Source organism: Paenibacillus whitsoniae (assembly GCF_003955665.1).
GTDB lineage: Bacteria > Bacillota > Bacilli > Paenibacillales > NBRC-103111 > Paenibacillus_E > Paenibacillus_E whitsoniae.
Genome location: NZ_RXHU01000025.1, coordinates 1 through 57,671 on the forward strand (window position 1 = coordinate 1; position 57,671 = coordinate 57,671).

A 57,671-nucleotide genomic window follows, 5' to 3' on the forward strand; every position below is an offset into this window, starting at 1 on the left:
GTACTGCACGGCTTGCTCGGAAGCGGAGCTGGCGATGGATGCTTTCCTCGCCGATACCTCGGCAGCTACGTTGGAAGCCTCTCTACTGCAGGCTTATGGGCACTAAGAAGGGAGAAATAACGATAAGCTCTATCGAGTTTTTTGTTAATGGGGCATGCTCGTTTAGTTTCTTGGTTCTTCCAGCATCTCTACGCGCTCTATCGTGCGGTCAAGGTCACTTTCCACAGCTCGCAAATGTCTGTCGTATCGGCTGAACTCGCGGCGCGTTTCCTCCCGAAATCCAACGAATTCCCCTTGCAGCTTATGAACATTCATCGCCATGGCTTCTACTTTGGAATCGAGAAGTTCCTGCCGGTGATGAATAGCGCTTACCAACTGATACAATTCCTTTTGTCCAGCTTCCAGCGAATCAAGCCTAGTTTCCATTACATCAAGCTTATCCAGTTTTTTCAGAATGAGGTCCAATTTGTCCATGTTTAATCAACTCCTTTTGTACTCCATTATGACCGAATTTTTGCGGGCTGTCTAAGGTAAATTTCAAGAAAAGTAAAGTAAACACAAAAAGGGATGTCCCCAAGGTCTGCTAACCTTCGGACATCCCTTTTTGTGCGCCGTCTACCCCAGCAAATGCCGATACGCGCTGTAATCGATCTCCTCCCGATCCAGGAAGGAGATCAGGCTCTTGTAGTCGCGCCGCGGCGTCGCCAAAATGTAGCCCTCGATGCAGTGGGCGCGGGTCACTTCGGAGGCGTTCGCTTCCAGTGCGACTTGTCCGATTCGCGCGGCGATCGAGTGCTTCGCAATGTCGCGGAACGCGGTAGGCACAGGCGAGACAAGCTTGTCGAGGAAAGCTTTGGAGTCCTCCGTCCACAGATGGCGGGAGCTGTCGACGTAATGATTTTGCCAATCCAGCTTGGACTTGCCGTCTTCCTTGGGCAATACCTTGAGAAATTTGCGAAACATGAAATAGCCGCCGACCCCCATAAAGAACAGGAGGACGAACGCCCAGAACAGGATAAAAATCATGAAAGTATCGTGAGCCATGTTGGTGTCACCTCAGCAGCATGTAAGGATATGTTAAGAATTATAGCGTATTTCTAGATTTCTTGCGACATTCCGAGTAAAATAGGAAGGTAGTACTCACACACAAAGGAGTTATGAACTATGCCCAAAATTGGCTCGCACGTTTCCTTTTCGGACAAAGGCTTGCTGAATGCAGCCGAAGAAGCCGTTTCCTACGGCTCCTCTACCTTCATGATATACACAGGTGCCCCACAAAATACGCGCCGCAAACCGATCGAAGAGCAGTACGTTGAAGAAGGCAAAGCGGTGATGGACAAGCATGCGATGAACGAAATCGTCGTTCACGCGCCGTACATTATCAACCTCGGCTCCTACAAAGACGATACGTACGAGCTTGCGGTCCGCTTCCTGCAGGAAGAAATTCGCCGAACGGATTACCTCGGCGTGAAGAACATCGTGCTCCATCCGGGCGCTTACACGGATAAAGATACGGATTACGGCATTGCGCGCATCGCGGAAGGCTTAAACGAAGTGCTCGCCGGTGTCAAAGACACGGACGTGAACATCGCGCTCGAGACGATGGCGGGCAAAGGTACGGAAATCGGCCGCAGCTTTGAGGAGCTCGCCGAGATTATGGAGCAGGTCGAGTTCAATAACAAGCTCACCGTCTGTCTGGATACGTGCCACGTGCATGATGCCGGCTACGATATTGTGAACGACCTCGACGGCGTGCTGCGCCATTTTGACCGTACGGTTGGGCTTGAGAAGCTGGCGGTCATTCATCTCAACGACAGTAAGAACCCGCGCGGTGCGGCCAAAGACCGCCATGCGCCGCTCGGCTCGGGCTGGATCGGCTTCGAGGCGATGAACAACGTGGCGAACCACGAGTCGCTGCAGCATTTGCCGATGATTCTGGAGACGCCGTGGATCGGCAAAGAAGACAAGACGCAGCGTCCGATGTACGAAGCGGAGATTGCGCTGCTGTCCGGCAACTTGAGCGGGCGCTTCGGCGGCGACTTCCTGGAAGGTGTCGAGCGCATCGCGCACCTCATGAACAAGCGGGACATTCACCATCGCGATTTCGTTGTGAAAACGTGGGAGCTGCTCAAGAACGACGCCAAAGCGAAAAAAGCGGACGGACGCGAGCCGCTGGAGCGCTTGTACGATATGTTGCATGAAGAACAACTGTTTGCCGATCTGAGCGAGGAGCAGATCAATCAGCGATTGATCGTTTGGCTGGCTGGCAGCGATGTATTGAAGAAAGCATAAGCACGCGTTGCATTTAGGGGGAGAACCATGGAAGCGGGAAGCAATAGCAGCACCGTTCGCCGGGAGAGCGAATGGAAAAATAGAGCGAGAATGTTGATTTCTTGCCCGGATCAGCCGGGGATTGTTGCAGCGGTATCACAATTTTTGTATGAGTACGGTGCGAATATCGTGCAGTCCGACCAGTATACGATGGACCCGGAAGGCGGCATGTTCTTCATTCGGATCGAGTTCGATCTCGAGAACCTGGCCGATCGTGTCGAGAAGTTGAGACAGGACTTTTCCGTTATCGCGGACAAGCTGTCCATGTCGTGGAGCCTTTCGCTGGCCAGCCAGAAAAAGCGGATCGCGATCTTCGTCTCCAAAGAAGATCACGCCTTGTTGGAGCTGCTGTGGCACTGGCGCGCCGGCGATTTGAACGCCGACATCGCGATGGTCGTCAGCAACCATCCGGATATGCGCGAGCTGGTGGAGCCGTTCGGCATCCCGTATTACCACATTCCGGTGACCACCGCAACGAAGGCGGAGGCGGAGCAGAAGCAGCTTGAAGTGGTCGGCGACAAGGTCGACACCATTATTCTCGCGCGCTACATGCAGATCGTATCGCCGACGTTCATCAAGCATTATGCGAACCGCATCATTAATATCCATCACTCCTTCCTTCCGGCGTTTGTCGGCGGCAAGCCGTACGCGCAGGCGCATAACCGCGGCGTCAAGATCATCGGCGCTACTGCGCACTACGTTACGGAAGAGCTGGACGGCGGACCGATCATCGAGCAGGACGTACAGCGTGTAAGTCACCGCGACAATGTCGAGGACTTGAAGCGGATTGGTCGTCACATCGAGCGCATCGTGCTGGCACGGGCGGTCGCCTGGCATGTGGATGACCGGGTCATCGTGCATAACAATAAGACGGTCGTGTTCAATTAATCCCTGCCTGCTGTGGGCAGGACACAAGAAAGGCTTCCCTGCCAAGGCTGCGTTCAGCTTGGTCGCGGGAAGCCTTTTTTACTAAGTTCCCTCGGCTGCTTTTCGAGGGTACCCGATGGCAAGTACGACTATTGTTGCGAAAAAGATCAGCATAAGGATCACCTGAGCTTGATGTATAGGTAGCTTCTGCTTCACTTAGCTTTTTTATCCATTTGAGGTGGCGGGATCTGCTGTTCAGGATTGGCGACGGGGTTCTGCGGCCCTGCCCGCTAGCGATCCGATTTCATGAGTTATTGTGGCAAAGCCTTAAAGCAAATGGTACAATAATGCAAGCGATCAATTGACTTGCCTATAAAGTCGAATGCTGATGAATATACAGAGAAACTGGAGGGAATTTTCGCATGACGGCAACAAATAAAACAATCGAGCAGCTTGCAGTCGATACCATTCGTACACTCGGGATCGATGCAGTTGAAAAAGCAAAATCCGGCCATCCAGGAATGGTTATGGGCGCTGCGCCAATGGCTTACGTGCTGTGGAAGCATCATATGAAACACAATCCTTCGAACCCGAACTGGGTCAACCGCGACCGCTTCGTGCTGTCCGCAGGCCACGGCTCCATGCTGCTCTATAGCTTGCTTCACCTGTGCGGCTACGACCTGCCGATGGAAGAAATCAAGAACTTCCGTCAGTGGGGAAGCAAAACCCCGGGTCACCCGGAATACGGCCACACGCCAGGTGTTGACGCGACGACTGGCCCGCTTGGTCAAGGCGTAGGTATGGCCGTAGGTATGGCTATGGCAGAAGCACATTTGAGAGAAACGTATAACAAAGAAAACTTCCCGGTGATCGATCATTATACATACGCGATCTGCGGCGACGGCGACATGATGGAAGGCGTTTCGTCCGAAGCGGTTTCCTTGGCGGCGCACCTGAAGCTGGGCAAACTCATCATGCTTTACGATTCCAACGATATTTCCCTCGACGGCGAGTTGAACATGGCGTTCTCCGAGAGCGTTCATAAGCGTTTTGAGGCATATGGCTGGCAAGTGCTGCGCGTTGAAGAGCAGAACGATCTGGCGGCGATCTCCAACGCAATCGCAGAAGCGAAAGCCGATACGACGCGTCCTACGCTGATCGAAGTGAAAACGACGATCGGTTTCGGTTCTCCGAACAAGGGCGGCAAAGGCGGCCATGTTGGACCGCACGGTTCCCCGCTTGGCGGCGAAGAAGTGAAGCTGACGAAGCAAGCGTACGGCTGGCCGGAAGAGCCGGACTTCCTCGTACCGGATGAAGTGCGCACGCACTATGCGGAAATTCAAAAAGAAGGCGCGGCTGCCGAGCAAGCTTGGAACAGCCTGCTGAATGACTACATCGCGGCTTACCCTGAGCTTGGCAAACAGTTCAGCGCAGCGGTGAGCGGCGAGCTTCCAGCTGGCTGGGATGCCGAATTGCCTGTATACACAACGGCTGACAAGCCGATGGCGACGCGCGTCGCTTCCGGCAACGCGATCAATGCAGTTGCCGGCAAGCTGCCGCAACTGATCGGCGGCTCTGCCGACCTGGCGAGCTCTAACAATACGATGATCAAAGGCGAAGCGAATTACAGCGCTAGCTACTATGCGGGACGCAACGTATGGTTCGGTGTGCGCGAATTCGGCATGGGCACCGCGATGAACGGGATGGCGCTTCACGGCGGGGTCAAAGTGTACGGCGCGACCTTCTTCGTGTTCTCCGACTACCTGCGTGCCTCCATCCGTCTTGCCGCACTGATGCAGCTTCCGGTCATTTACGTCTTGACGCATGACAGCATCGCGGTCGGCGAGGACGGCCCTACGCACGAGCCGATCGAACAGTTGCCTGCGCTTCGCGTGATTCCAGGCATCACGGTCATTCGTCCTGCGGACGGCAACGAAACGTCGGAAGCTTGGCGCTATGCGATCGCGGAAGCGAAAGGCCCGGTTGCGCTGGTGCTGACGCGTCAAAACTTGCCGATTCTCGAAGGCACCGTCGAAGGCGCCAAAGCGAACCTGAGCAAAGGCGGCTACGTCGTCTCCGATGCAGCAAACGGCAAGCCGGACGCTCAAATCTTGGCGACAGGCTCCGAAGTACAGCTGGCGGTTGCCGCTCAGAAGCTGCTCGCGTCGGAAGGCATCAACGTACGAGTTGTAAGTCTGCCGAGCTTGGAGCTGTTCGAGAAACAGTCCAAAGCGTACAAAGACTCCGTCATCCTGCCTGACGTGAAAAAACGTTTGGCTGTCGAGATGGCATACCCGCTCGGCTGGGAACGTTATGTCGGCGACGAGGGTTCCATCCTCGGCATCTCCACATTCGGCGCCTCCGCGCCTGGCGACCGCGTGCTCAAAGAGTACGGCTTCTCGCCGGAAAACGTGGCTGCGCGCGTGAAAGCTTTGCTGGGTTAATTGTGCTTCGGCGATTTCAATGATTTTGAGGCTCCGGTCGCGTCGATGGCGCGCTCGGGGGCTTGCTTCACAGTGGCTCGGTCGCGGTCAGCGGCCGAGCAAATTACAAGCATAATGGGGGAAATGGTCCAGATGTCCAGCTTTGAAAATGTAACTGTCCTAACAAAAGCCAACGTTTATTTCGATGGCAAAGTGACAAGCCGTACCGTGGTTTTCGCAGACGGCACCAAGAAAACACTCGGCATCCTGCTGCCAGGCGAATATGAGTTCGGCACAGATACCAAGGAAATCATGGAAATCCAAGCCGGCGAGCTGAACGTTCAGCTGCCAGGCAGCGACGAATGGATCTCCATCAGCGGCCAAGGCGAATTCACGGTTCCGGCGAACGCGAAATTCAAACTCGACGTGAAAACGGTGAGCGACTATATCTGCTCGTATATTAGCGAGTAGTTGGCGAGACAGCCCTTCATCATCCCTTTGGGGATGATGGGGGGCTTTTTTTGTGTGGAAGGGGAGCTGCGCTAGAATTCGTACATTTGATTGGTAGCAGTCAGCACATAGGAATGAACACGTGTCTTACCGCGAGCAGGCCGCAGAATGCCTTTGGCATATAAACGATGCAGCCACTCACGAGCGCTGTCCATCCGTATGCCTAAATGTTCGCTCACCAGTCGAGAGGTTATTGGCTCAGGGGAGATCTTAGCTAAATGAATAATATCTTTTTCTCTATAGTTGAGCTGCACGGTAAGCTTGGCTTCCCCAAACCAATGTCCCATCACATGCAGAATAATTTGCTGACAGCGCCTGCTTCTCTGCGAAAGGTCATCGTAGGAAAAGCGAAGTACTTTCCAGTCATCTAGGATTAATTGGTTCTGTCGCATGAGGTGATCAGAGAATCGAGCACGATCTATGTCTCTTGCATGAGCAGCAAAACCATCTATTTCAATAGCAATTCGATAGGAGCCGCGGATATAGGCGAAGTCTATGAATCGAGTGCCATCTTGAAAATCTTTTACTTCATACTCGGGATGGAGATGCCGAAAGTTGCCGATACTGGGCCACCATACTTGCGAAAGAAATTGCTTTTCTGCATGCGCATGGCCTTCAAGCAGCCTTCGAAGTCTTTCGCCAGAGCGGTGAGTGAGATGGTATTGAAGATATTGCTCATAATTTGTAGTAAATTCTTTCGATACAGTCAATTGCATACTACCTCCTCAAAATAAAAACACCGCCTTTTCCATTCATCTGGAAAGGACGGTGTTCTTCACGCGTCTACATTGGGTATTTAAATCAGCTAAGGGGGTCTAGCCCTAGTTAAATCACCGGAAATGGCAGAAATCATTCAGCTAAGAGGGCCCAGCCCTGCTTAACAGAGGCGAAATCGAGCTAAAATCGTAAATTTCAGCCCGCTAAGGGTGCATAGCCCTAGTTAAGTCGCCAGAAATGGCGAAAATCGTTGCGCTAAGAGGGTTCAGCCCCTCTTAGTAAAACCACACCAGGCGTATGACTGCCGTGACCGACCTCGTAAATCGGCTACAACGCAAACTCCATTCGCGCCTCGATGTACTTCTCGAGCTTCAGCCGCACGTACGGCGGCAGGCCCGAGAGCATACAGCCGTAGCGGAACAGGCGGCCTTCCGTCTCGATGCGGATGACGCGCGCGGTGATCGGCGGCAGATCCGCTTCCTGAGGGAAGTGGATCACGACGAACATGTCCGGCGCCAGCATGACCGGCGTCGTGATCTGCAGGCCGCTTTCGGACAAATCGAACAGCGTGCCGTCGATGTTTTGTCCGGAGAAGGAACCCTCATGCTCCCATTGGTAGATGGACAGCTTCAAATCGATGTCCAGCTTCACGCGGGTGTTCCGGCGGCGTTCGCGCCCCGACAATCCCGCCAGTCCCGCAGCCGGCTGCGCCGATGCAGCGGCGGCCGCGGCCGCCTGCTCGTCCTGCCGGACGACCTGTTGCCCCATCCAGCCCTCATAGAGCTGGATGAGCGCGCTCAAATCCTGATCGCCCAGCCCTTGGCTGAGGCCGATCTGGAATAGGTTCGTCGCCGCCTGCAGCATGGGAACCGGCAGCTGGAAATTGCCCGTGATGTCCTGCGCCAGCTGAAGATCCTTCAGCATGAGCTTCAGGGAGAATTGATTGCTGAAATCGCGATCGAGAATCTTATCGCTTTTCAGCTCGACTTGCTTGCTGTTCGCTCCGCCGGAGCGAACGATCTCTAGGAATTGAGCAGGATTGATGCCTGCTTTGGTCGCAATCGATAACCCTTCGGCAAGGCCGGCCAAATTAATGCCCACCATCGTGTTGTGGGCGAGCTTGGCATAGGAGCCTGAGCCGCTCGGTCCGAGGTAAAGGGCTTTGCTGCCTAGCGCCTGGAATACGTCCGATTGCTCGTCGAACACTTCCTTGCTGCCGCCAACCATGAACGTCAGCGTTCCGGCTTCGGCCGCAGGCTTCGTGCCGGTCACCGGTGCATCGAGGTAGTCGACGAAGTGCGCGGCGAGCTCGCTAGCGAGCTTTTGGCTGGTTTGCGGAGAAACCGTGCTGCAATCCACAATCGTGAGCGCAGGGTGAATCCCGCTGAGAACGCCGTTCTCACTATAAAAAATATCCAACAATGCCGCGTCATGGCTCAGCATGGTGATTACAACGTCGGAGCTGCGCGCGACCGCGGCCGGCGTTACGCCGACTTCGGCGCCGAGCTGTTCCAGCTCGTCCGTTTTGCCGGCAGTCCGATTGTAGACGGTTACCATAAACCCTTTTCGAAGCAGATTAGCAGCCATGGGCTTACCCATCGTGCCAAGTCCGATAAAACCGATACGTTTCATGCTCCTTCACCTCAGCTTCATTTTAGCATGGGAAAGTATCCCTGTGAATGGCTTCTTTACTTGCTTTTGAAGGAGCAAATCAGTATGCTAGGAAAAGGTAAAATAGAGATGGAGGCGAACCTTTTGAGTAAAAAGCTAGACTTTGATTACAGCAAGGCATTATCTTTTATCTCCCAGCATGAGGTTGATTATTTGACGGCGCAAGTGGAGCTGGCGCACAATCAACTGCACGACAAAACTGGCGCAGGCTCCGACTATACAGGTTGGGTCGATCTGCCCGAGAATTACGACCGCGAAGAATTTGCACGCATCCAGGCGGCTGCCAAACAAATTCAATCCGATTCGGACGCGCTCGTCGTCATCGGCATCGGCGGTTCCTATCTCGGCGCGCGTGCGGCGCTGGAAATGCTTTCTCATTCGTTTTATAACATTTTACCGAAAGACAAACGCAAAACACCTGAAATTTATTTCGTAGGAAATAACATTTCTTCTACATATGTGACCCACCTGCTTCAACTGCTGGAAGGCAAAGACTTCTCTGTGAACGTCATTTCCAAATCCGGCACAACGACGGAGCCTGCGATCGCATTCCGTATTTTCCGGGAGCTGCTCGAGAAAAAATACGGCAAAGACGCGGCACGCAAACGCATCTACGCGACGACGGACCGTGAGAAAGGCGCGCTCAAAACACTCGCTACAGCCGAAGGCTACGAAAGCTTCATCATCCCCGACGATGTCGGCGGACGTTACTCCGTGCTGACAGCGGTAGGCCTTCTGCCGATCGCGACAGCGGGCATTGACGTGGAAGCGATGATGAAAGGCGCAGCCGATGCGCAAAAAGAATTCGCCAATCCGAAGCTGAGCGAGAACTTGGCTTATCAATATGCGGCAGTCCGCAACGCCCTGTATCGCAAAGGCAAAACGATCGAAATTCTCGTGAACTACGAGCCGTCCCTCCACTTCGTATCCGAGTGGTGGAAACAGCTCTTCGGCGAGAGCGAGGGCAAAGACTATAAAGGCATCTACCCGGCATCCGTCGACTTCTCGACAGACCTGCATTCCATGGGCCAATTTGTGCAGGACGGCAACCGGATTCTGTTCGAAACGGTGATTCAAGTGGATCAAGTTTCTGATCACATCACCATCGGCACCGATGCAGACGATCTGGACGGGCTCAACTTCCTGAGCGGCAAGACGATGGATTTCGTCAACAAAAAAGCGTTCGAAGGCACCATGCTGGCGCACACGGACGGCAATGTGCCGAACCTGATCGTGACGCTGCCTGACATGACCCCGTATTCCTTCGGGTACATGGTCTACTTCTTCGAAAAAGCATGCGGCATTTCCGGCTATCTGATGGGTGTCAATCCGTTCGATCAACCAGGGGTTGAAGCGTACAAAAAGAACATGTTCGCCCTGCTCGGCAAACCGGGATATGAGAAAGAGAAAGCGGCTTTGGAAGCGCGTTTGCAGCAATAATCGAGCTCCAAAAAGAGAAAAAGCGGTCAATCCTATCGGGTTGGTCGCTTTTTTATTGAATGGCGGTCATATAAGTGCTGGATTTTCCAATATTTATGTGGTAAATTTTCTTTCTATATTGTAGAACTAGAGAGATGTGTGTAGAATGTAATGAAACCAGTTGTTTCTTCTACCCAGAAAGGTCGGCTATGCTAGCTTATTACAAAACAGTCAAGTCGTTCGGATTATCGGAGATTGTCATCAAGAAATCGCGTTTTATCGGACATGCGAGACCGGTGGAAACGGAAGAAGAAGCGATTCAATTTATTGAAACGATTAAAAAAGAACACAAGCTCGCCACGCATAATTGCAGCGCTTACGTATTGGGAGAGCGAGACCAGATTCAGAAGCAGTCCGATGACGGAGAGCCGAGCGGAACGGCGGGTAAGCCGATTCTCGAAGTCATTAAACAGCAAGGCCTGAAGAATACGGCGGTTGTCGTTACGAGGTATTTTGGCGGCATCATGCTAGGGGCGGGCGGGTTGATACGAGCTTATACGGACGGAGCCGTAGCAGGGCTTGAAGCAGCGCAGCCGGTGTATAAAGTGAATCATCAGCAAGTGTTGATTGAAGTGGACTATACGTGGTTCGGCAAACTTGAGAATGAGTTAAGAACCCGAAATATGCTGCTCGGTGATATTCAATTTACGGACAAGGTGACGGTCCCTTGTTACCCGCTGGCGGCGGAAGCGGAAGCGTTCATCAACTGGGCCACCGATTTGACGCAAGGGCAAGGCGTGATTCTCGCAGGAGATCACGAATACATCGAGCATACGAGCTTGCCGGAATAAGGCGGGCTTGCTGCAGGCACGAACACAATTTCATAACAGCTAAGGATGCGGAGGGATTGGCATGGCTAGAAAAGCAGTCGCGCAAGAGCTTAGCAGAGAGCGAATACTTTCGGAAGCGAGAGAATTATTCGCTACTTTTGGCTATCGCGCTTTAACAATGCGAAGCATTGCAAAGGCAATGGGGTACAGTCACGGAGCACTGTATTACCATTTTACGGAAAAAGCGGAGTTGTTTTATGCGTTAATTAAAGACGATTTCGCCCTACTCTTGCAACGGCAGAGGGAAATGGTTGCCCGCGAGCAGGGCATTAGCGTGAATCTGCTGCAGAAGTTAATGATGGAGTTCGTCTGGTTTGGACTGACGAATCCGAATCATTACGAGATGATGTTCATGATGAACGAGCCGGAGCTTCAGCAGTATTCGAGAACGGAGCAGGCGCAATGCCTGGAATTGTTCGCCATCGTTGTTCGCGATGTCGTGGCTGGACAGCCAGGTGCCGAGAGCCGCAAATACACACTTCCTTGGAATTTGTTCATGTCTCTGCACGGTCTTATTTCCTATTGTATTCAATTCCGCCTTACCTATGAAGAAGCGCGCAAGCTGGCTGACGAGCACATCCGTCTCATCTGTGCAAGTCTGGATGTGGATGCCTACGAACAGCAGCGGCCGCTTGTCAAAATGCTTGGTTAATCAGGATGGAGCGGGCCGCGAGGCTCGCTTTTTTTTGCGCATATCAGCCGCCTAGACATTCGAATGCCTGTACTATAAAATGATGGAATGACAAGAGGGAAAGGTGGGCGAGCAAGAATGGATTTGAGCGTATGGTCGGAAGCGAATGTGGAGTTTATGTTCGAGGAAATCAAGAAGAAGCTGCGCATGGCGACAGGCGGCTCCATTAAAGCGTCGAATGTAAGCGAAGCGGTTTACGAGGATTTGCGGGATCTCTACGAAATGGTCGCAAGCAAAGATAAATTCAGCATCAGTGAGATCGATGCGATTACGACCGAACTGGGTAAACTGCGTAAAGCATAACCCTCCTGATCCCTGACGGACAGGCGTATGCACGGACAATAGCGTATTTTGCGTTAAATAGGGACAGTTATCCAAGCCATGTTGCCCGCTTAGCCGTACACTGTAGAGCAATGTATCTCTGTTGGCTGAGGAGGTGGATGTACATGGCATCCAAAATTCGTAAAGAAGACGTGCGCAAGCTGATCGGTAAAACCATCGTCGCGGTGAAAAAAGACGGCTCGCAAGTAACGGGCAAGCTGGTGCGCATCAGTGGCAACACGCTTCTGGTGGCTCCGCAAAACGGTAAAAAGGTGCAGGTCAAAGCGATCGTTCCGCTCGTCTTGTTCGACTTGCTCGCCATCGGTACAGCCCCATATGCGTATGGTGGTTTCGGCGGTTGGGGAGGCGGCTTCGGTGGTTGGGGAGGCGGCTTTGGAGGCGGCTTCGGCGGTCCAGGGTTCTTCTGGTAATGAAAGAATCGTCTTAACAGGCAAGGATCCTTTCCGTGAGGAGAGGGTCCTTTTTTGTGCATCCAAAGCCCGATGAGGCACACATCGCCGCAAATCGGAATAGGCTACCATACGAGATTGCGGTCACACGGATAGGAGCGAGCAGCATGCCGGATTCCATCGTTCTTATCGCTGCGCCGATTAACGAGCAGTACGACAATCCGGCCGTTAGGAACCATATGCAAGGGGGCGGGGCCACGATGCAACAGCCGCGAACAGTACCGATTTTGCCTGATGCGCCTGCCATTCAGTTCGATGCCATTCATGTTAATTCGATTACGAATGGATCCGGCGTTTTTATCGGGACGAATACACAAGTCCTTTGGTCGACCAGCTCGAAAGTAAACAGCGGAGTCGGCGAAATCAGCGGAGAGCATAACCGGATGGAACAGGTGACGAACGTTATCTACGACAATGATATTATCGACGCGCCGTACACGAAAGGCGATCTGATTATTGGCCGGGTGTAAAAAAGCCCCGACAGCTGCGCGTATTGCCGCAGACAGCGGAGCTTGCGGGCCGACTCACTCACCGTCGACGTCCGAAGGAGGGGCGGCAGCGCCTTGGGACTGCGGGAAGCCGGAAGTCTGTGCGCCTGTCGTAATGAGCTCCTGCAACCATGCGGGGGTCTCCTGATCGCCGACGTTGAGCATGTCGAGGAAGTCGGAGTCGTTCAGCATGGACCGGGTGCCGACCAGCTGATTGTTGTCGCCTTCGACGGAGCCGAAGCCCTGCACGGTCTTTTGGTTGCTCTGAAAATCAGTCGGCCAATTGTTGCCCATATTGATGCATGACGCGCTTTCGACCGTTCCGATACGGATCGAGCCGATGACAAACGTGGGCGACATGAAGGAGGACATGCTTGTTCATCTCCTTTATTCGTAATTGCTACGCCGATGGAGGCGGCTTCGGATGGTAGCGGTACCCGGTTTCTGTGCGGACAGGCCCCTCTGCGCTTGCGGCGGCCGTGGAGGGCTGCGACGCGGAGGGCGCCCTTGGCGGTGGCGCCGTGCCGGCTTTTGGCTCCGGCGCTGCCTTGGTAGTCCCGCCGCTGGAGCCGGTTTTCGCGGCGGCGGATGCTCCGTGCGCTCCATGCGCGGCAAGATCGGCGGTTTTTGCGCCGAAGTTGTTGCCCAAATTCAAGGAGCCGCTAAGCTCTCCAATGTCGAGTTGATCCAACCGGAACGTCAAGCTGTCCAGCACGGGCTGGTGCACATGCAGCGTTTCGATGTGAATATGAGCTGGCTTTTCGGACAGCGCAGCGAGCTGCTTTTCCAGCTGCAGAATGCGGCGCTCCAGCTTGTCGGTGTACGCGGCGGAAGGAGCGGATTCCGTTCGCATAGTAGCGGGCGACGATGTGGGGGCAACGGCTGACGGCGGTTTTTGCGGTAAGGGAAGGGAATGTTTTTTTCGGCGAAACCACATAGGGCTCAGCTCTTTTCACGACGAGGCTTGTAATCCAGTGTATCTGCATCATATACGATATGCTTGCTGTCCTGCACAAGATTGCCTTCGCCTCTGACCGCGCCCAGCCCGTTATTGACTTTATCGTTCGAGCGTCGTCCCACGATACGATTTGTGCCTTTATTCACGCTTGATGAAGCCGCGATTTGATCGATATGAATGGATTGAAACTTGATCCGTACCAAAGCGATTCCCCCTAGTATCAGGTTCATAGCACCCTCTCCTCAGTATATGGGGACAAATCGCGTTTCATTTCTATTTTGGAATGGAATGCTGCAACTTTCTTCTTGAACAGATAAAAAAATAACGCCCCCGCCAAGCTGCACTGTGCTCGGACAAGGGGACGTTAAGTGAATTGAATGGGGACGACCTTTTCGTCGTCCGGCGGCGCCATCGGAATGCGGGCAATGAGCAAGCCGTTATGGTACTGCGCTCGCATATGCGCCGTTAACGCTCTCGCCGGCAGGCGGATCGTCCGTTCGAAAGCGCCGAAGAAGCGCTCTGAGAGCTTCATTTGATCGTCTTGCACAGGGTAAGGCCGCACAAGCGAGCCGCGGATGAGCAGGGCGGAGTTGTGAAAAGAAAGCTGAATCTGCTCCGGGGAAGACAACCCGGGCAGCTCTGCAACCACGACGACTTCCTGCAGCGTTTCGTACATATCGATGCGCGGACCGGTTAGCGGGATAATGCTGGCGATGTCCTGCCAAAATTCTGGACCCAGCACGTCGCCGGCCTGCGCGGTAAGTCCCTTCCAATCCGGCTTCGGCGGACGACCGCCGGGAGCACTCATCTGCCATCACCTCAGACTTCCCCTAGGAATTGCGACATGCGCTGCTCCTTTTAGTTTATGAAGGGAAGTCGCGGAATATGGCACGGCGCGAGGAAGCTTCAAATTGACGCAATAAATGTACTGGTGTACGATGGAAGACAAGTTGTATAGTTCCAATAACTGCTGAAAGGACGAAGTCCGGTGATGAGGAATTTGCTGCGCCTGCCGATCAGAAGCAATAAACAGTCCGTGTTTAGGAAATATGTCTTTTCCTACTTGTTGTTCCTATGCCTGCCGATTGCCTTTGGCATTCAGCAATACGTCCAAACTCATGAGGTTTTGACAAAAAGTGCAACGGATCTAAGCCTTCAGATTCTTAGAATGAGTCAGAATACCGTGGATCGGCTATTTATCGAATCCGATAATGTCGTTTCAGAGATCTCTGACGATAACAACGTTCTGTCAATGCTATTGAACGCAAGCTCACCGCCGACGACGGAGCAGCTTTATAATTATTCCATTTTGCGCAGCAGCTTGAACCGATACGTGATTACGAATAAATTATTCGAGGATATTTTCATTTGTATTGCGAACAGCGGAATGGCTGTGTCGTCCAAAACGGCATTTAATATGAATGACAATGTGGTCAGTATCAACGGGATGAAGCTAAGTGAATGGTTAGATGAAGTATCCAAGCGGAGCACTCAAAAGCAGTATTACAGCTTGAATAATGTGACGATTGAAGGCAAACAAACTTCTGTACTTGCTTACGTGAGCCCTTTGCCAAACGGCGTTCAAGGAAAGGTATTAGGTTCCATCATCGTATTTATTGATCAGAGGGACATTTCAAGTTTGTTTCAATTTCTTGTTGAAGATGGTGGATACGCTTACATTCAGGGCGAGCAAGGTCAGTTTATTGCACCAACCTTTACGTCCGACCAACTTAAAAATGGACTTGCCCTACCGGAAACCTTGTCAGGGAGGCTCGGATCTTCTTTTGAGGAGCTTGGAGGAAAAAGCATGCTGGTCTCCCATTCCCGGTCAGATCAGAACGGATGGACGTATATCGCTGCTCAGCCTTCCTCCGTCGTGCTGGCGAAGGCGGATACGATTAAACGAGCGATCCTGATGTTCGCGGGGTTCACACTCGGCTTAGGCATTCTGGCAGCCCTGTTTTTGGCTTACAGGAACAGCAAGCCTTTCTCGGAATTGCTGAATTCCATGTCGGAGCTGCGCTCCCAGATTGAGCATCAACTGCCGCTCTTGCGCGCTTCGGTGTTGGACCGTTTGCTGAAAGGATACTATAAGGACGAGGAAGGGGCCAAAGCCGCTCTTGAAGAAGCTCATGTTCAACTTCAGGGAGCGGGTTACTTCTCCATTTCTGTCACCGCCAACCGCGATGATTGGGGGGCGATTGGTTACGAAGGAATGGAAGAGGTTCACAGCTTCTTGAAGGATCGTTTGGAGCACATGCTGGAAGGTTTTGATTTCCTCATGAATATGGACGGCAATCGCGCAGACTTGATCGTCGCTTATGAGACAACCGATTGGGAAGTTTTACGCGCTTTAATTCGTGAGCGATGGGCGGTACAAGCAGACATGCTTCAGGAAGAGAACGGTTTGCTGCTCACCATCGGTGCCGGGCGAGGCACCGCTTTGCTGCACGAACTTTGGCGTTCGCATAATGAAGCACGCCAGGCGCTGGAATACCATATTCCGACGGATCGCGGAGAATTGATCTGGTACCAAGAGCGGGTTCAGGATTCATCTTATTATTATTATCCGTTGGATATTGAACTCAAGCTCATCCAGACGGTTAAAAACGGTGACAGGGAAGGGCTTGAGCGGTTAATGCAGCACTTGCTGGATGTTAATTTGCAGGAGCGGCGGTTGAATACAGTGACGCGCAGGCAGCTGCAGCATGAGCTTCAAGGAACACTGATTAAATTGCTTGAACAGGTGGAGGCGAGCTCGGATTCGTTAGCCAAGCTGAGAGAGAGGGCCTTACAGCAGGCCGAAAGCGGAGAAAGCTTTAGTCCAGAGGCATGGAAAAAAGTGCTTCACACGATCTGCGAGCATCTCGCTCATCAGAAGAAAGATAAGTATAATAAAACGGCAACTGCCATACTCGAAATGACGAAAGCGCAATTTACGGATGCGAATTTCAGTTTATCAGGGTTAGCTTCGTATTTTAAGTTATCGGAAAGCTTTATTTCCATTCTGTTCAAAGACCATGTAGGCGAGAATTTCTCCGACTATGTGGAAAGGCTTAGGCTCGAACTGGCATGCGGGCTTCTAAAGGATACAGACAAGAGCATCGTCCAGATCTCGCAGGAAAGTGGATATAACAGCGATAAAACGTTTCGTCGTGCGTTCAAACGCGTGTATGGGATTCAACCGACTTCTTATCGTGAATCCGCTCACTCCTAAGCGGAAAACCAACCAACGTTAACAAACCTCTATTTGCGGACACGTTTTTTAAAGCGGCCTCGATAGAGGTTTTCTTATTTTGGAAAGAAAAGAGCGTGAAAAAAATAGTGTTCCTATCCGGAGGCAGGCCGTTCCCCAAGACGCGTGAAATGCCGCGCACCATAAGGGATTCGAGCAATCAACTACGGCGAATGGGCGTAAAAAAAGAACTGTTCCTTTACGAATTACGCCTCGCTGCTATACATTCAATGTGAATAAAGCGTTTACAAAACGAATGCCATGGAAAATGGCTTCCATTTCAAGAAGGGCAGGTGGAATGAACCTATGGATGCAGGTCAAAACTCCGTCATCATGAGCGCGACTGCAAAGCGGGCCAAAACCGCAAGCGGACTTTGGTATAAGATCAAACAGCAGAAAGTGCTGCTGCTGCTCCTGTTGCCGGGTCTGATTTATTTCTTCATCTTTTCGTATGTACCGATGTATGGCATTCTGGTCGCTTTTAAAAAGTTTCGCATGCAGGCGGGACATCCGTTCTGGAGTTCGGTGTTTACAGCACCGTGGGCCGGACCGTTCGGTCTGGATTATTTTAAAACATTCGTGAATGGACCCTATTTCTGGATGCTGCTTAAGAATACATTCCTGCTAGGCGTGTATTCCATTGTATTCGGTTTCCCGGTACCGATCATCTTTGCGCTCCTGTTGAATGAATTGCGCAATCGGTACTACAAAGGTTTCGTGCAGACCGTCAGTTATTTGCCTTACTTTCTGTCCATTGTCGCTGTCGTGGGGATGATGAAGCTGATGCTCGCCCCCGACTCTGGAATTGTGAACGTGCTGCTAACGAAGCTGGGCTTTCAGCAGATCTACTTCTTCGGACTCCCAGGGTGGTTCCGTACCTTATTTGTTGGCTCGCATATTTGGAAAGACCTGGGGATGGGGGCTGTCATTTATTTGGCAGCGTTGTCCAAAGTAGATCCGGAGCAATACGAATCCGCTGTTCTCGACGGGGCTACCCGGATCAAGCAAATATGGCATATTACCCTCCCTGCTATTAAGCCGGTCGTGGTCATCACATTAATCCTAGGACTGTCCCATGTCGTAAGCGTTGGCGCAGAGAAGATTATTCTTATGTACTCCCCGCTAACTTACGATACTGCCGATGTTTTCTCAACGTATGTCTACCGCCAGGGATTGGTCAACATGGATTTCAGCTTCGGAGCAGCAGTCGACTTGTTCAATTCCGTCATCAATATCATTTTCTTGGTCAGCTCCAATTATCTTGCGCGAAAGATTTCAGGGGAAAGCCTCTGGTAACGCCGTATTGCCGAAAGGAGAGTCACTATGGTCCATGATACATCGCCGAGCTCGAGAGTGCTCGATGCCGTCATTCATATCGTCATGGTGCTTGTCATCATCGCGACACTATTTCCCGTGCTTAACGTGATAGCCGTATCGTTCAGCAGTCCGGATAACATCGCAAGCGGGAATGTTTTTCTAATCCCGAAGGGCTTTAATTTAAGCGCTTACTACACAATCCTGTTTGAGGATGTTCATCTTCCGAAATCCTTTCTGAATTCGGTATTTATTACGGTCGTGGGGACGTTCGTCAACATTATCATGACAACGGTTACAGCGTACGCATTATCTAAAAAGTATCTTGTGTTTCGCGGTTTTTTCATGACCTACGTGGTCATTCCGATGTTTTTCGGCGGAGGTATTATTCCTCTCTTTCTCGTGGTGAAAACGCTCGGTCTGGTTGGCTCCTATTCCGCGCTGATCATCCCCTACTTGATCAGTCCATGGTGGCTAATCATTATGATTTCGTTCTTTCGCACCTTTCCGGTCGAGCTGGAGGAAGCCGCCAGAATTGACGGGTGCAGCGACTTAGGAGCGCTGATTCGCATCGTTCTTCCCTTGTCGACCGCTGCTGTTGCCACGATTGCTCTGTTCTATGCCGTCTCGTATTGGAACTCCTTCTTCCCGGCGTTAATGTTCCTGAACGATTACGCGAAGTATCCGCTGCAGCTGCTGCTGAGAGATATCGTCTTGCAGAATACACTTGCGGATCAGCTGGCTTCTCAGGGGAATGCGGCGCTTGCAAACGATCTTCAAACGAGTCTGACGCCACAGAGCGTACAGTATGCAACATTGGTGGTCTCCATCGTTCCGATGCTGATCGTCTATCCGTTTATTCAGAAATATTTTGTAAAAGGCGTCATGATCGGCTCCCTGAAAGGTTAATGACAGCACAGTGAATGAGGCCGTAAATTTCTAGAGGGAGGGATGCCCTGAACACTGCTCGAAATAGGAATGGTTTGAGAAGAAGGGATGTCAAATGAATGTCAAATCAAACAAAGAGAGGCGAATGTGAGTATGAGCAAGAGAAAATGGGCAACATCAGGCGCTTTTACAGCGCTTTCCATCGCAGTTGTGCTGTCCGCATGTTCTTCGCAAGCCAATCCAACATCAAATGATTCGTCATCAGCGCCTTCTGCATCCAATGACCCCAACAGCATGGATAAAACGGTATCGCTGACGGTCGTCAGCCAAACCAAATACGCGCCGAACGCTGTACCCAATGAATACACCAAGCAGACCGAGAAAAAATTCAATATGAAATGGGATTATCAGGCGATTCCGCTGTCTGCCGGAATGGATAAGTACAATGTGATGTTCGTGTCCGGCGACTATCCGGATTTTATCCCGAACATGAACCAATGGAATGCCGTTCGGAAATGGGCGGCTGCAGGCTACTTGCTTCCGATCGGCGATTATTTTGACAAGATGCCGAATTACCGCAAGCTCTATACCGACGATCAGTGGAATATGCTTAAGGACTTCACCAGCGTAAACGGAAAAATATATATGGTTCCGTTCATCACGACGACGTTCGATCCCATGACCTTTATATACCGAAAGGACGCCTTTGACAAAGCGGGAATTACTTCTTTCCCTAAGACAACCGACGAGTTGGCGGCTGCTTTGAAAAAACTGAAAGAGACCAACCCGAGCTTCATCGGGCTCGCGGTCCGGGGCGGCTCGGGGAATACCGGTATCCGCAATCTGCTGATCAGCTTCGACAACACGTTCCGGATTCCGCCTGACTTCAACGGTTCCAACGGCTGGTACGGCTTCTGGCACGATCCTGACTATAACAATCAGATGGTGTTCGCACCGGCTACCGACAAGCAGCGGGCCATGCTGAGCTATTTGTCCAAACTGTATAAAGATGGACTCATTCAGAAGGATTTCGCGACTGCGACGGAGGACCAGTTCAATCAAAACCGGAAAAACGGCAAAGATTTGATTGACTTCCAGTACGTCAGCCACGTTGTTAGCCTGGAGACAGCGGACAAAACGCAGGATTGGGATTATGCCAAGGCGTTCGTGAAAGACACGGCATTCGGTAAAAATCCTGTCATGTTCAAAGGGCCGGACTTTGCGCTTTTCGGTTCCATTTTCAGCAACAAACTGGCTGATCAACCGGATAAACTGAATCGTCTTTTAAAATACATCGACTGGTCGTCAACACCGGAAGGCGAGCTTTTCAACCAAATGGGCGTTGAAGGTGTCACCTACGAGGTGAAGGATGGACTGCCCGTGTACAAAGGCGATCTAGATCGCAAAAAAGTGCTGGAGCAGTTCGGTTTTGACTACTATATCACCAAGAACGATGATGCCCAGAAGACGGATCCGGTCTTCAAGATCGATCAAGAAGCTGCACCGATCTTCAAGTCGATGGAAACTCTGTATGCGCAAGCCGCCATTATGAACGATGAAGATGCCAGCACGGCTAACACGATTATGACCGGCGTGTGGAATGAAGTGTACCAGTTTGCAACTAAGGCGATTATGGGACTCGTGAACGTGAATGATGATCAGGTTTGGAAGGACCATTTGGCGAATCTGAATAAAGTCGGTCTCGACAAGGCTCAGGCCATCTACGACAAAGCAATGAAAACAAAGTAAATCGTAAGAAATAGACGGGCACCCGCTCTTAAGGGGGAGGGTGCTCTCGTCCTTCCGTTGGAACAGGGGGCAATAGCGTGGCAGATCAAGCAAAAGAACACCTTGGGGCGGATCCGTTCGCCGAAATCGCGCTGCGGGAGCACCCGTTGGCGGGAAACGGACTGGAGGCGATCACGCCACGTGTGTGGGAAAAGCGCATGTTTGCACAAGGGACGGAAGCGGCTGAACGGCTTCCCAAGCTGACTTACGAGAAGCAGCTCGAGCAGTTTCAGCTCGAGCTGGATACACTCCGGGCTTATTACCGCCCTTACCTGCGTCGGCTGACACCTGCTGCTGGGTTTGCGCGTCCCCGGCAAGAGCTCCGAGCTTTCGATTTTCGCTACGAAGAGGAGCAGGACACCGCATTTAGCAGGGTGCTTGCGGGGTTGGGGAAATGGGAGCAGGTAACCGTGCCGGACTTTCGAGGTCCTACCAAAGAGAAGGGGCGCTGGACCGGCTACTACCGAACCACTTTCATCAGCTCGCGACCTGCCTCCGGCAAACGCGTGTTTGTCGTATTTAAAGGCGTCGATTACAAAGCAATCGTGTATGTCAACGGCAAATGTGTCGGGAGCCACGAAGGCTTGTTCGCACCGTTTGAATGCGATATCACTTCCGTGCTTCAAGAAGAGAACGTGTTGGTCGTCGAGGTACACAATGATTACCCGATGATGGGTGTCAACGGCTCCAGGCTGGATGGCGACAAAATGTATGCGGCGACCGGCCCCGGCTGGGATGAGCCGATCGATGGCTGGCATCATTGTCCGCCTGGCGGCGGCATTTATAACCGCGTATTCGTGGAGGAGCGCGCCGAGCTGTTCGTTCAAGATATTTTCGTAAGGACGAATCCGGAAGAAGCGATGTTCGAGGCCTGGGTCGATGTCACCAACGCGACAAGCGGATTGATCGAGCATGCAGAACTGCGGTTCCAGGTGTATGCGGATAATTTTGACGGAGAAGGGCTTTCCGAGATTCGCTTTCCCGTCGCTTACGCTGGACCAGGTTTGAACAATTACCGGTATAAGATCGCTTTTCCTCAATTTCAGAGCTGGGAGCTGGAGATGCCTCGCCTATATACGCTGCGGGTCACTGTGTTTCGGGGAGAGGAGCGCGTTGACGTGCACGACCGCTGCTTCGGGATGCGTTCATTCCGTATGGATGAATTGGAGGAGCCCAAGGGAACCCTCTATTTCAACAACCGGCCGATCATGCTAAGGGGCGCCAATGAGATGGGCCATCTTCAGCTATGCGTGATGCATGACGACTATGACCAGCTGGTGGACGATATTCTGATCGCCAAGCTGGCCAATCTTAATTTTTACCGAGTGACGCAGCGCCCGGTTCAGGAAGAAATCTATGATTGCATGGATCGGCTGGGCATGCTGAATCAATGCGATCTTCCGGCCTTCGGCTATATCAGACGGAGTCAATTTTGCGAAGCGGTGCGCCAAACGGCGGAGATGGAGCGGCTCGTGCGCAGCCATCCTAGCGTCATCATGGTTTCGTTGATCAACGAACCGTCCAGGCCGGCTAAGCGGGGCAAAGGGCATCGTCATCTGTTCCGGGATGAGATGGAGGCTTTCTTTACGGCAGCCCGCCAAGCGATCTACATCGAGAATCCCGACCGAGTGGTCAAAAATGCGGAGGGCGATTACGACCCGCCGACTGCGGAGGGGCTGTCCGATTTTCATTGCTATACGATGTGGTATACGAATCATATGATCCCGTTTGGGGAGCTGTACAAGGGAGGCTTGCCTCCGATCAAGGCGGGCTGGAAAACCGGATGTGGCGAGTACGGCTCCGAAGGCCTCGACCGGCTTGACCTCATGCAGGCGCGATATCCACGGGAGTGGCTGCCTGAAAAGCTGAGCGATAGGTGGATGCCGAATGCTATTGTGGACGCCCAGTCGTACGCGCTGCATGGGGACTGGTACCCCGAGCCGTCCGGAGTTGAGGATTGGATCCGTGACAGCCAGCAGTATCAGGCTTTCGTCACGAAGCTTATGACGGATGCCATCCGCAGACGCGCTGACCGCATCGTGCAATCCGCTGTTCATCTGCTGATCGATGCCTGGCCGTCGGGCTGGATGAAGTCACTGGTCGGTGTGGACCGGGTGCCGAAGCCTGCCTATTTTACCTATGCCCAGAGTATGGAGTCGGTTCGGGTTCATCTGCGTGGAGATCGATGGCGTGCCTATGCAGGTGAGGTTGTCGAACTGGAGGCTTGGCTTCTCAATGATACACCGGCAGCGTATAACGACTGCAGAATTATTGTCACACTGCGGGACGATAGGTCGGATATCGCATCGTTTGCCATCGACGCGCGTGTGGAAGCCGTATCCTCCTGCTATTCGGGTACCTTGGCGTTGGTCATGCCGGAGACGGACGGCAGACGCACCGTCTACGCGGAAGCATGCTTGCTCAATGCTTCAGGTCAAGTGCTAAACGGAGAACAGTTCGAGATTGAAGTGTTCGCGAGAAGAGATGCAGCCGACGCACAAAGCCACATCGCATATATCGGAGAAAAAGCGAAGCAACTATGCAGCGAATGCCAATGGATAGCGGCAAGCTATTCGTCGAAAATCGACTGCGAAACGATTCTGATATCTTCTAGCGAATCGTTTCGGGCACATGAAACGGAGATAAGGAAGCGTGTGGATGCGGGGGCGACGGCTGTCTTCCTCTCTGATGAGAACGGACACGGGCAATGGAAAATCGGAGGGGAGGACGTGAAGGAGGAGAAGACGGGCGCGCTATTTACATTGGCATGCGACGAATCGCTATCCAGCTTAATCGGGACAGCTCCTTCCGATTTCAGCTATTTCTTTAATAGGGCGACAGACCGAATCGACCCGTTGACCGGTTGCGGCTGGCGTTTGGAGGGAGTGACGCCGCTTCTCTATACGTACGAGAAGCCGTCGCTCGGAAAGTCGCCGGCACCGATACCGGCAGGCAAGCCTAAGATTGCGGTCGTCGGCACGCGGAAGCTTGGCAGCGGCAGCCTCGTATTCATCGGGCTGGAGCTCGAAGGCCGGACTGGCTGCAATCCTCCGCTTGACCGGCTGCTTGCTTCCCTTGTATTCGGGAAACAGACTGAATGAAGGAGAGACGAACATGAGGGATGGAAGACTGGAGAGGAAAACGGCTGTTGTGACGGGCGGCGCGTCTGGCATCGGGATGGCAATCGCGCTTCGTTTTGGCAGCGAAGGGGCGAACGTCGTGGTGAGCGATATGAGCGACAGCGGAGAAGCTATCGCGAAGGAGATCGTCCAATCAGGCGGATCGGCGATGTTCTTCAAGGGAGATTTGCGACGACGGGAGGACGCTGCCGCTGTGATGGAGGCTGCCTACGAGCGCTTCGGTACCTTGCATGTTCTAGTCAACAACGCCGGCGTGTCCGGAGGTCGGTCGGTCGTTGAAGCTGAAGAGAAGGACTGGGAGCGAATCATGGATATCAATCTGAAAGGCGCTTGGTATTGCAGCAAGTTCGCGATTCCGTTCATGATCCAAAGCGGCGGCGGCAGCGTGGTGAACATCGCGTCTACGCATGCTTACCGTACACAGCAGAATCACTTCCCTTATCATTCGTCAAAGGCAGGGATGATTGCGATGGCTTCCGGCATCTGCGTCGATTTCGGCCTCAAGAACATTCGGGCCAACAGCATATGTCCGGGATTTATCGAGACACCGCTGGCGGAGGCGCACATGCAGCAGTTCCCGAACCGTGAGGAGAAGACGAAGGCGATGCTCGCGACGTACCCGCTCGGGCGATTCGGGCAACCGGAAGATGTGGCGGCCGCAGCCGTGTTCCTCGCTTCGGATGACGCTGCATATATTTCCGGGACGACCTTGGTCGTCGATGGCGGTCGTTCTGCGCTTCAGAAAGCGGAATAAAATCAATTGAAAGTGAGAGGGATCAGTCGTCATGTACCAAGCGTTCATGGAAAGTCTTAAGGGCATCAATTCGATTCCGGTTACGCCATTCGACGCGGAGGGCAGGATCGATTATCCCGTGTTCGCTGAAGTGCTGGAGCACTTGATCGCATGCGGGATACCAACCATCTATCCGTGCGGCAACACGGGAGAATTTTACTCGCTTACCCTGGACGAAGCAAAGGAATTAGTTTCTTTCACTGTACGCCAAATCGGAGGCAGAGCGAAGGTGATTGCAGGCGTCGGCTATGATGCCCGGACAGCGGGCGAACTGGCCCTTCATGCGGAGCAGGAGGGAGCGGACGGCATCATGGTTCATCAACCGGTGCATCCGTTTCTGCTGGACCGCGGCCTCGTTGCCTATTACCAGTCGGTCGCCAGATCCACCCGCCTCCCGCTCATTTTGTATGTGCGCAGCGAGAATGTGACGGCAGAAGCGCTTCGCGAGGCGAGCGGCGAACCGAATATCATCGGTGTGAAATATGCGATCAACCATCTGCCTGCGTTCGCCAAAGCCGTCCGATTGATTGGCGACGATCTCGTCTGGATTTGCGGAACCGCGGAAATGTGGGCGCCTTTCTTCTATGCGGCGGGGGCTGTCGGCTTCACTTCCGGACTGGTCAACGTCGATGCCAATAGGTCGCAGCGTATGCTGAATGCCTTGAGAGCGAGCAATTATGAAGAGGCCATGGCACTTTGGGACGAAATTCGGCCGTTCGAGGAGCTGCGGGAAGCGAATCGAAGCGGCAATAACGTCAGTGTGGTGAAGGAAGCGATGGCGCAGCTCGGCCGACTGAACGCCTATGTTCGTCCCCCGATCGCCGAACTGCTCCCTGATGAGAAGAAGCGGGTAACGGAAGTTTTGGTCGGCTGGGGTCTATTGAATCATGGAACGGAGTGAGACAGGAATGATGCATACACGGAATTATATAGGCGGCATATGGTGTGAGTCCGAATTGGGCGAATGGAGCGCAAATGAAAATCCCGCACGTCCTGGAGAAACCGTGGGCCTTGTTGCGCGTTCCACCGAGGCGGATGTGAGACGCGCGGTGGATGCTGCTGCGGAAGCGTGGGCGGCCTGGCGGGATTTGCCCGGCGCGAAGCGGGGGGAAGTGCTGGCTGCGGCTGCGCGTGTGCTTGAAGAACGTGCAGATGTCATTGCCGAAACGATGACCCGTGAAATGGGCAAAACGTTCGCAGAAGCGCGTGGCGAGGTGATGCGCGGTTCGGCCATCCTGAAATTTTATGGAGGGGAAGGCGAGCGGGCAAATGGAGACCATATCCCGCCTGCGGACGGCAAATCGCTGCTGTATACGAGAAGAATTCCTCTCGGAGTGGTTGGTTTGATTACTCCCTGGAATTTTCCTGTCGCCATTCCGGTTTGGAAGCTGGCACCGGCGCTTATCTATGGCAATACCGTTGTTCTGAAACCGGCGGGCAACGCCTCTGTGACCGCCGGCCTTCTGGTTGAAGCGCTTGCGGATGCCGGCGTTCCGGCAGGTGTGCTGAACCTCGTACACGGTTCCGGCAGCGTTGCGGGCAGCGCCATGCTTGAGCATCCCCGATTGGCAGCCGTCAGCTTCACGGGCTCAAACGCCGTCGGGAAAGAGATTGCGGTGAAAGCTTCCTCGCGCGGCATCAAATACCAGCTTGAGATGGGCGGAAAAAATGCCGTCATCGTCATGGAGGACGCTGACCTTGATCGAGCCGCCGATCTCGTCGTATCCGGTTCGATGAAGAGCACCGGGCAGAAATGTACAGCGACAAGCAAGGTCATCGTGATGCGTGCGGTCACAGAGGCTTTCACAGAGAAGCTGTTGGAGCGGCTCCGCAAGATTCGCGTTGGCGACGGCATGGACCCGAACACATATTTCGGCCCTCTCGCTACCCGAAGTGCGCAGGTATCCGTCCTGGCGCATATTCGAAAGGCACAAGAGGAAGGCGCAGTGCTGCTTCTGGGTGGCTGCGCGCCGAGCGGGGACGGCTGCTTCGTGGAGCCGACGCTGTTTGCTGGCGTAACCCCGGCCATGTCGATCGCACGGGAGGAAATTTTTGGTCCTGTGCTGGCCCTGATGGAAGCGGACAGCTTGGGAGAGGCCATCGCGATGGCGAATGATACGGATTTCGGATTAAGTGCAGCGATTTTCACGAGCAGTCTATCCAGTGCGATGACATTCGTATCGCGCATTGAAGCCGGCATGGTGAAAGTCAATGCGGAAACGGCTGGCGTCGAGTATCAGGCGCCGTTCGGCGGACTGAAGCAATCCAGCTCGAATTCCCGAGAGCAAGGGCGGGCGGCAATGGAATTTTTTACTAACATTCAAACGATTTCGCTATCAATCTAAGGAGCGGATAGAGATGAAGATAACAAACATTCTGCTTGATGTTGTGAGCATCCCCCGGCATACCGGGTTTGTTTGCCAGCACGCCATTGTGCGCGTCATGACGGACGAGGGGATCGTTGGCATTGGAGAAATGTCCGATTTCTCGCATCTTCCGAAATATTCGGTGGATGTCCGTGATCTGCAAGCAACGCTTCAAGCTTCGCTGGTCGGGCGTGACCCGTTCGAGCTAATCGCCATCAACCGGGAGATGGCCGAGATGTTCCCTGAGACCATGTATTACTATGAAAAAGGTACCTTTATCCGCTGCGGGATTGACATTGCGCTGCATGATCTTGTCGGTAAAGCGCTTGGGGTCAACATCAGTACGCTGCTCGGAGGTCGCGTACGGGATAAGCTGAAGGTGTGCTATCCGATCTTTCGATCCCGTACGCTCGAGGAAGTAGACGCTAACGTGGATGTCGTTCGCAAGCGATTGGCGCAGGGCTTCGATGTGTTTCGGCTGTATGCGGGCGTTAACCCCGATGCCGACGAGGCGTTTCTTGATCGGGTGCGGCAGGAGTTTGGCAGCCGTGTGACAATCAAGTCGCTGGATTACAGTCACTTGCTGGACTGGAAAAGCGCCCTGCGCACCACGAAGCGTCTCGAGCCTTATGGGGTGCAGCTTGTAGAAAGTCCTGCTTATCGCAATGACTTCGAGGGGCTGCGTAATTTCCGGATGGGCGTCGATTTGCCTGTGAGCGAGCACGTCTGGAGCTTTAAGCAGCTGCAGGATATGATCCGGTACGATTCGGTCGATATTTTCAACATCGCGCTTATTTTTATCGGCGGCTTTCAAGCCGCACGCAAGGCAGCAGCGGCAGCGGAAATATCCGGAAAAGGCGTGCTGATCGGCACGACCCAGGAGCTGTCGTTCGGAACGGCGGCGCAGGCTATTTTCGGGGCAAGTCTGACAAATCTCAACGCAATTTCCGATCCTACGGGACCGGAGCTTTATGTTGATGATGTGACAACGGAGCCGGTTCGCTATGAGAATGGCTATCTGCTTGTGCCGGAAGCCGATAAGCCGGGACTTGGCATGGATATCGACTGGGAGAAGGTAGAGCGTCTGAGGGTCGAAGGCTTCAGTTGGGGAGCACAGAAGGTCGCGAATCTGCAGGACCGTACAAGAGGCTCGTAGCGGAAAATCTATGTTAGAGGACATATTCGGAATAGCAAGGAGCTGGTCGCGTGAAAGCCATAAGGATAGAGCCGGCTTATACCATTCCCTGGTCGATGGAAACAAGTTTCTGCCACGACGGTATACCGTTGTCGAACGGGGTGTTCGGCGCTCTTGTCTGGTTTGAAGGAGATACTGTTATGCTGACGATCAACCGGGCCGATTTCTGGGACCACCGGGGAGGCACGATATGGCGGGAGGACTGCAGCTATGCGCGCTTGAAAACGCTTTTGCAAAGCGGCGATTTCGAAGCGGCACGCCAGCTTTATCCGACACAGACCCTGAATGGCAAAGAGAAAAGGCCTGCACGACTTGCGATGGGACGGTACGAGGTAAAGCTGAAGCCCGGGGTTTCGCTTGTTTCAGCCGAGCTTCGGATGAAGGAGGCGGAAGCGGTCCTGGGCTTCCGTACAAGCGAAGGGGAACGGTTTATGTATATCAGCGTGGAGATCGACAGCCCGCTGCTTGCCGTTTCCTGCGAAGGGGAGATGATTGCGTCCGTCGCAGCGAAGCCCTCCTATGCTTTTGAGAAAGTGAAAGCATATTGGGACGATTTTGATATTCCGCCGCCACGGGAGGTTCGTGGCGGGTGGGTGCAAGAGCTGCCGGAGGACCCCACCTGCGCCGTGATTTCTGAATATTCCGATAGTAATTTATGGATTGCGGCCGAATATGGACGTTCAGCAGAGGCTGCCGTTCAAGCCGCCCAAGCCCGGTTAAGCCAAATACGGCAATCTGACTTTAAAGATGCGTTCACGAAGACGAAAAAGCACTGGAGCTCCCTCTGGGAGCAAGCGGCCGACATCTCGCTGCCTGACCGGGAGATTGAGAATATGTATTACCTCGGAATCTACCGGATGCTGGGAAATTCGATGCCGGGCCGCATAGCGCCAACGCTTCAGGGTCCGTGGGCTGAGGACTACCGAAACCCGCCGTGGAGCTGCGACTACCATTTTAACATCAATGTTCAGGAATGCTTGTGGCCGGCATACGGAGCGAATTTGCTGGACAGCCTGAAGCCTTTATTTACGATGATCGACAGTTGGAAACCGACGCTCGCGCTTAACGCGAAGCGGTTCGTTGGCATCGACGACGGCTATATGCTCGGCCATTCGGTTGACGATCTCGGACGCCCGGTAGGCGGCATGTGGACCGGAACAATCGACCAGGCGAACACCTCGTGGGTGGCCCAAATGATGTGGCAGTACGCCGAATACGCCGGAGACGAGCGTTTTTTGCTGGAAGCTGTGTACCCTTTTATGAAAAAGGCACTGAATGTGTTTGTCGCCATGATGGAACGGGATGGAGATGCTTATGCGTTGCCGGTGTCGGTTTCACCGGAATACGGCGGCTCGAGTCCGGAGGGGCTTGGGCGCAACTCCACCTTTTTCTTGGTGAATGTGCACTTTCTCTGCGAAAAGCTGCTGGAGCTTGAGGAGCGCTACGGGCTCGATGCGGACTATGCGGCACTCACTGCCGATATTCGCGCGAAGCTGCCCCCGTATACCGTAGGCCCACGGCAATTCCAAGAGTTTGACCGTAAGCCCGGTCACGAGCTGTATCTGTGGGAAGGGCAGCCGCTTGCGGTGTCTCACCGGCATCATTCCCATTTGGCGGGTATCTATCCGTTCGACACGTTGAACATGTCGGACCCGGAGGTAGCCGGCATCGTGATGAATAGTTACAAATCGTGGGTGGATAAAGGGATGGGCCGCTGGGCCGGATGGTCGATGCCATGGGCGTCCATCATCCACAACCGCTTGGGGAAGCCGGATATGGCGTATCTGACGCTGAAGCTGTTAAAGGATGCTTTTATGATGCCGAGCTATGCCAGCCAGCATAACGGAACTTACGATGGCTTCACGCAATTCGTGGGGCGGGAAACGATGCAGATCGAGGCTTGCATCGCTGCGTCTGCGGCCGTTCTTGAAATGTTCGTGCAGTGTGTGAGAGGGAAAATCAGGATATTCACGGGTGTTGCGGCACGCTTCAAAGAGGCCTCATTCTCAGGTATTCGGGCGGCGGGCGCGTTTCTTCTATCCGGGAAGAAAGAGAGCGGTAAGGTGGTTTCGGTGACGGTGCTCAGCGAGCAATATGCAGTACTGCGTCTGGTCAGTCCGTTTGGCGACGAGGCGATGCTGCTTCGGGGCGAACGGCGGGAGATTGTCAAGGCGGCAGGCGGCATCATCGAACTCAGGCTGCATGCCGGGGAAACCGTGACATTCGAGCCGGCAGGCGCGGATGACGGAGCAGGAATGAGGAGGGTGTGAACAGTGACAAAAGAGCTGAGGCTCATGCAGCCCAGGCTGGGGATACAAGGACCTGTGCTGGCTTGGCAGGATCCGTGGTCTGGGCAGGTCTCCGATGAGATCATGCGGACCGGTACCGGATCGATTTATTTATCGCAGGACCCTCCCCCTGACGGCGACAAATTCGTAGAAGCGCTCCAAGGCTTGGGGGCGGACTTTTACGTTCATCATATGATGCCGGGCCTTGAGGGCCATTCGGCGTTGCTCCGGGAGATGACGCGCAGCGGAATGGACGTCGTCCTGGGCAACGAGTACGGCAATATTAACGGGCCGTGGGTGGAAGGAACGAACCGCTGGGACGTACCCGATGAAGCGATTGTAGAGGCAGCTCGAAGCGGCCGGCTGATCGGCTTGCTTTACGACGAGCCGGAGCATCTGCAAATCAACGCCGGGCAATACCGCAAGGATGGCTGGTACCCTCACTGGGGCGCAACGGACGGTCTTTCTCTTGAAGCGTCTTATCAGCAGCTGGTGAAGTCGGTATCCGCCCGAACGGATCATGTCCGAAAGCTCGCAGAGAAACAAGGCTTGAATCCGGCGCAGTTTCCGCTCGTATCGGAGCATGTCTTCCCGGTCATGTTTCACGCCAAAGCCCGCGCCGGCATGGACCTTTGCCCGAAGGTCATGAAGGAATCGTTCCAGGCGCTGCAGCTCGGAACAGCCCTCGGCGCCGCCAAGCAATATGGCCGTTCCATGTGGATATGCGCCGACCTTTGGGGACCGGATATCGGCAGCTGGTTCACAAGGACCTCGGGCTTTCCGGGACATTCGCCGGAGGAATTCGCATCAGCCTTGCGGATGGGCTATCTGATGGGGCCGACCCATCTGTTTGCCGAGAACGTCGATGTGCTGCTTCATCATCAGGTCGGCGGATTTCAGAAAACAGCCTACGGCGATGTGTGGGAGCAGTTCGTCAAGGACTTCGTGCCGAACCACCCGCTGAGCTGGAGGCATCATGAAGCAAGCCCGGATATCGTTCTCATCCATTCGGATGACAGCAACTATGGGCAGAATGCCCGGTTATACGGCAATCGCGAGCTGGAACCGGCCGAATCGACGAGGAGCGTTTTCGCAGTATGGCATTTGCTCAGCCATGGGTCCATTCCTGCGCATGGCAGCTGTATGCACATCCCGGGATACGCATTCCCGCGGCATGAATTGAAGCAGCGGGTGACGCCGGAACAATATCCGCTGCTGTCGGGATGTGCGGAGCTGCCGCAAACCTCGATGCATAACCTGTTCGACCCTGTGAATAATGCGGTGGTTTTCGACGAGCATGTTCGCGATGAACAATTGGGCAACCCCAATCTGATCATCGTTGCGGGCTCCCGATTGTCTGCGTGGACATTGGCCGCTTTGACACGCAGAGCGGAGGAAGGCGCCGTCGTCATCATTGCAGCGTGGCTTGCCCCGGCCGACAGGAAGCAAAGCCGACGTTATGCCGGAGGAGGCGTATGGCTTGTGACCGACGATTTCCTCAGCGATGACGTACGGGAAGCTGCCGCCCCTTATCTGGGAACGGGGGATTGCTGGAGACAACGCTTCGGGGAGGCAGAAATCCGCTTCTACCAAGGAGATCCGACAGGCTGCACGCTGCATGCGGAAGTGTCCGGCATGCTGAAGTAAAAACTAAGTTCGTTAAGGACCGGGAGGAGAAAAACGATGCAAAAACAGAAGGAAATCGTTTATATCGGCGTGCAAGAAGAAGCTTCCAACAGACTTCTGCACGGTTTGACGCTGCTGCAATCCAGCCTGGAAGCCTGCGGTTATGAAGTTCGGCGAGCGGGCGGAGAAGCTTGGACTGCATCGACCTATCGCAATAAAGAAGGGCACAAGATCTTTGTCGGCAACCGGGAAGAGTCGGCATTTATCCGTACATTGGAGGAGCAGGAAGTGCTGCTTTACCATAGCACGCCTCCCGGTAAAGAGGGCTTTTATCTCGCAACGCTTCCGGGCGGCTTGATTGCTGTATCGGGCGGCAACGACACAGGTGCGCTGTACGGCGCACAGGAGCTGGCAAGGCAGATCCGGAAAAAGGGGCGGGTGCCGCAGCTGGTGGCAGCAGGCGAGACGCCGGCCTTCGTGCTGCGCGGACCGGTGCTCGGCCTGCAGAAGACGCTGATCGAACCGCCTCGAAGAACGTATGAGTATCCGATTACACCGGATCGCTTTCCGTGGTTTTATGACAAGTCGATGTGGCTGCAATATCTCGATATGCTGCTGGAGCAGCGAAGCAATGTCGTCTATATTTGGACCGGTCATCCGTTCGCATCCTTGGTCAAGCTGCAAGACTATCCGGAAGCGCTGGAGGTGACGGAAGAAGAATACCGACGGAATGTCGAGATCTTCCACTGGCTGACGGCGGAGGCTGACAAGCGCGGGATCTGGGTCGTGCTTAACTTCTACAATATCCATATTCCGCTGCCGTTCGCCGAAATGCACGGGCTTGAGCTGCACCAGCCTAAGCCGCTGCCGATCACGGCGGATTATACGCGCAAATCGATCGCCGAATTCGTGCGCTCTTTCCCGAACGTCGGCATTATGCTCTGTCTCGGCGAAGCTATGCATGGCAGTTTGTACGGGACGGAGTGGTTTACGGAAACGATTATCGCCGGGATGAAGGAAGGGCTTTCGGATCTGAAGGTGAAGGAGCTGCCGCCGATCATTTTGCGGGCACACGCCGTCAAGGCGGAGCCGATTGTGGAAAAGGCGCTGCCGCTCTATCCGAATCTCTACACGGAAGCTAAGTATAACGGGGAGTCGCTCACGACATGGACGCCGAGAGGCGGCTGGGTACAAACGCACAATAACTTGAGCTCGATGCAGTCGGTTCATATTGTGAATATCCATATTCTGGCTAATTTGGAGCCGTTCCGTTACGGAGCGCCGGCCTTTATTCAGAAGAGCATGCAAGCTGCCCGGCATCGGCAGCAGGCGAATGGCTTGCATGTCTACCCGTTGTTTTATTGGGATTGGCCTTATACGGCGGATAAAGTCTCTCCGAGATTGCATCAGATCGATCGCGACTGGATCTGGTACGCTGCTTGGGCGAGATACGCCTGGAATCCGGACCGCGATCAGGAGACAGAGCGCAGTTACTGGACTGAGGAGCTTGCAAGCCGCTTCGGCTCGCAGGAAGCGGGCGCCGAACTGCTGGAGGCGTACGATGCATTCGGTGAATGCGCACCGCGACTTCTCCGCCGGTTGGGCATCACCGAGGGCAATCGTCAGACCCTATCGCTCGGCATGACGATGAGCCAGCTGACGAATCCCGACCGGTACTCCCCGTACAAAGCGCTCTGGGAGGATCATGCTCCGCAGGGAGAGCGCCTCGAGCTTTATGCGGAACGGGAGGCGACTGGCGAGCCGCATATCGGCGAGACTCCGCTCGACGTTGTTCGAGAGGCGGAGATGTTCGCCGATTTGGCCGCGAAAGCAATCGAGCGCGCTCGTCCGCATGTGACGAGCAGCACGGAGGAATTCGAACGAATCGCAACGGATATCGAAGCGATTCGGTATATGGTTTACTTTTACGGAGCCAAGGTGCGTGCGGCGGTTCAGGTGCTGCTTTTCAAGCATGCGGCGAGGGGAAATTATTTGACTCAGCTTGAGATATTGGAGCACGGCTTGCCGTATTTGCAGGAGAGTGTGAACTGGTACCGCCAATTGACAGCCCTTACGGAAAAAACGTACATGTACGCCAACAGCATGCTGACGGCACATCGAAAAATTCCGTTTCCGGACGGAGAAAAATACTGCCACTGGAAAGATTGCCTGCCGCTTTACGAGGAAGAATTGGAGAACTTCAAAGGGCGTATTCACGATTTGAAGGAGGGAAGGCTGCCGCTGGCGGTGGAGAGCGCGGAGAAGATTATCCCTTACCGTCCAGCACCGTTCATCCTACATTCCACAGATGCCGAAACGTACGTGTTCCGCAAGGACAGCTTCCTTTTCACTGATGGAGAAATATTCGCACATAGCTATGCAGAGGAGCTCGAAGGCTTGACTGGGATTCGGTTTAACCGTGAAGCGGCGGCGAATCGCGGGGTGATCGTGGATATCGAGCTGGAGGAGCCGGCTCGCGTGCTCATCGCCTATTTTCAATCCTCCGAGGCACAATGGCTGCAAGTACCGACACTGGACGAGAATACCCATGCGGATGACCGTGGCGGTCTCTCGCCGGTTTTGCGGAATGGGATAAAGCCTGCTTTCTATCCGAGCGCGAATGTGCACGCGTTCCTGTACGAACCCGGAAGGCACTCGCTCAATCTGGGCACGGGGGCTTTCGCCATCGTCGGCGTCATCTCGGCGAGTCAGAAGCTGGTTGAACGTGATGTAGCTCCGCTAAGCGAAAGCGCCAGCTCGCTGGATTGGCTGTATGCGGAGCCTCAGGGTTTGACGAAAACCAAATAAACCGGAAGTAAGTGGGACGGTACGAACAGATCAGATAAAGGAGTGAGAAGCATGGCAGCCAAGACCTATAAGTTAGGCGTCATCGGATTGGGCGAAGGAAGGAGCATCCTATCGGCGGCGCTGCAGAGCGATCGTTGGGAGTTAATCAACGTATGCGATCTGAATCAGGACGTCTGTAGAGCGCGCCAGGAGGAATTCGGGTTAACCCGCTGCACGCAGCGATATGACGATCTTCTCGAAGACCCGGAAATTGAAGTTATCGCGATCTATACGCCGGACCAACTGCACGGTCAACATATCAAACAAGCGTTAGAAGCGGGCAAGCATGTCATTGTTACGAAGCCGCTGCTGCATTCCCTCGAGGAGGCGGGCTCTCTGCTGGAAGCGGCGAAGGCGGCGGGAAAATGCGTTTTCGTGGGGCAGAGCTCAAGGTTCTTCGAGTCGATGATTCACCAACGGAGAGATTACCTGGCGGGGCGGCACGGGGATGTCGATACGGTCGAAACGTATTACATCTCCGACGCGCGCTGGTTCCTGCAGCGGGATTGGGCGAGGCAGAAAGGCTTTAGCTGGATGCATAACTTCATGAGCCATGCCGTCGACTTGGCCAAATGGTATCTTCCCGGCATCGAGGAAGTATTCGGGTACGGTTACTCCAGCACAGCGAACCAAGCCTACGGGCTTGCTGCACCCGATGATCTCCGATTCCTGCTGCGTGACGGAGAGGGCAGGGTTGCGCAGGTGAGCGGCTCTTATACCAAACCGACGCTTCGCCAGATTGATTCGGGAATCGGCTGCACGCTGAGGGGTTCCAAAGGGACGAGTCGGGCGCTGTATTCGAAGCTGCTGTACCACACCCATTTTGCCGGCGAGCAGCCGATAACGCATTCGTTCGAAGATAAGCACGGTTACTATTTTCGCTTTGAAGGAGAAAGTCATCACGCCGGGGAGTATCAGAACTACATTGAATATTTTGCCGAGTGCATGGACCGCGGGGAGACGCCGAAGCCGGATCTGAACGAAGGCATCCATACGCTCGCGGTCATGGCCGCTATGGAAAGAAGCATGGAGACGGGCCAGCCTGTGCGGGTCAGCGATATTTTACGCGAGTATTCGCTTCAGCTATAGGAGGACGGAAAGGATGCTAACACAATTCGAACTCGATTTCGTAGAAAAATTTCTGAACACCGGCCATCTCTCCTCGGAAGAGAAGACGGCTCACCTTCGGGCGCAACTGGATGGGCTGACAGATGAACTGCTTGAAGCATATCCAGGGAAGATTAATCTGTACCAATCGACACTAAATTCGGAGGATACGTACTGGTTTTCCTTGCAAGAAGTCAAAAAGCTGATGTACAACGAGTCAAACCGGAGAAAGATCGCGAAGCTAGGGCTCTCCTATTCGAACGGCGAACCGTCTCCCATGAGCGGGGCGGAGTTAGCTTCGATGCTGAAGAGCAACGTCAGGTTCAAGAGCACCGACGGGATTAAATGTCCGGAGCTTAAGCTATCCGAAAAGGACCTTAACTGGTGGCGTGATGCCAGGCTGGGGATGTTTATCCATTGGGGCGCTTATTCGATCATTGGGCGCGGGGAATGGGTCATGCATCATGAACAAATTCCCCAGGATGACTATCGGAAAATCGCCATGTCCTTTAACCCGAAGGCGTTCGATGCAAGGCAATGGGCGAAGCTGGCGAAGGATGCCGGCATGGGCTATATGGTGATGACGGCAAGGCATCATGACGGCTTCTCCCTCTGGGACAGTCCGGGCAGCTACGGGCAGTTCACGACGATGCAGGCGAACGCCAGGCGCGATTTCGTGAAGGCCTATACGGATGCGGCGCGGGAGCAAGGGCTGGGGGTCGGGCTGTATTATTCGCCGCTCGATTGGCGATTTCCCGGCTACTTCGAGCCGGTGGAGAAGTACGATAACGCCCTGCTGTTAAAAAAACAGGCTTACGATCAAATCGAGGAATTGATGTCGCGTTACGGAAAGATCGATATCCTCTGGTATGACGGTTCATGGCTGGCGCATAAGGGCTCGGACGCAGGCGGGGCATGGCTGTGGGAGCCGATCCACCTGAACCGCATGGTTCGGAAATACAACCCGAAGGCTGTTATCAACGAGCGCTCCGGCTGGGAAGGGGATTTCTCCTGCGACGAGGGCCCGCACGATGTCAACGGATCGATCATTCCTTTTCCATGGGAGAAAAACTTCAGTATCGCTGGCTCCTGGGCATGGCGGCCTGAGAACAAGGCGATGCCGTTCGAAAGAGTGATGGATCTGATCCTGAATGTCTTCATCCGTGACGGCAACGCGCTGCTCAACGTCACGCCGGATCAGGACGGCGTGATTCCGGAGGATCAAGTGCAGCTGTTCCTTCGCATCGGGGAGTGGATGCACGCGAACGGTGAGAGCGTCTATGGCACGCGCGGAGGCCCTTGGCAGCCGGTAGATGGCGTATATGGAACGACTTGCCGTGAGAACATCGTGTATGTCCACATACTTGATCCGCAGGCATTCCGCGACGTGAAGCTGCCTCCGCTCGAGGGGAAGGTGCTTGCCTGCCAAACACTGTCGTCCGATAGTCTGACGTTCAAGCAGGATGACGATGGCATAACGATATCCGTACCGGAAGCCTGTTGGCAGACTGTCGACACGATTGTGAAGCTTGTGCTGGACGGAACGGTCCATCGCTAGTGGCTTCGTTGCAACGGCCGAGTTTCCGAGAGAGGAAATCGGCCGTTAAATCTAAGAGAAGGAATGATGGTATGCATTGGCCTTATGCGGTTCCAGAGGAAAAAAAGATTCGGCTTATCGTGAATACGGACGCCAAAAATGAGGCGGACGACCAATATGCGATCGTTCATGCACTGCTGACGCCGCGCTTTCGCATCTCCGGCATGATTGCGGCGCACTTCGGGGAGCGAAGCGCTACCTCCATGGAGGATTCCTATGAAGAAATCAACAAGGTCCTTGGTTTAATGGGGATGGGATCACACATTCAGGTGTGCAAGGGAGCCTCTTCCCCTCTCCCTGATGACAAGACGCCGGTTCCCTCTGCGGGCTCCGAGCTGATCATTCGGGAAGCGTTACGCGAAGATCCGCTTCCGCTCTACGTTATTTTTCTCGGTCCGCTTACCGATCTGGCTTCAGCCTACTTGCAGGAGCCGCGCATTGCGGAACGCTTGACGGCTGTATGGATTGGCGGCGGCACGTATCCCGAGGGTGGGGAGGAATTCAATCTCGGCAACGATGTCGCAGCGGCCAACGCTGTGCTCCGCTCGCCGATACCGTTGTGGCAGGTACCGAAGAACGTCTATTCCATGATTCGGGTAAGCCTGGCAGAGCTTGCCGTTCGGGTGAGGCCGCATGGGGAAATCGGCAAATATTTGTTCGATCAGCTGGTAGAATTCAATCTGGCATGGGGAGGCAAGCCGCGGTGGCCGAAGGGAGAAATGTGGTGCCTGGGCGATTCGCCTGCCGTGTCACTTTTGCTGGATGACCATATGTTCGAGTATGATCTCCTGGAAGCACCTCTGATCGGGCAGGATCAGCGATATGTGCCCCAGCCGGGGGCGCGCAAGATTAGGGTTTACCGGTATGTGGATTCCCGCTTTACGTTGGAAGACTTTTACGCCAAACTGGCCTTGTTCGAGCTCATCGAAAGGAGGCTTCCCTGATGACAGTAAGCGTGACCGCATGTAAAACCGAATATCTGACGAATCCACTGGGGCTGGATTGCCCGGAGCCGCGCTTTTTCTGGCAGTTGGAAACAGATCGGAGGAACGTTCGGCAGAGCGCCTATCAACTTATCGTAGCCTCCTCGAAGGAGCTTCTGGACCTGGATCGGGGAGATCAGTGGGACTCCGGCAAGGTGGATTCGGACGACTCGATTCAAGTCGTCTATGCAGGCAAATCGTTGCAATCTCAAAAGCCATACTTTTGGAAGGTTCGCATATGGGATGAGCAGGGGAATGTCTCGGCATGGAGCGAGCCGGCATGCTGGTCGATGGGGATTCTCTCCCGCGGGGAATGGCAGGCGAAGTGGATCGGCCGCAAAGCGGTGCCTGGGCTGAACATGCAGCCATCGCCGTTCCTGCGTAAAGAATTCGCAGTTCGTTCCGGCATTCGCCGCGCGATGGTCTACGTCACGGCACTGGGCTTATTTCAACTCAAAGTGAACGGGCAGCAGGTTGGCCATTTGTTCGCTCCAGGCTGGACGGATTATGACAAGCGCGTTCAGGTACATGCCTATGACGTGACGGAGCAGCTTGCGGAAGGCGGGAACGTCTTCGGGGTCATCCTCGGAGACGGCTGGTATGCGGGTACGGTCGGCTTTTTGGGCAGGCACGTCTATGGGGAAAGACCCTTCTTTCTCCTGCAGGCATGCATCGAGTACGAGGACGGCAGCCGGGACATGATCGCAACGGATGCTGCGTGGCGGACGACGGAAGGACCGATTCGCTATTCCGACCTGATCAAGGGCGAAACCTATGATGCTAGGCTGGAGCAAGTCGGCTGGGACCAGGCTGGCTTCGACGACTCGGGCTGGGAGACCCCGGATATCCGCTCGGGCTACAATGGTTTGCTCGTGGCAGCCGTCGAGCCTCCGATACGAATTATGAAAACGATGAAGCCGATCGTTGTAAGAAGAACGGAAGCGGGCAGCTATATTTTCGATATGGGACAGAACATGGTGGGGTGGACGGAAGTGAACGTACAGGGAACGGCCGGTACGCACATCACGTTAAGCCATGCAGAGATGCTGAATCCCGACGGTTCCCTCTATCTCGACAATCTGCGGGTTGCCGTCCAGCAGGATCACTATATCCTCAAGGGAGACGGAGAAGAGAAGTACGAGCCGCACTTTACTTTCCACGGCTTCCGTTATGTAGAGCTGATCGGGTATCCGGGAGAACCGGATTTGCACACAATTACCGGCAAGGTCATTCATTCCGATACGCCGACTGCGGGTGCGCTCGAAACATCGGATGACATGGTGAATCAGCTGTATGCGAACATTACTTGGGGCCAGCGAGGCAATTTCTTGTCCGTGCCGACGGACTGCCCGCAGCGCGATGAGCGGCTCGGGTGGACCGGGGATGCCCAGATTTTTGCGCGAACAGCTTCCTATAATATGGACGTTTCCCGTTTTTTCACCAAATACATGCAGGACATGATCGATTGCCAACAGCCGTCCGGCGCGTTCACGGACGTTGCCCCGGACGCGGGATGGATTCGTCACAAAATGTGGAACACACGTCTGAACTGGTTTGCTCCGGATAATGCGGGGTGGGGCGATGCGGGGGTCATTATTCCCTGGACGCTGTACATGATGTATGGCGATAAGCGAATCCTGCAGACGCATTATGAGGCCATGGTTCGCTGGGTTGCCTATTTGACGGACAGTACGGATAATCTGATTCGTCCGGATTACGCCAATTACGGGGATTGGCTTTCGATCGATGCAGATACGCCCAAGGAGGTGCTTGCAACCGCCTATTTCGCCTATAGCACGAAGGTACTCTCACAAATTGCCGGCGTGATTGGTCGGCCGGCGGATCAACGCTTGTACGAGACGCACTTCGCGAACATTGCCAGGGCTTTCCGCGAGGCTTTCGTACAAAGCGACGGGCGTATTCAAGGCGACACCCAGACCGTCTACGTATTGGTGCTCCAGTTTGGACTGCTCACGCCGGGGTTGAAGCCTCTCGCCGTCCGACACCTAACGAACAATATCCGCGAGCGCGGCGACCGGCTATCCACGGGTTTCCTCGGCGTAGGTTATTTGCTGCCGGCCTTGACGGATTGCGGAGAGTTGGATGTCGCCTATACGCTCTTGACCCAGAAGGCTTTCCCGTCTTGGATGTACTCCATTTTGCATGGAGCTACGACAATCTGGGAGCGTTGGGACGGCTGGACTACGGAGAATGGCTTCCAAACGCCATCGATGAACTCGTTCAACCATTATTCCCTTGGCTCGGTTGGGGAGTGGATGTTTCGGTACATGGCTGGGATTGAAGCGGACGCCTCCGCCCCAGGTTTCCGCCATGCCATTATCCGTCCGCAGCCGGGCGGCCATCTGACTTATGTGAAAGCTTCCTATGAGTCGCTGTACGGTCGAATTGCCGTTGCGTGGTCGCTGTCCGAAGCGGGAGAGTTGACGGTTGCTGTGGAGATTCCGGCCAATACGACGGCAAGCGTGCTCGTTCCGGCGCAAAACGTAAGCATGGACGGTGCTAAAGCCAATGAGGGAGGTTCGGAAATCACGCTCATAGAGGGCGCGGAAGGAACGCAAGTGGAGCTTGGGTCGGGTACCTACAAGTTTACCGGGACAGCGGTGAGGTTCTAATAGTGGCATTCATCATAGAAGAAGACCTTGAGGACGTCCTCAAGGTCTTTCTTGTCAAGCGCTTTAGATGCTTGGCTATTTCTTCGCCAACTGCTGCTGTGCCATCCGCACAAGCTCGCGCACCATGGCGCCGCCGATCGGCCCGCCGACCCGGCCGGCATCCTCGGACTTCAACTGCCCGTTGTAGCCGGGCTGGAGCGGAACGCCGAGCGTGCGCGCGACTTCGTATTTTACCAGATCGGGCCGCGCCGGATCGACGGCGTACCCTTGCTCTTTCATGACTTGGGCTTTCAGCATGCCGAGTCCTTCGCTTGCACCGGGAACCATCGCCCGGCTGCTTCTTCTTCGTGCCATCAGGCATCACCTCTTGGAGGTTAGGTTGCCCTGCCTTCCTTTATCCCATGAGCCCGGAACGTGAAAAGTTTATGCCCGAAATAGTTGCCGATCGTATACAACCCGTTGCCCGCCAGAATGGCGGCGTTATGAAGCCATTTCTCGGGAGCGGATGGAAACAGCGCCGCGACGGCCGAGGCCAGCCCCCAGCTGGCTCCGTAGGATAGGCCGTAGCAGACGAGAATGACGAGTCCGAATTTCCACCAAGAGCTCCCTATGCGAGCCGTTGAACGGAATGTAAAGGTGCGATTCAGGAAATAGCTGACCATCGCGCCGATCGTATTGCCGCCGAACGTGGAAGCCCAATAATTGAGTTGCAGCCAATTAAACAGCATGAAACTGGCGGACAGACCGACCAGCGTGTTAAGCAGACCGACGAGCAGAAAGCGGGCAAAACTGCCGGTCAGCAGTCGCGAGAGCTTGTTCATCTGTGCCGACCTGCATAGCTGGAGGCGGGAGGAGCAGGCGCATCTTCAAGCGCAGCGGGGGCCAGCAACCTTTTTTCAATGACAAATTTCGGGCGGTGCTTCACTTCTTTATAGATTTTGCCTATGTATTCGCCGATGAGTCCGAGTGCCAGGAGCTGTACGCCGCCGATGAACCAGACGGATAAAATGAGCGACGTCCAACCGGTGACGTTGGCGCCGACGATTTTGCCGATGAGCGCATAAATGGCGGCCACGACGCTCAGCGCGAACAGTAGAAACCCGAGCACGGTCACGAAGCGGATCGGTGTAACGCTGAACGAGGTTATGCCGTCGAAGGCAAAAGCGAGCATTTTTCGCAGCGGGTATTTGGACTCTCCGGCAAAACGCTCTTTCCGGTCGTAATACACCTGCGTAGAGGGAAACCCAAGCAGGGGCACGATGCCGCGCAGAAACAGATTTACTTCCTGGAACCGTTCCATCTCGTCCAGCGTCCGTTTGCTCATGAGGCGGAAGTCCGCGTGATTGTAGTGGATTTTGACCCCTAGCGAGGTCATCAGTTTATAAAAGCCCTGGGCCGTTGCCCGCTTGAACAACGTATCCGACGAACGGTCCTGTCGCACACCATAGACAATGTCATAGCCTTCTCGGTACTTCACGACGAACTCGCGGATGACATCCGTATCGTCCTGCAGATCGGCGTCGATCGATACAACGCAGTCGGAGTAGGCTTTGGCTTGCATAAGGCCTGCTAGGAGCGCGCTCTGATGGCCGGCGTTGCGGGCAAGTTTTAGCCCGGTTACGAATGTATTGGCTTCGTGAAAACGGTCGATCAGCTGCCAGGTTGCGTCTTTACTGCCATCGTCTACAAGCAGCATCGTACTGTCGGCGGAAATTAATGCCTCCGCAATCATACCGTCCAGGATCGCGCTGAGCCGAAATACCGTTTCCGGCAGCACTTCTTCTTCGTTATAGCAAGGAACCACGATCGTTAAGATTGGGTTAGCCACAAATCTTCGTCTCCATCCTGCTTCAGATAAGGTCTAACGGAAGCTTGTACACCGCAATCATGCGCGTCCAAGCCCCTTAAGCTTTCATTATAACGTATTACCGGGGGAAAACGTAAGCGGCAGGCACGAGAATATCGCACCGGCCGCTTGGTTTGTCATTGTGGGGGCTCCCCCAAGAGCAGTGGGAACAGCTAAGCAGTGGTTGCTATTGGGGGGGAAGTGATTACCATCCGAATCCGAAAGTAGCCAGAACGATGACCAAGAGGATATACAATACGAGAACTACAGAAGCACCGGAGTAACCTGGAGTGCCGCAACCATAACCCATGCCAATCCCTCCCTTCACAAGATTACTATATGTCAGGTGACTAGGAGAGGTATGGATGAACGCCCTGATGGCGCAAAAGAAAATAGGTGAACGTGTCCATCCGCGCACGAGGTACCGTTAGCCGAGAAGCTCCCATTTCGCCCACATTTCAGGTGGATTGAGCTCGTAAATCTCTTGCTCGCGGTACATAAACTGGTGCATGATCAGCTCCCGGCGCAGCAGCGCAAAATCGGGATGGAAGCGTTGAATCCACTGATTCAGCTCTTTCTCCGTATAGGAGCGGCCTTTCTCAAGCTGGCCGGCGAGGTGGGTGAGGACGATCAGTTTTTTCTTGAGCTGAGCGGGAATATGCTTCAGCTTGCCGTCCTGTGTAAAAAAGTTGCGCAATACAGACTGTTCCAGACTGGATTGCAGATTGTCGTTGGGCATGGACTCCTGGCCTCCTTGGCGCTGGCGAAAAATAATGTCGTTCGCGGCTTGCGCATTTGTGCGCAGCTGCTTTTCGTTGATGGCGAAGAATATGGTGTTCTTCTCCCGGCGCTCATGAACAAGGTTCGCCTCGCGCAGCTTGGCGGCATGATGCGTAATGGTCGCAGGCGTGACGCCAAGCTTCTCGGCGAGCGTCTGCCCGTTCAGCGGGCCTTCTGCCAGCAGAATGAGCAGCCGAATCCGGGTCGGGTCGGCGAGCGCTTTGTGGTAGAGGATGATTTTATCTAATTGCATGGAGGGGAACTCCTTCTTAATTGATTTAACAAATATCTAATTAGATAGTAATTAAATGAGTTATGAATGTCAAGTACGCAAACTGGACTTTTCCAGTTGAGCTGTCTACTTTTTCTTGGAGGCAGACAGGAAAAGTTTCTTATTCGAAACAGGTCATGTACAATAGAAGATAAGCAAGTTGATGGGAAAAGGGGATTTATCAGATGCGTGTGTTGGTCATGACAGCGGTCGCGCCTGAGCAGGACGCCATTCGGCGCGGACTCGGCGACGATCCGAGATTTGAATATGCATTGGCGGGCGTAGGGCTAGCCGCCAGCGCGGTTAACGGGGCGCTGGCGCTGTCCAAGGCGCCTTATGATTTATTGCTGATCGCCGGGATCGCCGGCGGTTTTGAGGGACGAGCCGAGGTCGGCTCGATCGTCGTGGCGAGCGAGATCGTTGCAGCAGACCTCGGCTCAGAGCTGCTGGACGGCTTCAGCTCGCTTGAGGAGCTGGGCTTCGGGGCGTCGCGCGTTCCTGTCGCCGAGGAACTGGCCCGGCGCGCGACCGCCGCGCTGCAGGCCGCAGGGCTCCCGGCGCAAGCGGGGCCGGTGCTGACCGTGGCGACGGCCACGGGCACGGCCGCCACCGCGGCGGCACTGGCAGCGCGTGTGCCTGGCGCGGCAGCCGAAGCCATGGAAGGCTTCGGGCTGGCGACGGCGGCGCAGCGCCTCGGGGTTCCCGTGCTGGAGGTGCGCACGATTTCCAACCGCGTAGGTCCGCGGGATCGCGATGCGTGGCGCATCGGTGATGCATTGCAAGCGTTAGAAGCAGCAGGTTCAGTCTTAGCGGAGGTGCTTTAATATGAAAATTGCGTTTTCACCTTGTCCAAACGATACCTTTGTTTTCCATGCCTGGGCGCATGGCTTGATTCCGGGCGCTCCGACGCTCGATGTCTTGTATGCGGATATTGATATTACGAATAAGCTGGCGGCGGATGGTACAGGTCCGGACGTGCTTAAAATTTCCTACGCGGCCCTGCCGTGGGTGCTGAAAGACTATGCGCTGCTGCCTTGCGGCGGCGCGCTGGGCCGCGGCTGCGGTCCGCTGGTGCTGACGCGTCCTGACGGCGCAGAGGCGCCGACACCGGCGGCGCTCAGCGGCCGCCAGGTCGCGGTGCCGAGCGAGCGCTCGACCGCGTACCTGTTGTTCCGCCTGTGGGCGGCACAACACGTGCCGGGCGGCGTAGGAGAGATCGTCGTCATGCCGTTCCACGAGATCATGCCGGCGGTGCGGGACGGCCGGATCGACGCCGGCCTGGTCATTCACGAAGCGCGCTTTACGTACCCGTCCTACGGGTTAGCGCTTCTCACCGACCTCGGCAACTGGTGGGAACAGGATACCGGCCTGCCGATTCCGCTTGGCGCCATTGTGGCGCGCCGTTCGATGGATCTTGCTGCGCTGGCGGGATGGGCGCGCGCGTCCGTCGAGTACGCCTGGGCGCATCCCGAGGCGTCGCGCGATTACGTGATGGCGCACGCGCAGGAGATGGACCCCGCGGTCGCGCAGGCGCACATCGACCTGTACGTGAACGCGTTCACGGCGGAGCTCGGCGACAGCGGCTACGCCGCGGTGCTCACCTTGCTCCAGCGCGCCGCGGAGGAAGGGCTTGTGCCGCAGCAGGACTATGCTGCGCTGCTGAAATAGGCTAGCACGAACAAGAAAGAGGGCGTCCCCCGAGCCGTTAGGCTGGGCGGGACGCCCTCTTGTGCTAGCTGAGGCTTATTTGGTTGTCAGCAAAGCCGTCGTTGCTTGATCCACGAACACCTTCGCGGAGAGCGGTCCGCCGAACGTCCACGTGTTTTGCGGCAGCTTGAAGGTGCGGTTTTCTTTTACAAACGTGAGGCCTTTCCAGACGGCATTGTCTTTCAATTGCTTCTCGAAGACGTTGTCGTTGTCCTGGACGATGTAGATCAGGTTCGTATTTTGAATTGGCGTCAGCAGCTCGACAGAGCCGAGCGAGAAGCCGTAGTTCTCAAACTTGCTTGATTTAAACGAGTTTTTCAGCCCGATTTTTTCCAAAATTTTGACGACCATGGAATTGTCGGCGAAAAGGCGCAAGGCAGCGGCATTTTGATTCGTATAGGCCTGCGTAAGGGCAAACTCGGCGCCTGCTTTGTTGGCAGCTTTCAGCTTGTCAGCAGCAGCTTTGTACGTTTGCTGAAGGTCGGCCAACACGTTGTCCGCTTCGGCTTTCTTGCCAACGAGGTCAGCGATCGTTTTGAACGTTGTTTCCATTTCTGTGTATTGGTCGCCTTCGTTCTCAGCCGGGTAAGGGTTGAAAGCGATGGTAGGCGCGATTTTGCTTAACGCGTCGTAGTTCTTCTGAGAGCGGAACGCGGCCGTGATAATCAGATCCGGTTTTAGGCCGGTGATGGTCTCAAGATTGGGCTCCTGGCGCGTACCGACATCTACAACCGTATCGGCCAGCGGCGTCGACACATTAACGTTGGCTTTGTAGCCTTTAATGTCGGCTACACCGACAGGCTGTACGCCAACGGCGATTAGATCTTCCGCATAAGTCCATTCCAGTACGATGATGCGTTTTGGCGTCGTTTTGACTTCCGTTGTGCCGAGCCCGTGTTTGATTGTTTTGGGTCCGGTGGGTGCTGCAGAAGGAGCAGCGGAAGCTGCAGTGGAAGCGGCTGGCGTTGCCGTGCCTGCACTGGAATTGCTAGTGCTGTTGCCGGAGCCGCATGCGGTCATGACAACGAGCAGCAATGCGGATAAGGCGAAAGTGAAAAGTTGGATCGGCGATTTCAAGTGTGTTCCCCCTAGAAAAATATATGGTTTTAATTTTATGAAAATGATAATCATTATCATTATAAATGTCAACTATTTTTTTGCTTTGGGGGATGAAGGACTTTTGAATTCGCCAATCGCCTTCATCGGCTCTGTCACCGGTCCCCGCCATACCCGCCAACAAGCTGCCTCACCGTGTCCCCGCTATACCCGCCAAACAAGTTGCCTCCCGTTCCCCGCCATACTCGCCAAACAAGCTACTTCCCGTGTCTACGCCATACTCGCCAAACAAGTTACTTCCCGGTCCCCCCGCCATTATTTCCAGCAAGTTGCCTCCCGGTTCCCTGCCAAATAAGCTTCCTCCCGCCGCCTCATCTTGCCACACAAGCCACTCTCCTTCCGATTACACATATCATGTAAAATCTACAGCAAATTCCGCTTAAAGGGGTGAAAATCAGCCTAGAACCTGCATAACCTACAGCAAAAATGCGCCGAAGCTGCCGTTTAACCCGGTTTTGGAAGGGGAGGGCACATTTTACATGTATGAAATGCAGGTTCTTGCATGCCAAACCACCGAATCATGCGAATTTGATGTACATTATGCAGGTGTTGTGTTCTTTTAGCCCCTGGCATCCCTTACAGCAGAGGGATCGGCGTTATTCTCCGCCTCATCAGGGCGCAGCTCACTCATCTCCTATAAGGCTTACTGTCTCCGTGCCCAAGGCCGATGTTCTCAAGCACTACTGCTGCGATTCGGAGAGCGCCCGATGCCGGACCAGCACAACAAAAAAACCGCCAAGCACCCCCGTGCCTGGCGGTTCGATTAGCCAACTGTATTTACCGGCGCTCCGGCGAGAAAAGCGCGCACATTGTCCGCCGCGATCGCCATCAGCCGCGTCCGCGCTTCCAAAGTCGCCCACGCGATGTGCGGCGTGATAATCACGCCCCGCGCGTGCAGCAGCGGGTTGTCCGGGCTCGGCGGCTCGACGCTGAGCACGTCCAGCCCGGCGCCGGCGAGGCGGCCCTCGTTCAGCGCAGCCGCGACGGCCGCCTCATCGAGCAGCCCGCCGCGCGCGGTGTTGATCAAGAGCGCGCCCGGCTTCATCAGCGCGAGCCGCTCGCGATTAATCAGCCCCTGCGTCGCCGGGGTAAGCGGGCAGTGGAGCGAGACGACGTCCGAGCGCTGGAGCAGCGCCTCGAGAGTCGTCCACTCCACGCCGTCGATCGGCTCCGGCGCCCGCCGGCCGCTGCCGACGGCCAGGACCTTCATCCCCAGCGCGGTGCACACCGCTGCGGTCTGTTTGCCGATTTGGCCGAGTCCGACGAGGCCGATCGTTTTGCCGGCAAGCTCCATGAGCGGTGCAACCGTGTAGCTGAAATCATCCGAATTCGCCCATTCGCCCTGCAGCACGCTTGCGCTGTGCGCTCCGACGCGATTCGCGAATTCCAGCATCAGGGCGAGCACGGTCTGCGCGACCGAGTGGGTGCTGTACGCCGGCACATTCGTGACGATGATGCCGCGCTCCCACGCTGCCGCCGTATCCACGATGTTATAGCCGGTGGCGAGCACGCCGATGTACTTCAGCGCCGGCAGCGCTCGCATCGTATCCGCGCTGATCGGCGTTTTGTTCGTCAGCACGATGGCGGCGCCGGCGGCTCTCTCCGCGATCTCATGCACCGCCGTGCGATCGTAGACAATCCATTCGCTGCTCATCTCCTGCAGCGCTCCCCAGCTCAAATCCCCCGGATTGAGCGTATATCCGTCCAAAACAACGATTTTCACGTTGGTTGCTCCCCTCTTTAATCAGTTTTTCACGCCAGGCCCAGGCTCCTGAAAAGGTCGCAAAAACATCTTCGGCACCGGCGTCTCGAACCGCATCTCCTCGCCGGTCGCCGGATGCACGAACGCGAGCACGCGGGCGTGAAGGCCTAACCGGCCGATTTCCTTCGTGCGGGAGCCGTATTTTTTATCGCCGACGATGGGGTGGCCGATGTCTTGCATATGGACGCGGATCTGATTCTTGCGTCCCGTTTCCAGTTGGACCTCCAGCAGCGAGAAGCTTTTATTCGTCTGCAGCGTTTTATAGTGCGTCACGGCGTGCTGACCGTCGTTCGGGTACGGCGTCGAGTACATTTTCAGCGACTTGGGATGCTCTTTGAGCCAGGAGGCGACTGTGCCTTCGGGCTTTTTCACATGTCCTTCCACAAGCGCAACGTACGTGCGTTCCTTGACGCTGTCCTGCCACGTCGTTTGCAGACGCTGTTGGGCTTCTTCCGTTTTGGCGAACAGCAGGACGCCCGAGGTGTCGCGATCCAGGCGATGCACGACGAAGATGCGTGCTTTCGGGTTGTGATGACGTACATGCGCCGTCAGCTGGCGGTAGGCGGTGATTTCTTTTTCCTCGGGATTCGTTGCAATCGTGAGCAGTCCAGCGTCTTTGTGAACGACAATGACATCCTCATCTTCATGCAAAATCGCCATGCCGGCGAGCGGAATATCCTCCACGATTTTCTCCTTGTTGATGGACACCGTGTGACCGGGCTGAAGCGGATAATTGTAGGCGGTGACGGCTTTCCCGTTCACGGCGACTTGACCGCGCGCAAGAATCGCTTTGACCGCATTGCGGCCTTGATTCAGCGTTGTAAGTAGAAAAGGCAGCAGCTCCTGCGGCTCTTTTACGCTATATTGGCGAACGTTCGCCTCCGTGGCCGTGCTTTTGACCTGAACGCCTTTGCTTTGCGCGGCGCGCGGGGAGAAGCCAGGCTTCGCGCCCGATTTGGCAGCGGGACGCGAGGGGCGTGCGTTTGGCTTTTTATGCATGAAATTAACCTCCTATGGGGATCAAACCTTCCGGTCCAATCTTTCTATCTACTATATCATGCACAACCGCTGAATCGTACTCCCCATGCTAAAATCCCCCTGCACCCGCACCTGCTCAAAAGGCAGATGCGGATTGGCGATCCGCCACAGCATGCGATCGGCGGCGCGGTAGCCGGCTTCTCGAATGGCGAGCTGCGGGCGGGAGAGGAGCGGCAGCGTGTCGGTCTGCTCATTGAGCAGCGCTACGAGCGAAACATGCTGCGGCACACTGATGCCCAGCCTGCGCAGCGTGTGGTACACCGGCGCGGTCTCCTCGTCGATGCCGCAGATGATGGCCGTCGGCTTGCGCATGCGCAGAAGCGCTTCCACCTCCTTAAGCCACCGCTCCGTGCCATCCCGCCGGATGGCATGCTCGTCCGGAACTGCTGCTAATCCGGCTTCTTTCATCGCCTCGCCGAAAGCCTGCCACCGCAGCACAAATCCGCGCTGGCTCTCCGTGTCGCCCACATACAGGATGTTGCGATGTCCCAGGCGCAGAAGCCGCCGCACCGCCTGAAACACCGCTTCATACACATCCCAGATGACGCTATCCACTCTCGCCTCGGGCGGTGGATAGTTAAGCAGGATGCGGGGGAGGGGAAGCTCCAACAGCTTGTGCTCAAGCAGGTCGAAATTCATCCGCGGCGCGATAAAAACACCTTCCGCATAGGGCAATCCCGCCTCCTCAGCCCAATCATCGAAGTCTGACGCCTTGAGCTTGGCCGGCATCAGCAGCGGCTGTACGGTATGGCCGAATTCCATGAATCTTTCATGCAGACCTTGCAGCAACAAACGGTTGAAATTAAGCGAGAGCTTGTTTTGGACGAGAACAAACCGGCGTTGTACGGTCGGATATGGCGAAATGAGATCGTGTTGGAGCGTCTGCTTCTGCTCTTTGGTCATATAGCCAAGCTCGCGTGCGAGCCTGAACACTTCGCTTCGCGTCTGCTCCGACATGCCGGGCAGTCCGCGCAGCGCTTTGGATACGGTCTGGATCGTAAGCCCAAGTTGATCGGCCAAATCTTGCAGGGTAATTCGCTTGCGCATGGTCTGGGTCGTCTCCTCTTTTAAACGTGTTGTTTCTATTAATTTTAAACTAATTTTAAACTAATCTGAAGCTTAATTTACACTTATACTGAAAGAAGTAGCAACGAACTTTACTTAGGGGAGCGCGAGAGCAATGAACAAAACGATAGAAGCAGACATTGTCATCATTGGCGGAGGACCGGCGGGGGTGAACGCTGCCATTGCAGCGGGGAGAAGCGGCGCGAAAACCGTTTTAATCGAAAAATACGGCTTTATTGGCGGGATGTCGACGGCGGCGCTCGTGTATCCATGGATGACGTTCCATACGACGGAAGGCAAGCAGGTTATTGCGGGGATTGCCCAGGAAATGATCGACCGCCTGATGGCGCTGAACGCTTCGCCGGGGCACTTGCGCGATACGGTAGGCTTTGTCAACACGATTACGCCGTATCATCCGGAAATTTACAAGGTGCTCGCGGTGGATATGATGAAAGAGGCGGGCGTGAAGCTGCTGCTGCACAGCTTTGTCGACAGCGTGGAGACGGTAGATAACCGCATCCAATCGGTACAACTGACGAGCAAATCGGGCAAAATCGACGTACGCGGCAAAGTGTTCATCGATACGACGGGCGATGCGGACGTGGCTTATTTGTCGGGGGCGCCTTGCCTCAAAGGGCGTGACGGCGACAAGCTGACGCAGCCGATGACGATGAAATTCCGCATGCGCGGTGTCGATCTGGACCGGGTGAAGCAGTATATGATCGACCATCCGGACGAGTTTTACAAAAAGACGCCGTTCGACGAACTGGCCGAATTGCCCTTATCCGGCGTGCTTGGCTACTTCAAGCATTGGAAGGAAGCGAACCTGCCGATCAACCGGGATCAGGTGCTGTTTTTCACCGGGCCGGAGGCGGATGAAGTGCTCGTGAACACGACGCGTGTCCAAGGGCTGGACGGCACGAACGTGGAGGATTTGACCGAAGCGGAGGAACTGGGACGCAAGCAGGTGCTGATGGTGGCGGAGTTTATGCGTAACAACCTGCCTGGTTTTGAAAAAGCTTCGATCTCCAATGTCGGCGCACAGATTGGCATTCGCGAAACGCGGCGCATCGACGGGCAGTACGCGCTGCAGGTCAGCGACGTCGTGGAGGGACGCCACTTTGACGATGTGATCGCGCGCAGCGGCTATCCGATCGACATTCACGATCCATCTGGCAAAGGCGTAACGGCGGCTTGGGTCAAAGGCGACGGCGCCTATGACATTCCGTACCGCTGCCTGCTGCCGAAGAAGATCGAGAACCTGCTCACCGCAGGGCGCTGCATCTCGACGAGCCACGAGGCACTCGCCACGACACGTTTGACGCCAAGCTGTATGGCGACAGGTCAGGCGGCCGGTTCGGCGGCGGGGCTGGCAATCAAGCACGGCGTGCTGCCAGCGGACATCGATGTCGCGGAGCTGCAAGCGGTGCTAGAGGCGGCGGGGGCGCTGCTGAAATAGGTCGGGTAATACGAACGAAACAAGGAACAGTTTGCCGTAATCGGCAGCTGTTCTTTTTTTTAGCCAATGGCATCATTGGTTAATGCGAGATGCGTAAAGGAGGGCCGCAAATCGGCTCCACCCCATGGGCACCAAAACTGCAAATAAGCAGGAATATCGTTTCAATTTGCTCGATTTTTGGAAATTCCTGCAATCTGGCAGGCATTTTGGGTGAGCCTCCCTCTTTTTAAGCGAACTCCGACTAAAAAACTGCCTTTTTGCAGGCATTTTGCTAAAAATTCCTTTTTTGGTGAAAATTCCTGCCTTTTCGCAGGCATTTGCTTCGGTACGTCAGGCTGGGACACGAACTGGCTGCGGCAAGTACCTAAGTAATTTTTTTACCAAAATCCATTTAAGAAATTACATTTTATTCTAAGTGCTCAAGACTATAATGAGGTACATGACATAAAACTTGCTAGACGAGGGGATGACATCTGTGAAAGCGGTTTTAAACCACGCTGGAGAAAACGTCAAAGTACATAGAAAGAAAAGGATCCTTCATGATTTCAAAAGGGATGCCTTGCTCTATCTGCTGCTGCTGCTGCCAATCGCCTATATCATCATCTTTAAATATGCCCCGATCTACGGCGTCTTGATGGCGTTCCAGGATTACAACATTTTTGGGGGGATCAGCGGGAGCGAGTGGGTTGGACTCGACGTCTTCAACTTCATTTTTCATCAAAGCAGTTTTTACCGCGCGCTGACCAATACCTTGGTTTTAAACTTCCTGGATTTGATCGCGGGGTTTCCGGCACCGATTATACTGGCCATCTTATTAAATGAACTTCGGCATGTACGGTTCAAAAAAATAACCCAAACAATCCTCTATTTACCGCATTTCTTATCTTGGGTCATTATCGGAGGTATGGTGTACCTGATGTTTGCTTCAGGCGGCATGGCCAACAGCGTTTTATCCAGCCTTGGCATTGGGAAGATGGAATTTCTATCTCAAAAAACGAACTGGCTGATCATGTATGTCGCTGTCGGAGTGTGGCAAAGTGTTGGATGGGGAACCATCATTTATTTGGCCTCCATCATCGGGATTAATAAAGAGCTGTACGAGGCGTCAGATATTGACGGGTGCAGCAGACTTCGAAAAGTCTGGCATATTACGCTGCCTGGCATGAAGCCTACGATTATTATTTTGCTTATTTTGCAAATTGGCAGAATGGTTTCCATCGGATTCGATCGTCCGTTTGTGATGGGGAATTCACTTGTAAGCGAATATTCGGATGTCATCAGCACCTATGTGTACAGGATCGGTATTGGTTCCGGAGATTTTTCGCAGGCAACGGCAGTCGGGCTGTTTCAATCGGTGGTAGGGTTGGTGTTTTTAGTGGGAGCGAATTATATCGCTAAAAAAATTGGCGAGCAAGGAATTTGGTAAGGAGTGTGCTTGGGATGAGCAGCAAGAAAAAATTCAATTGGGTGGACCTGTGTATTATCGTCTTTATAACTGGCGTAGCCATCACGTGTCTTGTTCCGTTTCTATATATGATTGCGCTTTCTTTAAGTTCGAATAATGCCATTACTTCTCAGAAGGTTACGCTTTGGCCGGTTGAATTCACACTTGAAACGTACAAAACGATTTTAAGCGATATTGAAATGATTTATACGCTTGGGTATACGATCGTGCTTACGATTATATATACACTTGTCTGTATGTTTTTAACGATCTGCGCAGCGTATCCGCTTACAAAGAAAAGATTAAAGGGCAGAAACTTTCTATTAACCGTCCTGGTCATCACGATGTACTTTAGCGGAGGTCTAATCCCGAGTTATCTGCTGGTTAAAAACCTGGACATGATCAACACGGTCTGGAGTTTGATTTTGCCTGGCGCGATGAGTGTGTTCAATGTCATTATTCTCAAAACCTTTTTCTCTTCACTGCCGGAAAGCTTGGAAGAATCGGCCTCGATCGATGGCTGCAGCGATCTAGGCATTCTTGTGCGCATTGTGCTGCCGCTGTCTTTACCTTCGATCGCAACGTTAAGCCTCTTTTACGCGGTCGACAGATGGAACGGTTTTCAGGACGCTCTTTTTTACATCACGAATAAGAACTTGTATCCGATGCAGTTAAAGTTGTATCAGATCATAACGGCCAATCAGCAGTTGGATACGCAGCAAGGCGAGGGCAGTGTCGGCGCTTTTATTGTGCCTGAGTCTTTGAAAGCAGCGAGTGTCATGTTTGCAACCGTTCCTATTCTTGTCGTTTACCCGAAGCTGCAAAAATATTTTGTGGATGGCGTCATGACGGGAGCGATCAAAGGGTGAAAACAGGCTCGGCTCGAAAGGAGGTGGTTAGGTTGCCAATCAGCGAGGAGCTGGGAGGCAAGATGGCCGTCGGTACAGGTTTGGGAGTATGATAAATTGAAAAAGGTGAGGGTACATATGAAAATCAAAAAGATGATGGTTGTATTGCCGGCTTTGACGCTATTTGCAAGTGCACTTGCTGGATGCGGCAGCGATACAACTCCAAAAAGCCAATCCATGGGAGCGGCAGCATCGACGTCAGCGGCAGCAGCAACACCTTCAGGTCCGCCGACTACACTGACCGTTGAAATCTTTGACAGAGGCATACAGGGACAGCCGGACCTGAACAATAATACGTGGACGCGGTATATCAACGATAATTTCGGGAAGCAGAACAATGCGATTGTGAAGTTTGTTCCGGTTCCGAGATCGCAGGAAATCGATAAGCTCAACGTCTTGATGGCCGCGAATGAGGCCCCTGATATCTCCTTTACGTATGACAGTGCGACCGTGTCCAGATATGCGAAAATCAACGGCATCATGCAGCTAGATGACCTGCTGGCGAAGAATGGCAGGGAACTAACGAATTACTTGGGGAAAACGGTTCTTTCTTACGGCGTTTTTGAAGGAAAACAGATGGCGATCCCTGCCAAGCGAACTTCACTGGCCTGGATTGGCACGTTTATTCGCAAGGATTGGCTGGATAAATTGGGCTTGCCCCTTCCAAAGAACAGAGATGAATTATACAATGCCTTAGTTGCCTTTCGAGATAAGAACCCAGGCGGTGTCAATGGGGTCATCCCTTGGGGACTGGCAGCAACCGGTATGAATTATGGCTATGGGAACTTAGCGGAATCTTTCTGGGGTAAACAGTCGGACGAAGAATTCGTAACGACGCCGAACTGGCTAAAACCGGGCAACAAGGATGCACTTAAATTCCTCAACAAGCTCTATAATGAAAAGCTAATCAGTCCTGATTTCGCTTTAGATAAAACAGCCAAGCAAGCCGACGCTGACTTGACGAACGGGAAAGTTGGATTCTTTAGTGCCAACTGGGATTACCCGCTGCGGCAAAATATCAGCGAACCTTTAAAAGCGAATGTGCCTACGGCCAACTTTGTGCCGATTGATACCTTTTTGAACGATGAAGGAAAATACAAGAAAATTGCGTACAACGAAAACGGCGTGAATGTCATTATTCCAAAAAGCAGTAAAAATGCCGAGCTGGCCATTAAATATCTGAACTGGATGTCCGATCCCAAAGTGCTATTCTTCCTGCAATATGGACAGGAGGGAGTCAATCACAAGATGGTTGACGGTCTTCCACAGGTAATTAACCAAACGGGCGATAATATGCAAACCAGCTATCTGAATCTTGACTATACCTTGGTTGTCAACGGTGTAGAGCTTGGCGATCAGCAGAAGAACATCAAAGCTTTGGCTGCATCGGCGCCTGGATATGAGGCTGTTGCGGAACAATCCTACAAGATTAATACGACGGACACGTACACAGGCTTCTTCTTTGATACGCCGAATGAGTCCAATATCAAGCTCGGCAAAACGCTTGGCGATATGAACAAGCAAATGACGGATAAATTGATCGTTTGTAAACCTGCGGAATTCGACAGCTTGTATGATAAGCTGGTTGCCGAGTATATGGCTGCGGGCGGAAAAGCAGTTATGGATGAGAACGTGAAAATTTACAGGGCGATGCAAGCGAATAAGAAATAATCACAGCCACAGCGGCTGCCCCGCTGGTCCTATGCGCAAGGTGCCTGTCTATCAGGTGCCTTGCTGTTTGGTGCCGTCTTGTGATCTTGCCGGTAAAGCGTTAAAATTTGAAAGGTCAGCGCGGAGGGGGTACCTATGCATAGCGTTATTATTATCGATGATGAACCATGGGCGATAAGAGGCATACGAAATGCATTCCAGTGGGAGAAATACGGCTTCGAAATCACAGGCCAATTTACCAGCGTTCATAAGGCATTGGCGTTTATAGACGAGACGTGCCCTGATCTCGTTTTTACAGATATTCGAATGCCGGAAGTATCCGGACTTGACCTGATGAGAATTACCAAAGAAAAGGGATTGGATGTTGAGTTTGTCGTTGTAAGCGGTTTCGCTGAATTCGCGTATGCACAGGAGGCGTTAAGATACGGCGCGTTGGATTATTGTTTAAAGCCGCTGGATATTGAGATGGCCGACCCGTTAATCGAAAAGCTGGCCCTGCATTTTGCAAAAAAAAGAAGCATGCGAAATCACTTAATCCTAGAGGCGCTCACATCAGGGGATAAAAGCGAATTGAATCGCCTAACGCCTTTTTTTGAACATTCATCGGGCGATTATTTCCGTGTGATTATCCTGTACGCCAATAGCGATCACAAAGCTCATCAAGACTTCACGTTTTTCGATCGTAGACATACGTTAAAAGTTGAATTTGGATCAAGAAAGACATTATATATTCTCAAGGGTGGCCATAGCTCCGATTGGAAAGATGAATGGCATCGTTCTGTTTTCACTGAGGCCGGATTTCCAATCAAAGCGGTGGGGATCAGCAGCATGGCAACGAATTATGATCAGATTGCCAAGCTCATCAAGGAGGCCGATCTCGCAGCGTCTCACATCTTTGTGCATGAGGAGAACGGGATCTTCGAATATGAACCCAAGTTGACGGTGGTTAAGCCCTTGGCAGACGGCATTGCTTCCATGATGCAAGAGAACAGGTTCGATGAAATGGCCGATCTCGTTGAGAGGCTCGTGCTTTTCTATAAGCAGCATC

At 53.9% G+C, this 57,671-nt stretch carries 50 protein-coding genes (1 of these 50 running past the window's edge); 33 read left to right on the forward strand and 17 right to left on the reverse strand.

What is annotated here, in order from left to right:
- Window positions 1–162 precede the first annotated feature (162 nt).
- Together EJQ19_RS09935 and EJQ19_RS09940 are read right to left on the reverse strand one after the other, a co-directional pair.
- Window positions 163–474, reverse strand: coding sequence for a hypothetical protein (locus tag EJQ19_RS09935; protein WP_126141060.1), 312 nt, complete (start codon window positions 472–474; stop codon window positions 163–165).
- Between the two features lie 141 nt (window positions 475–615).
- Window positions 616–1,044: a DUF2621 domain-containing protein gene (locus EJQ19_RS09940; RefSeq protein WP_126141061.1), complete on the reverse strand. Its 429-nt coding sequence runs from the start codon at window positions 1,042–1,044 to the stop codon at window positions 616–618.
- Between the two features lie 120 nt (window positions 1,045–1,164).
- On the opposite strand from EJQ19_RS09940, the gene EJQ19_RS09945 reads away from it, so the two are divergent.
- The 4 genes from EJQ19_RS09945 to ppnP all read left to right on the forward strand — a co-directional run bounded on the left by EJQ19_RS09945 (window position 1,165) and on the right by ppnP (window position 6,092).
- Entirely contained in the window at window positions 1,165–2,292 is a 1,128-nt protein-coding gene (locus EJQ19_RS09945; protein ID WP_126141062.1) for a deoxyribonuclease IV, read from the forward strand.
- A gap of 27 nt (window positions 2,293–2,319) precedes the next feature.
- Window positions 2,320–3,219: a formyltetrahydrofolate deformylase gene (purU, locus tag EJQ19_RS09950; RefSeq protein WP_126141063.1), complete on the forward strand. Its 900-nt coding sequence runs from the start codon at window positions 2,320–2,322 to the stop codon at window positions 3,217–3,219.
- Window positions 3,220–3,620: 401 nt separating this feature from the next.
- Entirely contained in the window at window positions 3,621–5,642 is a 2,022-nt protein-coding gene (gene tkt, locus EJQ19_RS09955; RefSeq protein WP_126141064.1) for a transketolase, read from the forward strand.
- Window positions 5,643–5,774: 132 nt separating this feature from the next.
- Window positions 5,775–6,092, forward strand: coding sequence for a pyrimidine/purine nucleoside phosphorylase (gene ppnP / locus EJQ19_RS09960; RefSeq protein ID WP_126141065.1), 318 nt, complete (start codon window positions 5,775–5,777; stop codon window positions 6,090–6,092).
- A gap of 71 nt (window positions 6,093–6,163) precedes the next feature.
- Here the strand turns inward: ppnP and EJQ19_RS09965 are convergent, their stop codons facing one another.
- Complete coding sequence (locus EJQ19_RS09965) at window positions 6,164–6,841, reverse strand: DNA-binding response regulator (RefSeq protein WP_241242826.1); 678 nt, start codon at window positions 6,839–6,841, stop codon at window positions 6,164–6,166.
- Between the two features lie 334 nt (window positions 6,842–7,175).
- On the reverse strand, window positions 7,176–8,480 hold the full coding sequence (locus tag EJQ19_RS09970; RefSeq protein WP_126141067.1) for an NAD(P)-binding domain-containing protein: 1,305 nt from the start codon (window positions 8,478–8,480) through the stop codon (window positions 7,176–7,178).
- Window positions 8,481–8,603: 123 nt separating this feature from the next.
- Between EJQ19_RS09970 and EJQ19_RS09975 the strand changes: the two genes are divergently transcribed.
- The 6 genes from EJQ19_RS09975 to EJQ19_RS10000 all read left to right on the forward strand — a co-directional run bounded on the left by EJQ19_RS09975 (window position 8,604) and on the right by EJQ19_RS10000 (window position 12,780).
- Complete coding sequence (locus tag EJQ19_RS09975) at window positions 8,604–9,959, forward strand: glucose-6-phosphate isomerase (RefSeq protein WP_126141068.1); 1,356 nt, start codon at window positions 8,604–8,606, stop codon at window positions 9,957–9,959.
- 188 nt (window positions 9,960–10,147) lie between these two features.
- On the forward strand, window positions 10,148–10,789 hold the full coding sequence (locus tag EJQ19_RS09980; RefSeq protein ID WP_126141069.1) for a YigZ family protein: 642 nt from the start codon (window positions 10,148–10,150) through the stop codon (window positions 10,787–10,789).
- A gap of 61 nt (window positions 10,790–10,850) precedes the next feature.
- Complete coding sequence (locus EJQ19_RS09985; protein WP_126141070.1) at window positions 10,851–11,480, forward strand: TetR/AcrR family transcriptional regulator; 630 nt, start codon at window positions 10,851–10,853, stop codon at window positions 11,478–11,480.
- A gap of 117 nt (window positions 11,481–11,597) precedes the next feature.
- Window positions 11,598–11,822, forward strand: coding sequence for a DUF1128 domain-containing protein (locus EJQ19_RS09990; RefSeq protein WP_126141071.1), 225 nt, complete (start codon window positions 11,598–11,600; stop codon window positions 11,820–11,822).
- A gap of 143 nt (window positions 11,823–11,965) precedes the next feature.
- A complete protein-coding gene (locus tag EJQ19_RS09995) occupies window positions 11,966–12,271 on the forward strand; it encodes a 50S ribosomal protein L33 (protein WP_126141072.1) in 306 nt (101 codons plus the stop codon).
- Window positions 12,272–12,417: 146 nt separating this feature from the next.
- Entirely contained in the window at window positions 12,418–12,780 is a 363-nt protein-coding gene (locus EJQ19_RS10000) for a hypothetical protein (RefSeq protein WP_126141073.1), read from the forward strand.
- Window positions 12,781–12,834: 54 nt separating this feature from the next.
- On the opposite strand, the gene EJQ19_RS10005 is transcribed toward EJQ19_RS10000, so the two are convergent.
- The 4 genes from EJQ19_RS10005 to EJQ19_RS10020 all read right to left on the reverse strand — a co-directional run bounded on the left by EJQ19_RS10005 (window position 12,835) and on the right by EJQ19_RS10020 (window position 14,564).
- Complete coding sequence (locus EJQ19_RS10005; RefSeq protein ID WP_241242827.1) at window positions 12,835–13,158, reverse strand: hypothetical protein; 324 nt, start codon at window positions 13,156–13,158, stop codon at window positions 12,835–12,837.
- A 40-nt stretch (window positions 13,159–13,198) separates the two neighbouring features.
- The gene (locus EJQ19_RS10010) at window positions 13,199–13,735 is read right to left on the reverse strand and encodes a hypothetical protein (RefSeq protein ID WP_126141075.1); all 537 of its coding nucleotides are present in this window, start codon (window positions 13,733–13,735) and stop codon (window positions 13,199–13,201) included.
- A gap of 5 nt (window positions 13,736–13,740) precedes the next feature.
- Window positions 13,741–13,986, reverse strand: coding sequence for a hypothetical protein (locus tag EJQ19_RS10015; RefSeq protein ID WP_126141076.1), 246 nt, complete (start codon window positions 13,984–13,986; stop codon window positions 13,741–13,743).
- 134 nt (window positions 13,987–14,120) lie between these two features.
- Window positions 14,121–14,564: an Hsp20/alpha crystallin family protein gene (locus EJQ19_RS10020; RefSeq protein ID WP_126141077.1), complete on the reverse strand. Its 444-nt coding sequence runs from the start codon at window positions 14,562–14,564 to the stop codon at window positions 14,121–14,123.
- Between the two features lie 183 nt (window positions 14,565–14,747).
- Between EJQ19_RS10020 and EJQ19_RS10025 the strand changes: the two genes are divergently transcribed.
- The 16 genes from EJQ19_RS10025 to EJQ19_RS10100 all read left to right on the forward strand — a co-directional run bounded on the left by EJQ19_RS10025 (window position 14,748) and on the right by EJQ19_RS10100 (window position 41,556).
- On the forward strand, window positions 14,748–16,973 hold the full coding sequence (locus EJQ19_RS10025; RefSeq protein ID WP_126141078.1) for a helix-turn-helix domain-containing protein: 2,226 nt from the start codon (window positions 14,748–14,750) through the stop codon (window positions 16,971–16,973).
- A gap of 324 nt (window positions 16,974–17,297) precedes the next feature.
- The gene (locus tag EJQ19_RS10030; RefSeq protein WP_206438395.1) at window positions 17,298–18,287 is read left to right on the forward strand and encodes an ABC transporter permease; all 990 of its coding nucleotides are present in this window, start codon (window positions 17,298–17,300) and stop codon (window positions 18,285–18,287) included.
- A 27-nt stretch (window positions 18,288–18,314) separates the two neighbouring features.
- A complete protein-coding gene (locus EJQ19_RS10035; protein WP_126141079.1) occupies window positions 18,315–19,214 on the forward strand; it encodes a carbohydrate ABC transporter permease in 900 nt (299 codons plus the stop codon).
- Between the two features lie 132 nt (window positions 19,215–19,346).
- Window positions 19,347–20,942 carry an extracellular solute-binding protein gene (locus EJQ19_RS10040; protein WP_164716439.1) on the forward strand — a complete coding sequence of 532 codons (1,596 nt, stop codon included), beginning with the start codon at window positions 19,347–19,349 and terminating at the stop codon, window positions 20,940–20,942.
- A 77-nt stretch (window positions 20,943–21,019) separates the two neighbouring features.
- Window positions 21,020–24,082 carry a glycosyl hydrolase 2 galactose-binding domain-containing protein gene (locus tag EJQ19_RS10045; protein ID WP_241242828.1) on the forward strand — a complete coding sequence of 1,021 codons (3,063 nt, stop codon included), beginning with the start codon at window positions 21,020–21,022 and terminating at the stop codon, window positions 24,080–24,082.
- A 13-nt stretch (window positions 24,083–24,095) separates the two neighbouring features.
- On the forward strand, window positions 24,096–24,875 hold the full coding sequence (locus EJQ19_RS10050) for an SDR family NAD(P)-dependent oxidoreductase (protein ID WP_126141081.1): 780 nt from the start codon (window positions 24,096–24,098) through the stop codon (window positions 24,873–24,875).
- A 31-nt stretch (window positions 24,876–24,906) separates the two neighbouring features.
- Window positions 24,907–25,815: a dihydrodipicolinate synthase family protein gene (locus EJQ19_RS10055; RefSeq protein ID WP_126141082.1), complete on the forward strand. Its 909-nt coding sequence runs from the start codon at window positions 24,907–24,909 to the stop codon at window positions 25,813–25,815.
- Window positions 25,816–25,822: 7 nt separating this feature from the next.
- Complete coding sequence (locus EJQ19_RS10060; protein ID WP_126141083.1) at window positions 25,823–27,259, forward strand: aldehyde dehydrogenase family protein; 1,437 nt, start codon at window positions 25,823–25,825, stop codon at window positions 27,257–27,259.
- Between the two features lie 13 nt (window positions 27,260–27,272).
- A complete protein-coding gene (locus EJQ19_RS10065; protein WP_126141084.1) occupies window positions 27,273–28,436 on the forward strand; it encodes a mandelate racemase/muconate lactonizing enzyme family protein in 1,164 nt (387 codons plus the stop codon).
- Window positions 28,437–28,486: 50 nt separating this feature from the next.
- The gene (locus tag EJQ19_RS10070; protein WP_126141085.1) at window positions 28,487–30,745 is read left to right on the forward strand and encodes a glycosyl hydrolase family 95 catalytic domain-containing protein; all 2,259 of its coding nucleotides are present in this window, start codon (window positions 28,487–28,489) and stop codon (window positions 30,743–30,745) included.
- A gap of 3 nt (window positions 30,746–30,748) precedes the next feature.
- The gene (locus EJQ19_RS10075) at window positions 30,749–32,410 is read left to right on the forward strand and encodes a hypothetical protein (protein WP_241242829.1); all 1,662 of its coding nucleotides are present in this window, start codon (window positions 30,749–30,751) and stop codon (window positions 32,408–32,410) included.
- 36 nt (window positions 32,411–32,446) lie between these two features.
- Window positions 32,447–35,197: a beta-N-acetylhexosaminidase family protein gene (locus tag EJQ19_RS10080; RefSeq protein ID WP_126141086.1), complete on the forward strand. Its 2,751-nt coding sequence runs from the start codon at window positions 32,447–32,449 to the stop codon at window positions 35,195–35,197.
- Window positions 35,198–35,248: 51 nt separating this feature from the next.
- Complete coding sequence (locus EJQ19_RS10085) at window positions 35,249–36,325, forward strand: Gfo/Idh/MocA family protein (protein ID WP_126141087.1); 1,077 nt, start codon at window positions 35,249–35,251, stop codon at window positions 36,323–36,325.
- 13 nt (window positions 36,326–36,338) lie between these two features.
- On the forward strand, window positions 36,339–37,901 hold the full coding sequence (locus tag EJQ19_RS10090) for an alpha-L-fucosidase (RefSeq protein ID WP_206438396.1): 1,563 nt from the start codon (window positions 36,339–36,341) through the stop codon (window positions 37,899–37,901).
- Between the two features lie 71 nt (window positions 37,902–37,972).
- Entirely contained in the window at window positions 37,973–38,884 is a 912-nt protein-coding gene (locus EJQ19_RS10095; protein WP_126141088.1) for a nucleoside hydrolase, read from the forward strand.
- A complete protein-coding gene (locus EJQ19_RS10100; protein WP_126141089.1) occupies window positions 38,884–41,556 on the forward strand; it encodes an alpha-L-rhamnosidase in 2,673 nt (890 codons plus the stop codon). Before EJQ19_RS10095 ends, EJQ19_RS10100 begins: the two co-directional genes overlap by 1 nt.
- Before the next feature lie 75 nt (window positions 41,557–41,631).
- Here the strand turns inward: EJQ19_RS10100 and EJQ19_RS10105 are convergent, their stop codons facing one another.
- From EJQ19_RS10105 to EJQ19_RS10125, 4 genes are all read right to left on the reverse strand, one after another.
- A complete protein-coding gene (locus tag EJQ19_RS10105) occupies window positions 41,632–41,910 on the reverse strand; it encodes an alpha/beta-type small acid-soluble spore protein (RefSeq protein ID WP_126141090.1) in 279 nt (92 codons plus the stop codon).
- Between the two features lie 20 nt (window positions 41,911–41,930).
- A complete protein-coding gene (locus tag EJQ19_RS10110; protein ID WP_241242830.1) occupies window positions 41,931–42,377 on the reverse strand; it encodes a GtrA family protein in 447 nt (148 codons plus the stop codon).
- Window positions 42,374–43,384 carry a glycosyltransferase family 2 protein gene (locus EJQ19_RS10115; protein ID WP_126141091.1) on the reverse strand — a complete coding sequence of 337 codons (1,011 nt, stop codon included), beginning with the start codon at window positions 43,382–43,384 and terminating at the stop codon, window positions 42,374–42,376. Before EJQ19_RS10115 ends, EJQ19_RS10110 begins: the two co-directional genes overlap by 4 nt.
- 445 nt (window positions 43,385–43,829) lie before the next feature.
- Window positions 43,830–44,435, reverse strand: coding sequence for a DUF2087 domain-containing protein (locus EJQ19_RS10125; RefSeq protein WP_126141093.1), 606 nt, complete (start codon window positions 44,433–44,435; stop codon window positions 43,830–43,832).
- 203 nt (window positions 44,436–44,638) lie between these two features.
- Here EJQ19_RS10125 and EJQ19_RS10130 point away from each other — a divergent pair, with 203 nt between their 5' ends.
- Entirely contained in the window at window positions 44,639–45,277 is a 639-nt protein-coding gene (locus EJQ19_RS10130) for a futalosine hydrolase (protein ID WP_126141094.1), read from the forward strand.
- Window position 45,278: 1 nt separating this feature from the next.
- The gene (locus tag EJQ19_RS10135; RefSeq protein ID WP_126141095.1) at window positions 45,279–46,121 is read left to right on the forward strand and encodes a 1,4-dihydroxy-6-naphtoate synthase; all 843 of its coding nucleotides are present in this window, start codon (window positions 45,279–45,281) and stop codon (window positions 46,119–46,121) included.
- 75 nt (window positions 46,122–46,196) lie between these two features.
- Here the strand turns inward: EJQ19_RS10135 and EJQ19_RS10140 are convergent, their stop codons facing one another.
- From EJQ19_RS10140 to EJQ19_RS10160, 5 genes are all read right to left on the reverse strand, one after another.
- Entirely contained in the window at window positions 46,197–47,237 is a 1,041-nt protein-coding gene (locus EJQ19_RS10140; protein WP_241242831.1) for an ABC transporter substrate-binding protein, read from the reverse strand.
- Between the two features lie 169 nt (window positions 47,238–47,406).
- Window positions 47,407–47,601: a hypothetical protein gene (locus tag EJQ19_RS10145; protein ID WP_126141096.1), complete on the reverse strand. Its 195-nt coding sequence runs from the start codon at window positions 47,599–47,601 to the stop codon at window positions 47,407–47,409.
- A 438-nt stretch (window positions 47,602–48,039) separates the two neighbouring features.
- Complete coding sequence (locus EJQ19_RS10150) at window positions 48,040–48,999, reverse strand: D-2-hydroxyacid dehydrogenase (RefSeq protein ID WP_126141097.1); 960 nt, start codon at window positions 48,997–48,999, stop codon at window positions 48,040–48,042.
- Between the two features lie 21 nt (window positions 49,000–49,020).
- Complete coding sequence (locus tag EJQ19_RS10155) at window positions 49,021–50,037, reverse strand: RluA family pseudouridine synthase (protein ID WP_126141098.1); 1,017 nt, start codon at window positions 50,035–50,037, stop codon at window positions 49,021–49,023.
- A gap of 51 nt (window positions 50,038–50,088) precedes the next feature.
- Window positions 50,089–51,123 carry a LacI family DNA-binding transcriptional regulator gene (locus tag EJQ19_RS10160; RefSeq protein WP_126141099.1) on the reverse strand — a complete coding sequence of 345 codons (1,035 nt, stop codon included), beginning with the start codon at window positions 51,121–51,123 and terminating at the stop codon, window positions 50,089–50,091.
- 133 nt (window positions 51,124–51,256) lie between these two features.
- On the opposite strand from EJQ19_RS10160, the gene EJQ19_RS10165 reads away from it, so the two are divergent.
- The 5 genes from EJQ19_RS10165 to EJQ19_RS10185 all read left to right on the forward strand — a co-directional run.
- Window positions 51,257–52,600, forward strand: coding sequence for an FAD-dependent oxidoreductase (locus EJQ19_RS10165; protein WP_126141100.1), 1,344 nt, complete (start codon window positions 51,257–51,259; stop codon window positions 52,598–52,600).
- 466 nt (window positions 52,601–53,066) lie between these two features.
- Window positions 53,067–54,026, forward strand: a complete 960-nt coding sequence (locus EJQ19_RS10170; protein ID WP_126141101.1) for an ABC transporter permease — start codon at window positions 53,067–53,069, stop codon at window positions 54,024–54,026.
- A gap of 14 nt (window positions 54,027–54,040) precedes the next feature.
- On the forward strand, window positions 54,041–54,913 hold the full coding sequence (locus EJQ19_RS10175) for a carbohydrate ABC transporter permease (protein WP_126141102.1): 873 nt from the start codon (window positions 54,041–54,043) through the stop codon (window positions 54,911–54,913).
- 117 nt (window positions 54,914–55,030) lie between these two features.
- Window positions 55,031–56,623: an extracellular solute-binding protein gene (locus tag EJQ19_RS10180; RefSeq protein WP_241242833.1), complete on the forward strand. Its 1,593-nt coding sequence runs from the start codon at window positions 55,031–55,033 to the stop codon at window positions 56,621–56,623.
- Between the two features lie 135 nt (window positions 56,624–56,758).
- Window positions 56,759–57,671: the 5' portion of a response regulator transcription factor gene (locus EJQ19_RS10185; RefSeq protein WP_126141103.1), read on the forward strand. It continues 530 nt past the right edge of the window; the window shows 913 of its 1,443 coding nt (coding positions 1–913); the start codon lies at window positions 56,759–56,761; its stop codon lies off the right edge, out of view.

Excerpts from the sequence above, each read along its gene's own strand:
- EJQ19_RS09935 (WP_126141060.1), bottom strand. The coding sequence starts at position 474 with ATGGACAAATTGGACCTCATTCTGAAAAAACTGGATAAGCTTGATGTA.
- EJQ19_RS09940 (WP_126141061.1), bottom strand. The coding sequence starts at position 1,044 with ATGGCTCACGATACTTTCATGATTTTTATCCTGTTCTGGGCGTTCGTC.
- EJQ19_RS09945 (WP_126141062.1), top strand. The coding sequence starts at position 1,165 with ATGCCCAAAATTGGCTCGCACGTTTCCTTTTCGGACAAAGGCTTGCTG.
- purU (WP_126141063.1), top strand. The coding sequence starts at position 2,320 with ATGGAAGCGGGAAGCAATAGCAGCACCGTTCGCCGGGAGAGCGAATGG.
- tkt (WP_126141064.1), top strand. The coding sequence starts at position 3,621 with ATGACGGCAACAAATAAAACAATCGAGCAGCTTGCAGTCGATACCATT.
- ppnP (WP_126141065.1), top strand. The coding sequence starts at position 5,775 with ATGTCCAGCTTTGAAAATGTAACTGTCCTAACAAAAGCCAACGTTTAT.
- EJQ19_RS09970 (WP_126141067.1), bottom strand. The coding sequence starts at position 8,480 with ATGAAACGTATCGGTTTTATCGGACTTGGCACGATGGGTAAGCCCATG.
- EJQ19_RS09980 (WP_126141069.1), top strand. The coding sequence starts at position 10,148 with ATGCTAGCTTATTACAAAACAGTCAAGTCGTTCGGATTATCGGAGATT.
- EJQ19_RS09985 (WP_126141070.1), top strand. The coding sequence starts at position 10,851 with ATGGCTAGAAAAGCAGTCGCGCAAGAGCTTAGCAGAGAGCGAATACTT.
- EJQ19_RS09990 (WP_126141071.1), top strand. The coding sequence starts at position 11,598 with ATGGATTTGAGCGTATGGTCGGAAGCGAATGTGGAGTTTATGTTCGAG.
- EJQ19_RS09995 (WP_126141072.1), top strand. The coding sequence starts at position 11,966 with ATGGCATCCAAAATTCGTAAAGAAGACGTGCGCAAGCTGATCGGTAAA.
- EJQ19_RS10000 (WP_126141073.1), top strand. The coding sequence starts at position 12,418 with ATGCCGGATTCCATCGTTCTTATCGCTGCGCCGATTAACGAGCAGTAC.
- EJQ19_RS10005 (WP_241242827.1), bottom strand. The coding sequence starts at position 13,158 with ATGTCGCCCACGTTTGTCATCGGCTCGATCCGTATCGGAACGGTCGAA.
- EJQ19_RS10010 (WP_126141075.1), bottom strand. The coding sequence starts at position 13,735 with ATGTGGTTTCGCCGAAAAAAACATTCCCTTCCCTTACCGCAAAAACCG.
- EJQ19_RS10015 (WP_126141076.1), bottom strand. The coding sequence starts at position 13,986 with ATGAACCTGATACTAGGGGGAATCGCTTTGGTACGGATCAAGTTTCAA.
- EJQ19_RS10020 (WP_126141077.1), bottom strand. The coding sequence starts at position 14,564 with ATGAGTGCTCCCGGCGGTCGTCCGCCGAAGCCGGATTGGAAGGGACTT.
- EJQ19_RS10025 (WP_126141078.1), top strand. The coding sequence starts at position 14,748 with ATGAGGAATTTGCTGCGCCTGCCGATCAGAAGCAATAAACAGTCCGTG.
- EJQ19_RS10030 (WP_206438395.1), top strand. The coding sequence starts at position 17,298 with ATGGATGCAGGTCAAAACTCCGTCATCATGAGCGCGACTGCAAAGCGG.
- EJQ19_RS10035 (WP_126141079.1), top strand. The coding sequence starts at position 18,315 with ATGGTCCATGATACATCGCCGAGCTCGAGAGTGCTCGATGCCGTCATT.
- EJQ19_RS10040 (WP_164716439.1), top strand. The coding sequence starts at position 19,347 with ATGAGCAAGAGAAAATGGGCAACATCAGGCGCTTTTACAGCGCTTTCC.
- EJQ19_RS10050 (WP_126141081.1), top strand. The coding sequence starts at position 24,096 with ATGAGGGATGGAAGACTGGAGAGGAAAACGGCTGTTGTGACGGGCGGC.
- EJQ19_RS10055 (WP_126141082.1), top strand. The coding sequence starts at position 24,907 with ATGTACCAAGCGTTCATGGAAAGTCTTAAGGGCATCAATTCGATTCCG.
- EJQ19_RS10060 (WP_126141083.1), top strand. The coding sequence starts at position 25,823 with ATGATGCATACACGGAATTATATAGGCGGCATATGGTGTGAGTCCGAA.
- EJQ19_RS10065 (WP_126141084.1), top strand. The coding sequence starts at position 27,273 with ATGAAGATAACAAACATTCTGCTTGATGTTGTGAGCATCCCCCGGCAT.
- EJQ19_RS10080 (WP_126141086.1), top strand. The coding sequence starts at position 32,447 with ATGCAAAAACAGAAGGAAATCGTTTATATCGGCGTGCAAGAAGAAGCT.
- EJQ19_RS10085 (WP_126141087.1), top strand. The coding sequence starts at position 35,249 with ATGGCAGCCAAGACCTATAAGTTAGGCGTCATCGGATTGGGCGAAGGA.
- EJQ19_RS10090 (WP_206438396.1), top strand. The coding sequence starts at position 36,339 with ATGCTAACACAATTCGAACTCGATTTCGTAGAAAAATTTCTGAACACC.
- EJQ19_RS10095 (WP_126141088.1), top strand. The coding sequence starts at position 37,973 with ATGCATTGGCCTTATGCGGTTCCAGAGGAAAAAAAGATTCGGCTTATC.
- EJQ19_RS10100 (WP_126141089.1), top strand. The coding sequence starts at position 38,884 with ATGACAGTAAGCGTGACCGCATGTAAAACCGAATATCTGACGAATCCA.
- EJQ19_RS10105 (WP_126141090.1), bottom strand. The coding sequence starts at position 41,910 with ATGGCACGAAGAAGAAGCAGCCGGGCGATGGTTCCCGGTGCAAGCGAA.
- EJQ19_RS10110 (WP_241242830.1), bottom strand. The coding sequence starts at position 42,377 with ATGAACAAGCTCTCGCGACTGCTGACCGGCAGTTTTGCCCGCTTTCTG.
- EJQ19_RS10125 (WP_126141093.1), bottom strand. The coding sequence starts at position 44,435 with ATGCAATTAGATAAAATCATCCTCTACCACAAAGCGCTCGCCGACCCG.
- EJQ19_RS10130 (WP_126141094.1), top strand. The coding sequence starts at position 44,639 with ATGCGTGTGTTGGTCATGACAGCGGTCGCGCCTGAGCAGGACGCCATT.
- EJQ19_RS10135 (WP_126141095.1), top strand. The coding sequence starts at position 45,279 with ATGAAAATTGCGTTTTCACCTTGTCCAAACGATACCTTTGTTTTCCAT.
- EJQ19_RS10155 (WP_126141098.1), bottom strand. The coding sequence starts at position 50,037 with ATGCATAAAAAGCCAAACGCACGCCCCTCGCGTCCCGCTGCCAAATCG.
- EJQ19_RS10160 (WP_126141099.1), bottom strand. The coding sequence starts at position 51,123 with ATGCGCAAGCGAATTACCCTGCAAGATTTGGCCGATCAACTTGGGCTT.
- EJQ19_RS10165 (WP_126141100.1), top strand. The coding sequence starts at position 51,257 with ATGAACAAAACGATAGAAGCAGACATTGTCATCATTGGCGGAGGACCG.
- EJQ19_RS10170 (WP_126141101.1), top strand. The coding sequence starts at position 53,067 with ATGACATCTGTGAAAGCGGTTTTAAACCACGCTGGAGAAAACGTCAAA.
- EJQ19_RS10175 (WP_126141102.1), top strand. The coding sequence starts at position 54,041 with ATGAGCAGCAAGAAAAAATTCAATTGGGTGGACCTGTGTATTATCGTC.
- EJQ19_RS10180 (WP_241242833.1), top strand. The coding sequence starts at position 55,031 with ATGAAAATCAAAAAGATGATGGTTGTATTGCCGGCTTTGACGCTATTT.